This is a genomic window from Geomonas azotofigens, assembly GCF_018919395.1.
Taxonomy (GTDB): Bacteria; Desulfobacterota; Desulfuromonadia; order Geobacterales; family Geobacteraceae; genus Geomonas; species Geomonas azotofigens.
The window spans coordinates 688697-746367 of sequence record NZ_JAHLME010000003.1; the positions used below are offsets into that span (position 1 = coordinate 688697).

The following is a 57671-nucleotide window of genomic DNA, read 5'->3' on the forward strand; positions in this document are numbered from 1 at the left end:
GCGCCGCAGGAGGTGCCGGTGGTTGCCGCCGCGAACAGCGAGGTGCCGATTACGCCGAATCGTGTCTCTTTCCCTTCCATGTTGACGCCGTGCACGCCGAGCTTGGCCACCAAAGGATTGCCGCTCGTTTCGGCACAGTAGAGGACGACCGTCGCGGTAACCAGGATCGCCAGCATCACCGCCAGCAGCGCCCACCCCTGGCGGGTGTTCCCCGCCATCACCCCGAAGGTGTAGGTGAGGCTACCGCTGATGAGGAGGATCAGGAAGACCTCCACGATGTTGGAGAGCGGGGTAGGGTTCTCGTAAGGGTGCGCCGAGTTGGCGTTGAAGAAACCGCCGCCGTTGGTGCCCAGTTCCTTGATCGCCTCCTGGGAAGCAACCGGTCCCATCGGAATGGTCACTTCTTTCACCGTGACCGTTTCGGTCACCGCGTTCCCCTTGGCGTCCTTCAGCGCCTTCCCTTTCGCATCCAGCTTCGGCTTGTCGTAGCTGGTCGCCTGGACCAGCGGCACCGTCTTATAGCCGCTGAAGTTCTGGATCACCCCTTGGGACACCAGGAATACCGCGAAGACCAGCGAGATGGGAAGCAGGATGTAGAGGGTGCACCTGGCGAGGTCGACGTAGAAATTGCCGATCTCCGAGAGCCTGCGCCGGACGAAGCCGCGAATGGTGGCGATGGCGACCACGATGCCGGTAGCGGCGGAGAGGAAGTTGTGTACTGCAAAGCCGGCCATCTGGGTGAAGTAGCTCGCCGTAGACTCGCCGCCGTAGTTCTGCCAGTTGGTGTTGGTCATGAAGCTGACCGCCGTGTTGAGCGCCAAGGGCCACGAGAAAGCCGGCAACTTCTGTGGGTTCAGAGGCAGGATTCCCTGGAGCAGCAGGATCGCGAGCAGGGCGACCCCGCAGATGATGTTGAAAAGGATCAGTGCCCACGCGTACCGCTGCCACTGCATCTCCTCATCCTTGTCCACGCCGCAGATGCGGTAGAGGAAGTTCTCGCAGGGGATCAGGACCGGAGAGAGGAACGTGCGGTCACCCTGGAAGACCTTGGCTAGGTAGCTCCCCAGCGGCTTTATTGCCAGCAGCAGGAGTACGAAAAAAAGGGTGGTCTGCAGCCATTCGTACATGTTCATGGTGTTCTCCCTGCGATTTTTTACTTCTGCTTGAGACGAGTGGTAATGATACAGGCCGTTGAGCCTTTCACCGCGAGGCTTCCCGGCTTTGCAAACCCCTCGATGACGTGCCCCTCGAAATAATAGTCACCGATCGTGCCGATTACCTTGACCTTCCCGGTCTGCTTGCCCACCGTCCACAAGTCCGGAGGATACTCGTGGTAAACCGTCAGGATATCGCCCACCTTGATGGCGTTATGCACATCATGCGTCCCGCTGTGGAACATGTGCACCTTGGCCCCGGCCGACATCACTTCATCCTCTTTCAGGTAGACAGGTTCCTGAACGGAAGGGGGGTATGAAACAGCATACAGGGGAGAAGCCAAGAATACCGGCAACGTTAACAGTAGCAGCAACTTTTTCATTTCACACTCCGTCGAAGTCAGACAATGTCACGGATGGTTCCCTCTTTACTCCTGATTCCGGGCAGTAAAGACAGATCTTCATGGTGGTCTCAAGGTGGTTCGGTTTACATCTGGATATTATCCTATCGCTGAACATCTAAAGAGGGTGTTAAAATGCCCCGCAAAGGCATTAAAAAGTTGTGAAGGGCAGTTGGTCGCTAGCTCTTTGAGATAGAGGTGGCCTTCACTGCTTGTGCAAAGATCGGCTTTTACTACGTTTCCACTGCGGTTGTGGATAAAGACCTTAGGCCTGTGGATAGTTGACGTGAATGTGGCGTGTTTTTAACTATTTTAGCGTTTTGCATAACTATTCAACAGCAAGCCTAACGTGTTGTAATTACGTTGAAACATTTGTCGCGTAGATCCGCAGTGGTCCCTTGTGGCTGTTGATGGTGTAACATGGGCAAGAACCGTTGATAAATGCCGAACTCTGTACGTTTATGCACCCGCGGGCAGGGTGGCAAAAGAGGTGGATAGTTCGGTCCCGGACTTCGAGCCCCCATTCGAGTAGTAGTGCGTGGGCTCTTTATGTGATAACGCCAGAGCGTCACCAATAAGCGGTCACAGGTTCAACTCAGTGCCGCTCCCCCCCCAACCAATCCCCCCTTTTCACAGAAAGATCCCTTAGACCACAGCAGTCCCTCTGTCACCTTTCTCTACTTTCTCCGCTAACGTCGTTTGTTCACTCTCTTCACACATGTGTCTTTTTCTTCCCAGGTTGTTGCCTGCACCTCGCCTGCACCGAACTCCTTGAACGACGTTTGTAGGCAACCTGTGTCGGGGTGCCGCGAGTGGTCATGAAGAAGGGGCGGGGAGGGGCTGCTGGAGTGGTGGCACCAACGTTGTTTGGTGGTCATTTTGGAAAAGGCAGGACTTATTTCTTAATGAGAACGTGGTCTTGGGCGTGGCGTGTTATGGGCGCCAGGCGCAGGGTCTGGCAATTTTTTATGAATAAAACAATTTTTTATATTGACACAAAAAACGGGTTCATATATTTTTACCGAAAAGTATAACTATTGAGTATATTTCTTGCCGGGAAACGCGGTTCCGGCCTTGGCGGTTTTGGTGTCGGTACCGGCACTGTCGTGAAAAACTTTGAGGAGGTAGCCAGATGGGAAAAGTCGAGATCAAAACCAGCACATGTTACGGGTGTGCTCACACGGCCTGCTTCGTAAAGGCGCATTTGGAGGACGGGAAACTGGTGAAGGTGACGCCCGACCCGGAGAAGATCTGCATTGACAACTGTCCGCGCGGGTTCCTGGCGCAGGACGGCAAGGCCTCGATCGAGTACCACTACGGGGAGAAGCGCATCAACTACCCGCTCAAGCGTGCCGGAAAGCGCGGCGAGAACAAGTGGGAGCGAATCTCGTGGGACCAGGCGCTGGACGAGATCGCCGCCAAGCTTCAAGGGCTTAAAGACAATTACGGACCGCACTGCGTCTGTTCGGCGACCGGCACCGCCCACCATTCCGACAACAACTGGGTGCCCTGGCGCTGGATGGTCGGTTTCGGAACGGTCAACAAGATCGGCAACGAGCAGATCTGCTACGGTGCCCAGTTCATTACCTCGGAACATACCTTCGGCTGGACCGCAAGTCCCTTCCCCGATCCGAATACCCCTCCCCAGGCGGCCGTCCTGGTCGGCAACGCGCACGAGACGGTGCCGCAGCTGTACAACGCCCTGAAAGAGGGGGCGAAGTTCGGCCTGAAGCTGATCGTCGTCGATCCACGCGCTACCGCGCCGGTCAATTTTGCCGACCAGTGGCTCCAGATCCGTCCCGGCACCGACATCGCGCTGTGGCTGTGCTGGATCAAGCTGATCATCGAGAACCACTGGTACGACGAGGAATTCGTCGAGGAGTGGTCTAACTCCCCGTTCCTCGTCCGCAGCGACACCGGCAAAATCCTGCGGGGGGAGGAGCTCGTGGACGGCGTTCCCAGGGATGCCTTCGTGGTCTGGAATACCAGGACCGGCGCGCCGTCGATCTGGAACGCCGACGAGCGCGTGTATATCGAGGAGGGGGTAGAGAAAGCGCTGGAAGGGATCTTCGCGGTAAAGCTCAAAGACGGCAGCGAGGTCGAGTGCAAGACCGTCTGGACCAGGCTCATTGAGCGCGTGGATGAGTGGACGCCGGAAAAGGCCGCGGAAGTGACCAACATCCCGGCGCACAAGATCGTCAGAGCCTGTGAGACCTACGCCACCAACACCCCGAGCATGTTCATGACGCCCGGCCACACCTACGACGCCTTCGCCCCCGGCTCTTCCAGCGTGTACCGCTGCCGCGACATCATCCGCGCCATCGTGGGCAATATCGACCGCTGCGAGAACCTGACCGGCTGCTACGACACGGGCAAGCTGGTGAGCATCTACGACATGGAGCTTCGCCCCGACGAGGCGTTCCCGGAGGAAGAGAAGAAAAAGCAGCCGGGATGGGACCGTTTCCGTGCGCTCACCTTCCAGGGGTTCGATCTGAAGGCCAAGTACGAGAAGAAGCAGTGGGGCGTTGCATCCAACGCCATGTACTCCAACCAGGGGCACCACCATATCATCTGGGGGGACATCATTGATGAGAAGCCTGACCGCACCAGGGCGATCATCGTCAACGGTAGCAACCCTCTGGTCAAGTACAGCAACTCCAAGCGCGTCTTCGAGGCCTTCAAGAAGCTCGACCTCGCGGTCGCACTCGAATTCACCATGACGCCGACCGCGGTGATGTGCGATTACGTGCTCCCCATGTCGGACTGGTTCGAGCGTCCCGAGATCGGCCCGTCCACACCGTGCGACATCTTCAACTTCATCCATCTGACCGACGCGGTGATGCCGCCGGAGTTCGAGCGCCGCTCCGACTACGACGTCTTCAAGGGGCTCGCCGAGCGCCTCGGCTTCGGCCAGGACTGGCAGTGGAAGGACCTCACCGAGTGCTACAACTGGCGCGCCCAGGGACTCCTCAAGGAGTACGACTGCAAGGACATCGCCGAGTTCGGCGAGAAGGTCGGCTTCGATTACCCCGCCCCCATCATCGAGCAGTACAAGCTGAGAAACGGCTTCGCGACCCCCACGGCGAAGGCGGAGGTCTGGTCGGTCATGCTGGAGGAGCTGCGCTACGACCCGCTTCCGGAGTACTACGAGCCGGCGTTGAGCCCGATCAACGAGCCGGAGCTGAACGCCGAGTACCCGCTTACCTTGATCGGCATCGACCGGCACCTCCCGAACTACCATTCCCAGTTCTACGAGGTCCCTTCGCTGCGCAAAATGTGTCCGGAACCGATCATGGACATCCATCCCGACGTGGCCCGCAGGATGGATCCTCCCATCGTCGACGGCGATTGGGTCTGGATCGAGACGCGCAAAGGGCGGATCAGGCAGCGCGCCAGGCTCACCTTCGGCATCGACCAGACCTGCGTCAGGACCATGCACCATTTCTGGTACCCGGAAATGCCCGGCGAGGAGCCCTACGTCCACGGTTTGTTCATCTCCAACACCAACGTGTTGACCGAGGACGACCCCGAGCTGTGCGATCCGGTCTTCGGGTCCTGGCCGCACACCGCGCTGCCGTGCAAGGTCTACAAGGTGGTGGAAGGGTCCAACCTGGCGGACGACCGGTCAAGGTAGGAAAGCAAACAGCCAAAAGCAAATCCCCCCTGTCCCCCCTGTCTCAAGGGGGGGACCTAGAGGGGAGATCAACTCTAAATCTGCTCCCCCTGTCCCCCTGTATCAAGGGGGGGACCTGGAGCGGGAGATCAACTCTAAATCTGCGCTCCCCCTGTCCGCCTTTGTCAAAGGGGGGACAGGGAGCGGGGGATCGACTCTAAATCTACGCTGAATGAAAAAGGAGATAGCCATGTCAGAGGATCTGAAGATTACAGACAAGAAACTGGTAGGTAAGACCGCCATCATCACCGGGGCCTCCCGCGGCATGGGAAGGGCCGCCGCGATACTGTTCGGAGCCCACGGCGCCGATGTCGTGGTGAATTACCAAAAGGACAAGGAGGCCGCCGACCAGGTCGTCAGCAAGATCAGGGAACTGGGGGGAAAGGCCATCGCGGTCAAGGCCGACGTCGGCAAGATCTCAGAGCTTCCCGGGCTGATCGACGCCTGCATCAAGGAGTTCGGCAAGCTCGACATCCTGTACCACAACGCCGCCATCCACTGGGTGGCCGGGGAGCTTGAGGACGTGACCGAGGAGGTATGGGACGTGACCTACAACAGCATCATCAAGGGACCGTTCTTCCTGACCAAGCTGGCCATCCCGCATCTGCAGAAGTCGAAGGGATCCATCCTCTTCACCTCCACCAGTTCGGCCGGCACCGCCACCCCGGCGGACCCGCACTACATGACCGCCAAGAACGCGGTCAACGCGCTGTACCGCATCCTGGCGGGGTGGCTCGCTCCCGAGGTCCGCGTCAACTGCGTGGTTCCGGGCTTCGTCATGACCGACATGTTCCGCCACCACCCGCCGCAGATGTGGGACGCCCTGGCCGGCATGGTGCCGATGCACCGGATGGCGACCCCGATGGATGTCGCCAACGCGGCGCTCTACCTCGTTTCCGACGATGCCTCCTACGTCACCGGCGTCTCCGTCGAGGTGGACGGCGGCAGGTCCTCGGCGATCCCCAGGCGCAACATCCTCCCGGCGCTCCAGGCCATGAAGCCGGGGCTGGGCCATTACGACAAGAGCGCCTACGGCGAGGCCGCCATCAAGACCATGGACGTGGGGCTGTAATCCCCCCCTTTGAACAGGGGGGATATCGAGTCGGCAAGCAGCCAAGGGGACAGGCCTCTGCGGAGCCTGTCCCCCGGCAGACACACCTACACCGATAAAGGGAGTTCGTCATGACTCTGGGTATCAACGCAACCGACCTGGAACGCCGCGTCGATTTCGACGCAATGCGGGCATACAAGCTGGACAGGATTCAACAACAACTGGTGGAGAAGAACCTCGGGGCCATGATCTGCTTCGACCCCGACAACATCCGCTACGCCACCTCCACCGCCCTTGGTGACTGGAGCCGGGACAAGTACGTCCGCTGGGCCGTGATCCCCAGGGGAGGCAAGCCGGTCCTCTTCGAGGTCGGGTCGGCCGCCGAGGTGAAAAAGGAGCTTTGCCCCTGGCTCGAGCGGGAGAACATCCAGCCCGGCGGCGGCTGGCTGCGCGGCGCCAATCACCCCGTGGGGAACGCCGTCATGCTGGGTGCGACCACGGCCAAGATCCACCAGGTGCTCGCCGCCAACAAGGTGGAGAAGGAACCGATCGGCATCGACAGCGTCGACCTTTACATCCTGGGCGCCCTGAAGGAGAAGGACCTCAACATCGTCAACGGCTGGGACGTGATGTGGGACGCCCGGGTCATCAAGTCGCCGGACGAGCTGAAGCTGATCGAGACCTCCGCCTCGCTGGCGGACGGCTGCTGGGAGCACGTCGCCAACTTCATTCGCCCCGGCGTCAGGGAGAGCGACATCGTGGCCGAGATCTACGGCTGGATGCTCAGCCACGGGGCCGACCGGATGACAGGGGTGAACTGCGTGTCAGGGCCGAGAAGCAACCCGCACCCGCACGACTGCTCCGACCGGATGATCCGCCCCGGCGAACTGGTCTTCATCGACATCATGAGCCACTACCTTGGCTACGGCACCTGCTACTACCGCACCTTCGCCACCACCCGCGCGACGCAAAAGCAGAAGGACCTCTACAAGAAGGCCTACGACTGGCTGCAGCGCTCCATCGAGGTGGTCAAGCCGGGCATCACCACCTCGGACATCGCCCGTCAGTGGCCCTCGGCGCAGGAACTGGGCTTCCCCAACGAGATGGCCGCCGCAGGCCTTTGCATAGGTCACGGCATCGGCCTCAGCATCCACGAGAAGCCGTTCATCACCCGGGCCTTGATCGACTGCCCGTCGCAGATCGAGGCGGGGATGCATTTTGCGCTGGAGACCTTCTGTGGCGACGGTGACGACGGGGCCAGGATCGAGTCCCAGATCATCGTGACCGAGACCGGCCACAAGGTCATCACCCAGTGGCCCTGCGAGGAGCTGATGGTCTGCGCGCCGCGCTAGCGGAGACCGCCTGAGGGAGACAACATGAAAGAACTGAGCAAGCAGGATCTGTTGCACCTATACCGAAGCCTGATCCGGACCAGGAAGTTCGATCAGCTCAATGTGAGGCTCGCCGCCGAAGGGAAGCTTCTCACCTTCTACCACAGCGCCCACGGCCACGAGGCGGTCGGCGTCGGGGCGAGCTCGCTGGCGCGGGACGACGACTACCTCTTCATCCACCACCGGGGCCATGGCCTCCCCTACAGCATTCCCCGCGGCATCGACCCGAAAAGCTGCGTTGCCGAACACATGGGGAGAGCTACCGGCTGGGGCGGAGGGATCACCGGCTTTCACGCGGTGGACAAGGAGAAGGGAGTGCTTTCCTCGGCCGGCACCATCGGCTCCGGGTTCGTGCTCAGCGCGGGCTACGGTCTTGCGGCCAAGAAGAACGGCAGGGGCCAGATCGCCTTTTGCTTTTCGGGCGACGGCGGGGTGCAGCGCGGGCAGTTTCACGAGGCGATGAACCTCTGCGCCGCCTGGAAGCTCCCTGTGGTGTTCGTCGTCGAGAACAACGGCATGGCCTGGTTCACCCCCAACTGTGACACCACCGCGGTGGAGCACGTGGCGGACCTGGCCAAGGCGTACCAGGTCCCCGGCGAGATCGTGGACGGCATGGACGTCCTCGCCGTCTACCGCGCCACCGAAAAGGCGGTGGAGCGGGCGAGGAAGGGGGAGGGACCATCGCTCATCGAGTGCAAGACCTTCCGCTACCGCCCGCATTCCGAGGGGCGCCCGGACGTCAGCCACTACGAGCCCAGGAGCAAGGAGGAGATCGCCTCCTGGATGGAGCGTGACCCGGTCAGGCTCTTCGAGGAGAAGCTCCTCAAGAAGAAGGTGCTGACCGCGGCGCTGATCGAGGAGATCGCCAGGGAGGCGGACGAAGAGTCCGCAGCCGCCGAGAAATTCTCCTTCGACAGCCCCTTCCCCGATCCCGCGAGACTGCCCGACATGGTCTACGCGCCCTGAATGGAGTGAGAGATGAAAGAACTAATGTACTGGAATGCCATCTCCGAGGCCATCGCAGAGGAGATGGCCAGGGATGAGAAGGTATTTGTCATCGGCGAGAACGTCCAGGAAAGCCCGTTTCTGGCCACCAAAGGACTCGTGCAGCAATTCGGACCGGAGCGGGTCATGGATGCGCCGCTCAGCGAACTGGCCATAGCCGGCGCCACCGTGGGGGCCGCCATGGCCGGCTACCGCCCGGTCTGCGACCTTACCTTCGCCGACTTCATCTACTGCGCAGCCGACGAGGTGCTCATGAAGGCGGCGCAGCAGTACTTCATCCACAACGGCGAGGTGGGGGTCCCCTGCGTGTTCCTCGGGGTGGCGGGCGGAGGCTTCGGCAACGGCCCGGAACACTCCCGCATCCCGGCCGCCATGGTCATGCACAACCCCGGCCTCAAGCTGGCCATGCCCAGCAACCCTTACGACGCCAAGGGGCTCATGAAGGCGGCCATCCGGGACAACAACCCGGTCTGCTTCTTCTTCCACAAGAAGTGCATGCCGATGAAGCAGGCCATTCCCGACGAGGAGTACGTCATCCCGCTTGGCCAGGCCGAGGTGAAGCGCAGCGGTACCGACGTCACCGTGGTGGCCACCTCCTACATGGTCAACCTGGCGCTGGAGGCGGCCAAGCAGCTGGAAGGGAAGCTCTCCGTAGAGGTGATCGACCCGAGGACGCTGGTGCCGCTGGACATGGAGACCATCGTCGCATCGGTGAAGAAGACCAACCGGGTGGTGATCATCGACGAGGACACCGAGTGCTGCGGAGTGGCGGCGGAGATCGCCCAGCAGATCAACGAGCAGGCCTTCGACTACCTGGATGCGCCGGTGAGCCGGCTGTGCGCGGCCAACTCGCCGATAGCGGGGGCGGCCATGGAGAAGTACGTCATCCCGCAGCTGCCGCAGGTGATCAAGGCGATCGAGACGGCGGCGGGGATTTAGAGACAAGTAGGAGAGGGCGCTATGTTAACCAAACTTTTCATCCCCAAGCTGGGGATGACCATGGAGAAGGCCACCGTCGCCGAGTGGCGCTACCGGCAGGGGGACCGGGTGGAGAAGGACGCCCCGGTGCTGGTGATCGACACCGAGAAGGTGGCCAACGAAATCGAGGCGCCGGTGGCCGGCAAGCTGGTGATTGTGGCTGCCGTCGGCGACGAAGTTCCGTGCGGTGAGGTGGTGGGCTACATCGCCGAGACCGAGGAGGAGTACGCCCAGGCCCTGAAGGGTGGAGCCGGGTCGGCCTCAACCGCACCGGCTGCAGCGGAAACTGGCGGCGGAGAGCCGGTTCCGGCGGCGGCCCCGGCGGCCTCCGCGGCTCCCTGCGCATGCGCCGGGGAGCGGGTGAAGATTTCGCCGCTGGCGCGCCGGATGGCGGCGGAGCAGGGGATCGACCCGGGGAGCATAGCCGGGAGCGGGCCGGGGGGGCGCATCGTCCGCAAGGACGTCGAGGCTGCCACGAGCCGGCCGGTCTCGGCCGCCGTGCCGGCGGTCGCCCCGGTCCCGGTGGAAGGGGAGAGGCAGCTTCGGAGCCAGTCCCCCTGCAAGGCAGCGGTGCCGGCCTTCGGCAAGAGCGCCAAAGCGGTGCTGTCGCTCAAGGGGATCCGGAAGGTGATCTCGGAGCACATGCAGCACAGCCACAGCGTTTCCGCGCCGGTCTCGGTGCTCTCCGAAGTGGACATGACCCAGATGATCGCCCTGCGCGAGCGGCTCAACGAGAAGTTGGCCCCCGCGGGGCCGGGCATCACCTACACCGACCTCTTCGTCATGGCGGCGGCCAGGGCGCTCAAGAGGACGCCGATCATGAATTCCAGCCTGATCGGCAACGAGATCCTGCTCTGGGACGAGGTCAACATCGGGTTCGCCGTCTCGACCCGGATGGAGGACGGCAACAACGCCCTGGTGGTGCCGGTCATCCACAACGCCGACCGGCTCACGCTGCGTGAGATCAGCGCGCGCCGCAAAGACCTGATGGAGCGCGCCAGGGCGGGGAAGCTCTCCGTGGATGAGACCTCCGGTGGGACCTTCACCATCACCAACACCGGCACGCTGGGACCGGTCTGGCATGTGCAGACCCCGGTCATCAACCAGCCGGAGGCGGCCATACTGGGAACCGCCAGCATCGTGGACCGCCCGGCCATCGTAGACGGCGCCATCGCCATCAGGCCGATCATGCCGGTTTCCATCACCTTCGACCACCGCATCATGGACGGGGCGCCGCCGGGGGAGTTTCTCGGCCACCTGCACGAGATGCTGACCGACCCGCAGATGATGCTGGTGTGAGAGCCGGATACAGAACGATTACACGCAAAAGGAGTGTCGGATGGAAGACAATTTTGAGATGGAAGAAGAGTTTATCCCGAACGGATATGTGGATGAGGAGGGAGTCAAATGGGTGAAATCCCGTTGTTTCTTCTGTCACTCCCATTGCAGCATGCTGGTCGGCTCGAAGGACGGCGTCATCGTCAAGATGAAGCAGAACACCGCCGACTTCTCGTCGAGCATGTGCGAAAGGATCGGTGACAACGGCGAGCGGGCCATCAAGTTCCACTACCACCCGAAGCGGATCAACCACGCCCTGAAAAGGGCGGGGGAGCGCGGCGAGGACAAGTGGGAGCAGATCCCGTACGAGCAGGCTCTGGACGAGATCGCCGCCAAGTTGAGCGAGCTCAAGGAGAAGTACGGCCCGGAAACGCTTACCGCCATCGAAGGGACCTACCGCTCCGACCACCTCTGGGCCAGAAGCCGCTTCACGAACCTGTGGGGGAACCCCGGCAACATCGCCGATCCCGGCACCATCTGCTGGTGCGCCCTCTACGCCATCAACATGGCGATGTGCGGCTTCACCACCGAGACCGCGTTCAACCACACCATCGGCAGCGCGAAGACCATCGTGATCTGGGGCACGCGCCTCACCGAGCGCTACAGCCCCAAGAGCTGGGTCACCAAGATACTCAGAGACGCCTACGAGCATCCCTACGAGGAGCGCCCCAACCTGATCGTCATCGACCCGGTGATGATCGACCCGGTCCGCCACGCCGACATGTACCTGCAGATCCGCCCGGGGACCGACCTGGCGCTCATGCTCGGCTGGTGCAACGTCATCCTCAACGAAGGGGTGTACGACCGTGACTTCCTCACCAACTGGTCCAACGGCCCCTTCCTGATCCGCATGGACCAGGGGATCCTGTTGAGGGAGACCGATCTCGACGCAAAGGGCAACCCGGACAACTTCGTCGGTTGGGACGAGGCCGCCGGCAAGCCCGCCGTCTGGCTCTCCGCCGAAAACCGCTACCGCGACGACGGGGTGAAGAACTCCCTGGAAGGAGAGTTCGAAGTCACCCTGGCCGACGGCTCCAAGGTGACCTGCCGGACCGCCTTCGACCTGATCAAGAAGAAGATCGACGAATACCCGCCGGATTACGTCTCCGACATCACGGGGATTCCGGTGGACAAGATCCGCAAGTCGGCGCTCATGTACGCCACCCAGGGGCCGAGCACCATCGGCTGGGGTGTGGCGGTCGACCAGCAGGGGTGGAACGCAACCTACGCTGGCATGGCCAAGATGCTGCTTCGCTCCTTCACCAACAACCTGGACATCAACGGCGGCGACTACATCCCCGAGCCGGGGCCGGTCATCAACGGCGTCTTCCCGGTGCGCGACTGCGAGCTTGAACTGGCCGAGGCGGTCTCCCCCGAGGCACGCAAGAAGCTGATCGGCGGCGACGTCCACCGCTTCATGGGGTGGGAGGGCTTCGAACTGCTCGACAAGCCGTACCGCGAGATGTGGGGCATCCCCCGTCCGCAGGTGCACCAGCTCCTCTCCTCGGCGCCGATGGTCTGGAGGGCGATGCTCAACAGCGATCCCTATCCGGTCAAGGCAGCCATCTGCTGGTCCGGCAACCCGATGGTCTGGTCGCCCAACTCGAAGCTGGTGAACAAGGCGCTCCGCAGCCTGGAGCTGTTCGTGGTGCTCGAGTACTTCAAGACCCCGACCGCCGCCCTGGCAGACTACATCCTGCCGGCCGCCGACTGGATGGAGCGTCCGCTCTGCTCGACCGTGGAAGACTCGGCCGACATCTACCTGGGAGGCGACCGCGCGGTGCCGCCGCACGCCGACCGTCGCATGGACTACGACTTCTTCCGCGCCCTGGGCATGCGCCTTGGCCAGGAGAACGACTGGCCGTGGGAGACCTATGAGGAGGTCATCGCTCACAGGCTGGAGAGGGTCGGTATCAGCTACGAGGAGTTCTGTGAGACCGGCTTTCTCCCCCCCAACGTGCAGGAGAAAAAGCACGAGATGATCCGCGAGAAGGACGGCCAGGTGCGCGGCTTCGCCACCGCCTCGCGCAGGCTGGAGATCTATCCGAGCGCCTTCGAGACGCTGGGCTACGACCCGATCCCGTACTACCGCGAGCCGGCCGAGTCCCCCTTCAGCACCCCGGAGCTCGCCAAGGAGTACCCGATCATCCTGACCACCGGCGGCCGCTGGTCGCCCATGTTCCACTCCGAGCACCGCGTGCCGGGCACCGGCACCAGGGAGATGTTCCCCTGGCCGATCTTCCAGATCCACCTGGAAACCGCCCGCGAAAACGGCATCGCCGACGGCGACTGGTGCTGGATCGAATCGCCGCGGGGCCGCGTGAAGCAGAGGGCCAGGATCGGTTTCGACATCGCCCCGGGGGTGATCATCGCCCAGCCCAGCTGGTGGTTCCCGGAGCAGCCGGCGGAAGATCCGTGGCAGTGCGGCTGCTGGGACTCCAACATCAACGTGCTCACCAACGACGATCCGGCGACCCTGGATGAGATGTGCGGCAACTGGACCAATCGCGGGCTGCTCTGCAAGGTTTACCGCTGTGAAGAGATAGAGAGGATCTCGGACAGGGTCTCCCACACTCTCTTCGTCGATGGAAAGTCCGGATACCCCGGCGTTTCGGGTATCACCAACCGGTAATCGGCAGTCATAGCGGGACAGGCGCCTCGGAAAACAGTTTTCGAAGGGGCGCCTGTCCCGGACCAAACCGAGGTCGACAGCGCAGGTGTGACATGAGCCATGGAATCAGACCTACCGGTCACAAGGTGAAAATCAACGAACGGAGGTGCGTGCACTGTGGCAGATGCCTGAAGGTGTGCGCCAGAAAAAACTTCCGGCAGACGGCGGATGGCAAAGTTGCGGTTGTGGAGAAAACCAACTGCAACGGATGCACCAAGTGCCGGGATGCCTGCCTGACCAAGGCCATCGCCGTAGGCGCGGAACCGATGCAAAAATACGAGTCAGCGCGTCAGTTGATCAAGCGGTCAGCTGATCCTGAAACAAATCAAAAGGAGACACGAACATGGCCTACAGCACAGTGAAGGAAATCATCGAAAAGATGCCGGCGGTATTCGACGCGAACGCCGCCCAAGGGACCAACTGCGTTTTCCAGTTCAACATCACCGGCGATGACGGCGGGATCTGGAACATAACCGTGAAGGACGGGACCTGCGAGCTCCAGGAGGGAACCCATGCCGCTCCCACCGTTGCCCTCACCATGGCCGGCACTACCTGGCTTTCCATCGTCAACAAGAAGATGAATGCCATGCAGGCGAGCATGAGCGGCAGGCTGAAGACCGTCGGCAGCATGATGATCGCGCAGAAGATACCGACGATCTTTCCGCTGTAGCGGCGCCGCCAGGCCCAGCCGGGACGGGACGGGATCCATCATGGAAATCACCAGAGAGTTTCATGGCAAAAAAGAACGCGGCCTCCCCCTGGGTATGGGGGGGGGCGAAACAAGCGGGGTCCGGGCGAGAAAGCCCGCGGACAAGGTCCGATACCGGCTGCAGATCATCGACGAGGCCCTCTCCCTGCTCGCGCTGATTTTCCAATCGGGGAGCCGGATGAATCTCGCGGAAGTCATCGCGGCGTCGGGCATGACCAAGAACAAGACCTTCCGCATGCTGACCACGATGGAGTACCGAGGCGTCATCGATAAAGACCGCGACGGCAGATATCACTTCGGCATGAACACCTTCATGGTGGCCCGCCGCGCCTTGACCCGCATAGAACTGCCGGAGGCGGTCCCGTTTCTGAGGGAACTGGCCCTGCTGCTGAACGAGGAGGTATATCTCGCGCGCAAGAGGGACGGGCAGACCATGCTGGTTGCGGTGGCCAACTCCCGGCAGAAGGTTACCGTGCGCTCCTATCTCGGCCTGCTGCTGCCGGAGCCGCCCGGCTGCCCGGCCATCGAAGGGGCCCAGGTCACGGAAGGGGTGCTGGATCCGGAGATCACCACGGTGGCGGTCGACCTTCCACCTTTCGGAGACGGCGAATTCGGTGCCTTGGTCGTGGTCGCGCCGACCTTCAGGATGGCGCCGGAGCGGGTCAGGACCGAGGTGATTCCGGCCCTGCGCAAAACGGTGGGGCGGATGGGGCGCTTATCGGCGAACTCGGTGCTGCGCACGCTCCAAAAAGGGGGAGCCGCGCAGGGGGGGGAGCGAAAGAGCAGACCCTCACGGGCAAAGCGACCGGAACGCCCGGTGTAACAGACAGAATGGGTTCCGGCCCCGCCCGACAGGCTGGCCGGCTTGTGGCAAAAGTCCAAACACGAGGTTTCTGAAATGAACATTCACGAATACCAGGCGAAAGCGATTCTGCGCAAGTTCGGCGTCCCCGTTCCCGACGGGCACGTCTGCTACAACGGGGCGAGCGCCCGCGAGTGGGCGAAGCGCCTGGGCGACGGCCCGTGGGTCGTCAAGGCCCAGATCCACGCCGGCGGCAGGGGGAAGGGTGGCGGCGTCAAGCTGGCCCGCACCTCCGACGAGGTCCGCAGCACCGCGCGCGACATGCTCGGCATGACGCTGCGCACCCACCAGACCGGTCCCGAAGGGAAGGTGGTGCACCGCGTCCTGATCGAAAACGGCTGCAACATCGCCCGCGAGCTGTACGTGAGCCTGCTGGTGGACCGGGCCACCTCCAAGGTGACCGTGATGGCCTCCACCGAAGGGGGGATGGACATCGAGGAGGTGGCGGCCATCTCCCCGGAGAAGATCTTCACCGAGGCGGTCGACCCGCTGGTGGGGCTGACCCCCTTCCAGTGCAGAAAGCTCGCTTTCAGCCTGGGGCTCAATGGCAAGCTCACCAACAAGGCGGCCAAGGTCCTGTCCAACCTCTACACCACGTTCATCGCCTGCGACTGCTCGCTGCTGGAAATCAACCCGCTGGTGGTGACCGCAGAGGGGGACCTGCTCGCCCTGGACGCGAAGTTCGGCTTCGACGACAACGCCCTGTTCCGTCACCTGCAGATCGCCGACATGCGCGACTTCGACGAGGAGGATCCCAACGAGGTGGAGGCGTCCCAGCACGACCTCTCCTACGTGTCGCTCTCCGGCAACATCGGCTGTCTCGTGAACGGCGCCGGGCTCGCCATGGCGACCATGGACATCATAAAGTTCTCCGGCGGCGCCCCGGCCAACTTCCTGGACGTAGGCGGCGGGGCCACCACCGAGCGGGTCACCGAGGCCTTCAAACTCATCCTCTCCGACAAGAACGTCAAGGGGATCCTGGTCAATATCTTCGGCGGCATCATGAAGTGCGACGTGATCGCGACCGGCGTCATCGAGGCCGCCAAGCAGGTCTCCCTGAACGTCCCGCTGGTGGTCCGGCTGGAAGGGACCAACGTCGAGCTGGGGAAGAAACTGCTGGCCGAAAGCGGCCTCAACATCATCGCCGCAGACGGCATGGCCGACGCCGCCAAAAAGATCGTGCGGGCCGTGTCCGGCGAAAAGGGCCACGCTTCCTGCACATGTTCGCAGCCCGCGGCCACCGCCTAAGGAGAGAGATCCCATGAGCATTCTGATCGACAGCAACACCAAGGTCATCACCCAGGGGCTGGGAGCCACCGGCCTCTTCCACGCCCAGGGGGCCCGTGAGTACGGCACCCGCATGGTCGGGGGGGTCACCCCCGGCAAGGGAGGAAGCGCCATCGACGGCTTCCCCGTCTTCGACACCGTGCAGGAGGCCGTGGAGCAGACCGGCGCCACCGCGAGCGTGATCTACGTTCCCCCCCCGTTCGCCGCCGACTCGATCATGGAGGCGGTCGACGCCGGCCTGGAACTGGTCATCTGCATCACGGAGGGGATTCCGGTCCTCGACATGGTGAAGGTCAAGCAGTTTATGAGGGGGAAAAACACCCGCCTGATCGGCCCCAATTGCCCCGGCGTGATCACCCCCGGTGAGTGCAAGATCGGCATCATGCCTGGCTACATCCACAAGCCCGGCAAGGTGGGCGTGGTCTCGCGCAGCGGCACCCTGACCTACGAGGCGGTCTGGCAGCTGACATCCCTCGGGCTCGGCCAGTCCACCTGCGTCGGCATCGGCGGCGACCCGGTTAACGGCACCAGCCACCTGGACTGCCTCAGGATGTTCGAGGAGGACCCGGGCACCGAGGCCGTCATCATGATCGGCGAGATCGGCGGCAACGCCGAGGAGGAGGCGGCGCGTTTCGTCAAGGAGCACATGAAAAAGCCTGTCGCAGCCTACATCGCCGGCGTCACCGCTCCCCCCGGCAAGCGAATGGGGCACGCCGGAGCCATCATCTCCGGCGGGAAAGGGACGGCCGCGGAGAAGGTCGCCGTGCTCGAGGAGTGCGGCATAAGCGTGGCCTCGAGCCCGGCGGACATGGCCCAGGCCCTGATGCAGGTCTACCGACCATAGCCCAACGGCGGGGTGCGATCATGGAAAACCGCAAGGCGGAGCTAAAGAGCTGCGTGGTGTCGGTAAGGGTCACCAGCGAGGAGAAGGAACTCCTCGAAGCGATAAGCGCACGGGGGCGCACCACCGTCACCGATGTCATGCGCGAAGCCTTGCGCGCCACCATCTCCCCGGATGCCCCCGACCGGGAACGCGCCTAACGGGTGACGAACAGGCCGGGGGCGCGACTTACGGAGCTTTTACATGCTGGTCATATCATGCATCAAGCAGGTACCTGACACGACGCAGGTCAAGATCGACCCGGTCACCAACACGCTGATCCGGGACGGCATCCCGTTCATCATCAACCCGTACGACGCCCACGCGCTGGAAGAGGGGCTGCGGCTCAAGGACCGTTATGGCATGCGCAGCGTGGCGCTCTCCATGGGGCCGCCCAATACCGTGGCTACCCTGCGTAAGGCCTATGCCCTGGGGGTGGACGAAGCCATCCTCCTCTCGGACCGGCGCTTCGGCGGCGCCGATACCCTTGCCACCAGCAAGGTGCTCTCCGCGGCGATCGCACGCCTGGCGCAGGAGGAAGAGGTGGCGGTGGTTTTGTGCGGCAAGCAGACCATCGACGGCGACACCGCCCAGGTCGGGCCTGGCATCGCCTCCCGTCTCGGCTACAGCCAGCTCACCCTGGTCGACAGGATCGAATGGGTGGATCCGCTGAAGAAGCGGATCCGGGTGCGGCGCAAGCTGGAAGGGCGCCACGAGATCGTGGAGGCTCCGCTTCCGGTGCTGATCACGGTGGTGCGGGAGCTGAACCGTCCCCGCTATCCGGTGGTGGCGAAGCGGCTGGAGGCCGAGGACAGGGAGGTCGCCCTGTGGGACAACGCGGTGCTGAAGCTCGAAGAGGAGAGCGTCGGTCTTAAGGGGTCACCGACCTGGGTAAGCAAGATCTTCTCCCCCGAGCGCGAGCAGGGCGAGATCATCGGCAACGGGATGGCAGACCCCCATGGGGCAGCCCTGCTGCTACTGGATAAGCTGGCGGAAAAGGACATCCTGGCGCTGTAACCGCCGCGCCACAAGGAACTATCAGATGAGCGAAGGAACCAAGAAAACCGACAAGCCCCGCGGCGTGGCCCACCTGCTCGAGGGGGGATGCATCGCCTGCGGCGCCCGCTGCCAAAGCTCATGCCCGGTGCACTGCATCGAGATGACCGACGCCGGCGAGCCGGTCATCGAAGGAGCCAAGTGCATCGGCTGCCGCAAGTGCCTGAAGGCCTGCCCGGTGTGCGCCCTGGAAATCCATTTCACCCCCGAGGAAGAGCTGCTTCTGGCCGAGCTCGCCCGGCAGGCGGGGGGAGCCGCCCAGGAGGAGCCCGATGAGGAGAGCCGGCAACTGCGGGAAAAGCTCGCGGGCTATCGCGGGGTCTGGGTCGTGGTGGAACAGTACGAAGGGCGCGCGGCCAAGGTCTCCTGGGAGCTCGTCGGGGCGGGAGCGGGGCTCGCCGCCCGACTGGAAGTGCCGCTCAGCGCGGTGATCATCGGCCACGAGGTCGAGCATCTGTGCAGCGAGGCCTTCGAACACGGCGCCGACCGGGCCATCCTGGTCGATGCACCGGTCTACCGCAACTACCGTACCCAGCCTTACACGGAAGCGGTCTTTCACCTGATCGGGAAACACCGCCCGGAGATCATCCTGATGGGGGCCACCGCCCAGGGACGGGACCTGGCCGGCGCGGTGGCAACGGTGGCCGGAACCGGGCTGACCGCCGACTGCACGGGCCTCGGCATCGACGACAGGCGCAACCTCATGCAGACACGGCCGGCGTTCGGCGGCAACATCATGGCCACCATCATCTGCGACAATTTCCGCCCGCAGATGGCAACCGTGCGCCCCCACGTGATGTCCATGCCTCCGCTTCAGCCGGGCAGGACCGGGGAGGTGCTGCGCGAACCCCTGGCCGCGCGCGAGGAGGACATCCTGGTCAAGGTGATCAGCGTGATCAGCGAACGCGAAGGCATGGACGACGTGGATGTGGCGGCGGCCGAAATCATCGTCTCCGGGGGGCGCGGCCTGATGTGCAAGGAGAACTTTGCGCTCCTGCAGGAACTGGCCGACGAGCTGGGCGGGGTAGTCGGGGCATCGAGGAGCGCGGTGGACGCCGGCTGGATCTCTCACAGCCGCCAGGTCGGCCAGACCGGTAAGACCGTGCGTCCCAAGATCTACATCGCATGCGGGATCTCGGGAGCGATCCAGCACATGGTCGGGATGCAGGATTCCGATGTCATCATCGCCATCAACCGGGATCCCGCCGCCCCCATCTTTCAAGTGGCCACCTACGGCATCGTCGGCGACCTGTTCGAGGTCGTGCCCTCGCTCATCCAGGGGGCGCGCGCGATGAAGGGGGCGCAAAATTCCGGTAGCGCCGCAAGCGCGGCCTGAACCAGAAGCTCTACGAGGGATTACGATGGATTTGCAGCACTTGCTTTTCATAGCCATTTTCGCCCTGTCGACCGCGTCCTTCGTCTACAGCTGTCAGCAGCGGCTGGGGCTTTTGGGGATCGGGGCCCGGGAAGACCGCTTCGACCGCCCCGGCGCCCGGCTGGCCGCCGCCATGAGCTACGCCTTCGGGCAGAAACGGGTCCTGGCGAGGCCTTACGGGGTGAACCATTTTCTGCTCTTCTGGGCCTTTCTCTTCCTGCTGCTGGCCAACGGGGAGTTCCTGGTCGAGGGGCTTGTATCGGGCGCGAGCCTGGCGCGGCTGTTGCCGGCCGCTCCTTACCGCCTTTTGACCGCGCTGTTTGACCTCGTGTCGCTGGTCGCGCTGGTCTCGGTGCTGGTCGCGGCGGCGCGGCGCCTGTTCTTTCCCCCTTCCTACCTCGGCAACGACTACACCAGCGCAGCCAGCGGCGAGGCCATACTGATCCTTGCCATGATCGCGACGCTGATGGCGGCGTTTTTCCTGATGAACGCCGCCCACATCGCCCTGGGAACGGGGGACGCGTGGCGCCCCGTGTCCGCCGCGCTCGCCGCCGGATTGTCACGGATTTCGCCCCACGCCCTGCAGATGGTGGCTCAGGCTGCCTGGTGGGTGCACGCGCTGGTGCTTTTGGCGTTCATGAACCTGCTCCCCCGCAGCAAACACATGCACATCCTCACGGCCATCCCCAACTGCTATTTCCAGAGCCTGGAGAAGCCGAACACGCTGCCGCGGGAGGACTTCGCCAGCGGTGCCCGTTACGGGGTGCAGGAGGTCGGCCAGTACAGCTGGAAGGACCTCCTCGACTCCCTCTCCTGCACCGAGTGCGGCCGCTGCCAGGACCTCTGCCCGGCCCACCAAACCGGGAAGCCACTGAACCCCCGCCGCGTGGTGCACGACATAAAGGTCAACCTGCTGGAAAACGGCCCGCACCTCAAGCACGGCGGGACGGGGGGGGTGCCTCTGGTCGGTCAGGCCAAGCAGGGGACCATCAGCGAGGAAGCCATCTGGTCGTGCACCACCTGCGGGGCCTGTACCTCGGTCTGCCCGGTGCTGATCGAACAGATGCCGAAGATCGTCAAACTGCGGCGTCATCTCGTCCAGGAACAGGCGTCTTTCCCGGAGGAGCTGCTCAACCTGTTCGAGAACATGGAGCAGCGGAGCAATCCGTGGGGGATGCCTCCCGCGGACCGTCCCAAGTGGAGCGCGCCGCTGGGTGACCGCACCTATCGGCCCGGCGCGACCGAGTACCTCTTTTTCGCAGGTTGTGCCGGCGCCTTCGACAACCGCAACAAGCAGGTCACCGTCGCCCTGGCCAACGTCCTGGATCGGGCCGGCGTCTCCTGGGGCATCCTCGGCAAGGACGAGCCCTGTTGCGGAGAGAGCCTGCGCCGCCTGGGGAACGAGTACGTGTTCGACCGGATGGCGCGCCAAAACGTCGAGCTGTTCAAGGAGCGCCAGGTCAAGAAGATCGTCACCCAGTGTCCCCACTGCTTCAGCGCGCTCAAAAACGACTACCGCCAGTTCGGGCTGGAGGTCGAGGTGATCCACCATTCGCAGTTGATCGCCGCCCTGGTCAGGGAGGGGCGTCTGAGCTTCTCCCGGCAGCCGGAGCTGGGCAAGGTGGCCTTTCACGATTCATGCTACCTGGGGCGGCACAACGACATCTACCTCGAGCCGCGCGCGGTGCTCGAGGCCGCCACCGGGGCTGTTCCCGCGGAAATGCCGCGGCACCGCGAGAATGCCTTCTGCTGCGGCGCAGGCGGCGGGAGGATGTGGCTGGAAGAGCAAAGCGGCAGCCGGATCAACCTGGCGCGGCTCAACGAGGCCGTCAAGCAGCAGCCGGATACCCTCTGTGTCAGCTGTCCCTACTGCATGACCATGATGGAAGACGGCCTCAAGGACCTGGGCCTCGACCGGGTCGCCGTCAAGGATATCGCCGAGGTCGCCGCCGATGCCCTCAGAACGAAGCCCTAGCGCGCGGTCCCTTGCGCCGCGGGAGGAGAGGGCGATGCCGCGCACCTTCGAAACGGAGATCGAGGTCCGCTTTTCCGACTTCGATCTCTACGGACACGTGAACAGCGTGCTCTACTTCGGTTACTGCGAAGCGGCGCGGATCTCCATCCTGCACGAGGTGCTAAAGGAGATGTCCGACAACGACCTTTACTTCGTGGTGGCGCGTGCGGGGTGCGAGTACCTGTGCCCGATCCTGTTCGGCGAAAAGGTCGTCGTCTCCACCCACGCTTCCCGCATGGGTAGGACAAGCTTCGACCTGCGCTACCGGCTCGGTGACGGCCGGGAAAAAAATTATGCCGTGGCGAATACCACGATGGTTTGTTTCGACAACGTCGGCAAGCGCGCGGTTGCGGTCCCGGAGATAGTGAAACAGATCCTCTATTGAGCCGGGGGAGCCGGATCAGCCCGGCCTCGGTGAGGAATTAAAGCCTGACACTTGAATAAAGGGGGGGGTATGAGACAGATCAAGAAAGTTGCAGTCCTGGGCGCGGGGGTAATGGGAGCGACCATCGCCGGCCATCTGGCCAACGCCGGCCTTGAGGTGGTGCTGCTCGACATGGTGCCGCGCGAGGTGAACCGGGAAGAATCGGAGCAGGGGCTCTCCCTGGATGACCGGTCGGTCAGGAACCGCTTCGCAGCCAACGGCCTGCAGGCGGCGGTGAAGGGGAGGGGGGTGTACCGGAAGGATTACGCGGGCCAGATCACCATCGGCAACTTCGACGACGACATCTCCCTGCTCAAAGAGTGCGACTGGGTGATCGAGGTGGTCGTGGAAAACATGGCCATCAAGAAGAGCCTGCTCACCGAAAAGGTGGTCCCCAACCTTGCCCCGGGCGCGATCCTGTCCACCAATACCAGCGGGCTGTCGGTGAACGCCATGGCCGAGCTGCTGCCGCCGGCGGTACGCGCCAACTTCCTGGTGACCCACTTCTTCAACCCGCCGCGCTACATGCGCCTGCTGGAGCTTGTTCCCTGCGCGGCGACCGATCCCGCGGTGCTCGCCCATATGGCGGAGTTCTGCCGCCGCCGGCTGGGCAAGGGGATCGTCTTCGGCAAAGACACTCCCAACTTCATCGGCAACCGTATCGGCGTCTTCGCCATGTTCAACGCCATGCGCCACATGACGGAACTCGGCATGACGGTCGAGGAGGTCGATGCCGTGGGCGGTCCGGCGACCGCCCGGGCCAGTAGCGCCATCTTCCGCACCTGCGACCTGGTCGGCAACGACACCCTGGTTCACGTCGGCAGGAACTCCTACGAGTTGCTCCCCAACGACGAACAGCGGGAAACCTTCCGCATCCCCGCCTTCCTCGAGGAGATGGTGGCCAAGGGGCTTTTAGGCAACAAGACCAAGCAGGGCTTCTTCAAGAAGGAGAAAGACGGGATCTCCTATTACGACTGGACCAGCGGCGCGTACAAGCCCGCGGCCGGCCCCAAGTTCGCCTCGCTCGCCGCCGCCAAGGGGGGAGACCCGGCGGGGCGCATCCGGAAGCTTCTTGCCGGAGACGACGTCGCCGCCCGGTTCGCCTGGCTCAACCTGCGCGACATACTGCTCTACACCGTGCGCAGGATGCCGGAGATCGCCGATGACATCGTGAACGTCGACAACGCCCTCAAGTGGGGCTTCAGCTGGGAGCTCGGTCCCTTCGAGATGCTGGACGCCATCGGCGTCAGGGAGTTCGTCGCCAGGGCCGAGGGGGACGGGGTGCCGGTTCCCGACGTCCTGCGGCGGGTGGAGTCGTTCTACAAGTACCAGGGTGGGACGAAGTTCGCCTGGGACCTTGCCAAAGGCGCCTATACTGAGCTGCCGGTACCGTCGACCTGCATCAGCCTCGACATACTCAAGCGTGGCGGCAAGCTGGTGGAGGGTAACGCCGACGCCTCCCTCTACGATCTGGGCGACGGCGTTTTCGGGCTGGAGTTCCACTCGAAGATGAACGCCATCGACGACGGCATCCTGGAGATGATCTCGACCTCGGTGCAGCGCGCCGAACGGCAGGGGGTGGGGCTCGTGATCGGCAACCAAGGGAAGGTGTTCTCCGCCGGTGCCAACCTCGCCAAGGTCGCCGCCGCCATAAAGGATGGGAATTTCGAGGCCATCGAGCGGCTGATCCGCAGCTTCCACTCGGCGCTCATGGGGGTCAAGTACAGCCATGTCCCGGTGGTGGCGGCTCCCTTCAACATGACGCTGGGCGGGGGATGCGAGGTGGCCCTGCAGGCGGACGTCATCAACGCCCACGCCGAGACATACATGGGGCTGGTCGAGGTCGGCGTCGGCCTGCTCCCCGCCGGAGGCGGCACCAAGGAGATGGCCCTCAGGGCGATGGCCCTGACCGAGCCGTACCGGGGTGACGTGACCCAGGCGATCGGGAAGTTCTTCCAAAACATCGTCACCGCCAAGGTCTCCGGCTCCGCCGCCGAGCTGGCCGGCATGGGGATGCTGCGCCAGGGGGACGGCGTCACCATGGACATCGACAGCCTGATCGCCGATGCCAAGCTTAAGGTGCTGGCGCTGGCCCCGACCTACCGCCCCGGGCGCCCTCTGGAGAACCTCAAGGCACCGGGACGCAGCGTCGCCTCGGGTCTCAAGAACCAGGTCTACAACATGCAGGCGGGCGGGTTCGCCACGGAATACGAGGCCGAGATGGGGAGCGTGATCGCCGACGTCATCACCGGCGGCGACGTGCCGGGCGGCACCGCGATCAGCGAGCAGTACCTGCTCGACCTGGAGCGGGAAGCCTTCCTGAGCCTGTGCGGCAGGCCCAAGACCCTCGCCCGGATCGAGCACATGCTGTCAACCGGGAAACCGCTCAGGAACTAGCGTCCCTTGCGGGGAGCGTGGAACCGATCGGCCAACTCAAAGACAACTGGAGGATGTGAAATGAAAACCGCATATATAGTAGCCGCTTACAGGACCGCCGGGTGCCGGGCCTACAAGGGAAAATTCAGCGGGATGCGGCCGGACGACCTGGCCGCCGCCGCCATCGCCGGACTGGTGGAGAGGACCGGGATCGAGCCCGGGCAGGTGGAGGACATCATCCTGGGCTGCGCCTTCCCCGAGGCGGAGCAGGGGTGGAACGTGGCCCGGGTGGCGGCGATGAGGGCGGGGCTGCCGGTGAGCGTTCCCGGCATGACGGTGAACCGGCTCTGCTCGTCGGGGCTGCAGGCGGTGGCCCTGGCCGCCGAGCGGGTCCAGGCGGGGCTCGCCGATTGCGTGGTGGCAGGCGGCACCGAATCCATGACCTGCGTGCCGCTGGGGGGCAACAAGGTGACCCCGAACCCGCACCTGGTGACCACCTGGCCCGAGTCCTTTCTGGGGATGGGGATGACCGCGGAACTGGTGGCGGAAAACCACGGCATCACCCGGGAGCAGATGGACCTCTTCGCCGCCGAAAGCCACAGAAAGGCCGCTGAGGCCATCGCCGCCGGCCGCTTCGCCGACGAGATCATCCCGGTGGAGGTCGAGCACGCCAGGCTCGCCGGCGGTCAGATGAAGAAAAGCAGCGAGCTCGTCAGCGTCGACGACGGCGTGCGCGGCGAGACCACCGCGGCATCGCTGGGCTCGCTCAAGCCGGTGTTCCGCATGAACGGCACGGTCACCGCCGGCAACTCCTCGCAGATGACCGACGGCGCCGCCGCGGTGCTGGTGGCCTCCGAATCCTTCGTCAAGAAGCTCCGCAGGGATCCCGCGGCGCGCTTCGTGGCCTTCGCGGTGCGCGGTGTCGCCCCTGAGGTGATGGGGATCGGGCCTATCCCGGCCATACCGGCGGCCCTCGCGCTGGCGGGGCTCAAGCAGGACGACCTCGGTCTCATCGAGCTGAACGAGGCCTTCGCCGCCCAGTCCCTGGCGGTCCTGAAGGAGCTCAAGCTCGACCCCGCCATCGTGAACGTGAACGGCGGCGCCATCGCCCTCGGGCACCCGCTCGGCTGCACCGGCGCCAAGCTCACCGCGACCCTGCTCTCTGAGATGGGGAAGCGCCGGGTCCGCTACGGCATGGTCTCCATGTGCATCGGGCTCGGCATGGGCGCTGCGGGCATTTTCGAGAAACTGTAACCAATACCAAGGAGAGTGAAGACCATGGCACAGCTGATCGCGGACAGAAGAGATATCGATTTCCTTCTTCATGAAGTATTGAACGTGGAACAATTCAGCCGGCACGACCGCTTCGCCGACTTCAACAGGAAAACGGTCGACATGGTGGTGTCCGAAGCCAGGAATTTCGCGGTCAAGGAAATGCTGCCGACCTGGAAGGAGGGGGATGAACAGGGTTGCAGCTTCGAGGCCGGCAAGGTCACCATCCCCGAATCCTTTCACAGGCTCTACCAGTTGTTCAACGACGGCGAGTGGCTGAGCATGAACGAGGACCCCGAGTGGGGGGGGCAGGGGATGCCGAAATCGGTGTCGTCTGCCGCCAGCGAGTACTTCAACGGGGCCAACTTCCCCTTCATGATGTATCCGAGCCTCACCCACGGAGCCGGCAAACTGGTGGAGGAGTTCGGCACCGAGGAGCAGAAGAAGACCTACCTGAAAAACCTCTACACCGGCAAGTGGACCGGCACCATGCTCCTCACCGAGGCAGGTGCCGGCTCCGACGTCGGCGCCTTGGAGACCACGGCGAGGAAGAACCCCGACGGCACCTATTCCATCACCGGCACCAAGATTTTCATCTCCGGCGGCGATCACGAGCTGGCCGAGAACATCGTCCATCCGGTGCTGGCCCGCATTGAAGGCGCACCGGCCGGCACCAAGGGAATCTCGCTGTTCCTGGTGCCCAAGTTCCGGGTGAACCCGGACGGCACCCCGGGCGCCTTCAACGACGTGGTCTGTACCGGCATCGAGCACAAGATGGGGATCCACGGCAGCTCGACCTGCACCTTGACCCTCGGGGGGAGCGGCCAGTGCCTCGGCACCCTGCTCGGCGAGGAAAATAAGGGCATGAAGGCCATGTTCGTGATGATGAACGAGGCGAGGCTGCTGGTCGGGATGCAGGGGTTCAGCTGCGCCACCACCGCCTACATGTACGCCGTCAACTACGCCAAGGAAAGGGTGCAGGGAGCAAGCCTGGTGCAGCCCAACGAGGGGGGCGTTCCCATCATCCGGCATCCCGACGTGCGCCGCCAGCTGCTCACCATGAAGAGCTACGTGGAGGGGATGAGAACGCTCCTCTACTTCGTCGGATACTGCAACGACATGGTGGCCGTCGCCGGCGACCAGGCGGTGCGGGAGCGATACCAGGGGCTGATCGAGATCCTCACGCCGCTGGCCAAGGGGTACGTCACCGACAAGGCCTTCGAGGTCTGCAACCACGCCATCCAGGTCTACGGGGGATACGGCTACGTCGAGGAGTATCCGGTCGCCCAGCTGATGAGGGACTGCCGCATCACCCAGATCTACGAAGGGACCAACGGCATCCAGGCCATGGACCTTTTGGGGCGCAAACTGGGGATGAACAAGGGCGCGGTGGTCATGGACCTGATCGGCGAGATCAAGAAGACCCTGAGGACCGCCAAAGAGATCGAGTTCCTCGCCCCGCACACGCAGAAGGTGGGGGCCGCCCTGGAGAAGCTCGGCGCAGTGGCCCAGCAGCTGGGCAAGACCGCGGCGAGCGACCGGGTGCTTTACGCATTCGCCCACGCCTATCCCTTCCTGGAGGTCACCGGCGACGTCATCGTCGCGTGGCTGCTTCTTTGGAGGGGGACGGTCGCCGCGCAGAAACTGGGGAGCGCCAAGGGAAAGGACGTCCCCTTCTACGAAGGCATCCTGAAGAGCCTGGAATTTTTCACCACCTCGGTGCTGCCGGTGACCCTGGGGAAAATGGAAGCGATCAACGGGGCCAACGGCGCCTGCGTCGAAATTTCAGAGGAATCGTTCAACGGGTAGCGCTCAACCTGCCTCGATGCCGGGCAGCAAGGGGAGGAGGGCGGCTTCGCGCCGCCCGGCTCCCCCGGCATCGGGGCGCACCTCGCACGCAGCTTAGGAGTTTCCAGCCATGGAAAAGATGGAATATCTTGTCGCGCCGGCCCACTACGCCTTCTTCGGGGTGGTCCCCGGATGGCTTCTGTCGTTACTGTACCTGGTCGCAGGCCTGGCTATCTTCGCCTGGGTGATGTGGAAACGGCTCGCCCCGCTTCTGGCGGCGAAACCGGACCCGACCCGGCTGAGGGATCTCCCGGCGCGCGCCCGCAACGTGGTGTCGGTGTGGCTTTGCCAGGTCCGGCAGCCCCGTTACCTGGTGGCGGGCCTTTTGCATATCGTCATCTTTTTCGGCTTCCTGATTCTGGCCATCCGGACCTGCTCGCTGACCGTGGTCGGCATCTTCCCGGACTTCGCCCTGCCCGGGTTCGCCCCGGACCATGCGGTGGGAGCGGCATACAACGTGGTGAAGGACTACACCGCCACCGCCGTCTTCGTCGCCTGCGCCATCGCCGCCGTCCGTCGCGGCATCGTGAGGCCCGCGCGCTACGCGGTCCCCCCCCAGTACGGGCACGACCATACCGCGGAAGCGGTCTTCGTGCTGGCCATCATCATGGGGCTCATGCTCACCGAGAGCCTCTTCGAAGGGGTGCTGGTCTCCGCCGGCGAGCCGGCTTTCCTCGCCCCCGCCACCCTGGCCTGGTGCTTCGCGAAGGCCTTCGCCTCGGCCCCCAAGGGGGTGCTCCAGTACTTGCACCTGGGCGCCTATTACGCGCATGAGACCCTATTCTTCTTCTTTCTGAACTTCCTCCCCATGGGGAAGCATTTCCACGTCATCACCTCCTTCTTCAACGTGCTTTTCATGCGGGTGACGCGCGGCAACGTGAAGCCGGTCGCCTACGGTGTGACGGCGCAAGGGCTCGACGAGCTCCCCTCGCTGGGGGTCAAGAAGCTCGAGGATTTCACCTGGAAGCACATGCTGGATTTCTACTCCTGTGCCGATTGCGGCCGCTGTTCCGACCAGTGTCCGGCCAATCTCGTGGGGCGTCCGTTGTCGCCGCGCTTCATCAGCATCAAGGGGCGCGACCTTATGTTCCGGAACTACCCAGTCACCAAGGCCGCTGCCGCAAGCGGGGAGGCGCTGGTCGGCTCCGTCTACAACGCCGACGAGATCTGGTCCTGCACCACCTGTGGCGCGTGCGAGCGGGAATGCCCCATCGGCATCGAATACATCGACAAGATCGTGGACCTGCGACGCGGGCTGGTCGATGACGGCGAGGTGCCCCAAACGCTGCAAAAGCCCCTGCAGGCCATCGGCAAGCGCGGCAACCCCTGGGGCAAGATGGAGAAGAAGCGCGCCGACTGGACGCGCGACGCTGCCTTCTTCGGCGAGCGCGAGGTGAAAACCATGGAGGACGGCGAGACCGGGGAGCTGCTCTACTTCGTGGACAGCATCACCTCGTACGACGACCGCATGGTGGAGATCGCGAAGTGCAGCGCCCGGATCCTCGACGCCTGCGGCGAAGACTTCTTCGTGATCGGAAAGGACGAAAAGGACAGCGGCAACGAGGTGCTCCGTTTCGGCGAGGAGATGCTGTACCAGGATCTGCAACGGCACAACACCGAGACCATCAAGGAATCTGGGGCCAAACGCATCGTCGCCTCCGACCCGCATGCCTACAACGCGCTCAAAAACGATTACGCCGAACTGGATCTGCCGGTGGAGCACATAAGCCAGGTGATCGCGAGGCACATCAGGAGCGGGAAGATCAAGCTCAAGCCGGTCGAGGACCCCGGCAAGGTCTACACCTACCATGACCCGTGCTATCTCGGCCGGCACAACGATCTCTACGACGACCCGCGCGCGGCGATCGAGGCGATCCCCGGGATCAGGACCGTGGAGATGGCGAAAAAACGCGACCGTTCCCTTTGCTGCAGCGGTGGCGGGCTGATGCTGTTCCACGAGCCTCACGAAAAGGAGCGGATGGCCGTAATCCGCGTGAAGATGGCCGCCGAAGCCGGCGCCAACGTGATCGTCTGCGCCTGTCCGTTCTGCATGGTGAACATGGAAGACGCCATCAAGGTGGCGGGCCTGGACGGCCAGCTGGAAGCCATCGAGCTTACCGAACTGGTGAGCCGGCATCTCCAATAGCGCCGTCGCCGCCGGCGGCCTCAACGAAAAACACTGCTCCGGTGCAGCCTTGAACCGGGACGATCCGGAACAGTCACTCGATCAATCATGACATTGGGAGGTAGCATGGAAATTCTGGTATGCGTCAAGAGGGTTCCCGACACGGCGGAAAATGAATTCGTCATGAACAGCGCGGGGAACGACATCGAACGGGACGATCTCGTCTATTCGGTGAACGAGTGGGACAACTACGCGGTGGAGGAGGCGATCCAGATCGTCGAGAAGGTGGGCGGTTCGGTGACCGTGGTCACGGCTGCGGATGCCGATGCCGACGAGATCCTGCGCCGGGAAATGGCGATGGGAGCGGAAAACGGGCTTCTGCTCAACGACGACGCCTTCGTCGGCTCCGACTGCAAGGGGATCGCCCACATCCTCAAGGGCGCCGTCGGCAAAGGGAACTACGACCTCATCCTGACCGGCGCCCAGGCGGATGAAGGCTCCGGCGCCGTGGGAGGGATGCTCGCCGCCATGCTCGACCTTCCCTACGCCTCCCTGGTGAACAGGGTCGAGGTGGGCGACGGCAAACTCACCGTCGGCCGTGAAATAGAAGGGGGCAGAAGGGAAATCAACGAGATCACCCTTCCCTGTGTCCTTTCCATCCAGACCGGCATCAACGAGCCCCGCTACGTCGGCGTCCGCGGCATCCGCAAGGTGGCCAGCGTGGAAATCCCCGCATTGGGAGCCGCTGAGCTCGGCATCGATGCGTCCTGCGTGGGCGCCAAAGGGGCTGCGGTCAGGAAACTGGACTATTTCGTTCCGGTGAAGGGCGCAGGGGCCGAGATGCTCGCAGGGAGCGCCGAGGAGATCGCCGACAAGCTCGTCGAAATACTGAAAACCAACGGGGGGATTTCATAATGGCACAGGTATTCGCTTATCTGACTCACAGTAACGGGGTTCTGGACGATGCGGCGCTGGAGCTGGCAACCGCGGCCAAGGCGATCTCGAGCTCCCCGGCGACGGCCATCGTGGCCGGTCACGGTGTCGACGCCGTGGCGGCTTCAGCCGCATCCATCTTCGAGAAGGTCATCAAGGTCGACCACGCCGCGCTTTCCTATCCCAACGCGGAGGTGGTGAGAAAGGCACTGGTGGCGGTCATCCCCCAGGGTTCCGTGGTCCTGTTCGCGCACTCGACCTTCTCCATGGACTGCGCGCCGGGACTTTCCATCAAGCTCGGCGCCTCCTTCGTGGCCGACATCGTCGGGATCGAGGGCGTCGAGGGAAGCTCCCTGAAGGTGGTCCGGCAGGAGCTGGGGGGCGAGGTTTCCACTCACGTCGACGTCGACATCTCCGCCGGCTCCGTGGTCGCGGTCCGTCCTGGGACCTTCGCTCCCGATGAGGGGAAGGGCGCCCAAGGGAGCGTTACCGACCGGTCGGCCGACTTGGGCGACCTTAGCTGCGAAAGGAAATTCATCGAGGTGCAGACCCCCGAGGCGGGTGACGTCGACATCACCAAGGCCGAGATCCTCATCTCCATCGGCAGAGGGATAGAAGACGAAGAGAACATCCAGCTCGCCATGGAGCTCAAGGAGGCTATCGGCAAGGGGGCCGAAGTGTCGTGCTCCCGCCCCATCGTGGACGCAAAATGGCTGGAGGCGACCCGTCAGGTCGGCACCTCCGGCTGCACCGTCAAGCCCAAGGTCTACCTCGCCTGCGGCATCAGCGGTTCGTTCCAGCACATGGGGGGGATCAAGGGGGGATACATCGTCGCCATCAACAAGAATCCCAACGCCCCTATCTTTCAGGTTGCCGACGTCGGTGTGGTGGCCAATATCGTCGAATTTCTCCCGGTGCTGACGGAAAAGATCGCATCCCTGTGACGCAAATCCTGCTCCTAGCCCCGGCTCGCCGGGGCTTCGCATGAAACTCCCCCTCCGCAGATCGAAGTACTCACCGCCGCGGACCATTCCAGCCATGCAATCGAGCGAGCACAACACCGCCATCTAGATTTAGGAAGGTACATGATGAAGTGTTATTTCTTGATCCCGGCGCTAGTCGGGACAGCAGTAGTTGCTATCACCGGCATCTCGCATGCTTCCGGCAACAAGATCACCGAGCAGAGTGCCAAAGCGCAGGCCATGGGCAACGCCTTTGCAGCCCAGGCCGATGACCCCTCCGCCCTGGCGTACAACCCCGCCGGCATCGCCTACCTGAAAGGAAGACAGATTCAGATAGGGTACGGGGTGGTGTTACTGCCGCAGACCGAGTTCAACGGGGTGACCAATATCAGCAGCCCCAATACCACGAGCGAGATGGCCAACGGCGACTTGGTAGCGGTGCCGACCGTCTATCTGACCCACGAGGTCACATCCATTCCTCTCAGCTTCGGCTTGGGGGTAAACTCCTTTTTCCCGCTGGTGAAACGTTGGGACGAGGGAGGTGGGCTGCGCGAGGTGGCATCGATCTCCATCAAGCCGGTGAACTTCCAGCCGACGCTGGCGTACCGCTTTGACGACCTCAACCTGGCGGTGGCAGCCGCCGCGGACATCACCTATGCCCGGTTCTCCTCGGAATGCTTCCTGTACAACGGGGCTCTGGGGGGCAACCTGGGGATGCTCGGGTTGGACGCCACAGCGGTGGGATACGGTTACACCCTGGGGCTTTTGTGGAAGGCGACACCCGCGCTCTCCTTCGGGGCTTCCTACCGGAGCAAGATCGACCTGAAGTTCGACGGCGACGCGAATTTCATGGGGCTCGCGAATTCAGCTTCTTTACCGCCCCCGTACAACGCGGTCGTCCCCGGCAGCGGAACGACGGTACGCTCCCGCCTTTCGGCAGATTACACCCTGCCGGACAACGCCATTCTTGCCGTCGCCTGGAAACCGGTGCAGAAGGTCACCCTCGAGTTCGATGCAGAGCATACCGGTTGGAGCTCCTACAAGGAATTCAAGGTCGATTACCAGAGCAGCGCTCCCATTTATGCCGCGGTACTAAGCCAGCCGGTGCCGAAAAAATGGCATGACGTATGGTCCTACCACTTCGGGGGGCAGTACTCCGTCAACGACTACGTGGACCTCCGCTCCGGGTACACCTACGAGGAGAATCCCGTTCCGGACTCGACCCTTGGCAGCGACCTCCCCGATGCCAACCGCCATTATTTCAGTGTCGGCACCGGTGTGCACAACGCCAAGGCCGCGGTCGATTTCGCCTACACCTACGTGCTGTTCGATGACAGAACCATCAGCAGCAGTGCCAATAACCCCCAGATAAAGAACGGCACGTTCAAGTCCGACGCGCATCTGCTGGGCATCAGTCTGACCTGCAAGTTCTAGCCGCTGAAGCCGTATTCTTTGGGCCGAAGCCGCTTCCAAAAACGAACTAAGCCCCGGCTGGTGCCGGGGCTTAGAGTCTGAAGTTTGGCCGTGAGTTGCGCCGCAGGCGGCGCGCACTACTCCGGGTGCTTGCAATCAAGCATTCTGAATACCAGTTTTTTTACCATCGCTACGACGTTTTCGTTGGTGCCCGTGCCGATGCCCCGGAATACGTCGATCTGCTCCCCCTCATGCTTCAGCATCGGGGGGACGGTGATCACCCAGTAGACCATGAACGAGTACACCATCCATGCGATGACCGCAGGCGGAACGTCGAACTCCGGTTTCCCGCTTTGCCCCTCGCGCTTGAGCCCCTCGCAGATCCGGGTGAAACGCTCCAGGTACAACTCGATGTCCTTCACGATGTTTTCCGGATAATTCTCCCCCCCCGCGAACAATTCACGCAGCGCCATCGAGTGTGCCGGTACGATCTCGGCCACTTTGGCCACACCGCGCAGGAGCTGGTCCAGGTTTTCTTCCGCGGAAATCTCTTCGTTGATCTCGATCAGCGGGACGAACTGGTCTTCAAGCCTTTTCCACACCGCTTTGTACAGCTGCTCTTTGTCCCCGATGTAGTAATAGAGGCTCAGCTTGGGGACTCCAGCGCGTTCGGCGATCTCGTCGGTGAGCGCTCCGTGGAAACCTTTCTCGCTGAATACTTCTGTGGCGACGGAAAGTATCTGTTCGATCTTATCGGCTCTTTTCTTGACCATCTTTTCAGTAGCCATATGCGCTCCCATAACCACATTTTGAACCGTCACTATAAGAGATTAGTGCACCTGCGACAAGTGATTTTTACCGCATTCTTAAAATAGACAGTTAAATTATCTGAGGACGTAGCGCTTTTTCAACGCCTCAATCCCTGTAGCCATCCTTTAGCCATCCCTTACGCGGCCAGTTCTCTACGTGCTACGTTGCCATAAGCACCAGATTTTTGGCCTTCATTGCCCAATGTCAGACAGCACCAACCGCAACCAAGCGTGGGGCGGCAGCCTCCCTAGCCTTTGTTACGATGACCAAAAATTGTTTTATGGTTCTACCGTAACGCTTTCTTGAGCGGGGTTAATCGCAGCAAATAGCCGAATTCTTCAGCTTTATATGTAATCCATAATGCCAAAAAGCTGTTTTATTATGTCTAGAAAAATATTGACACAGCCTGTTTCAACTGCTATGTTTTACCAAAAAGTTTAATTCAAAAGTCTGCTGATTTTACCACCCTGTCGAGGCAGGGGCGCCGGGTGCGTGATGTGGTAGAACCCAGTTTCTCCGTTCTAAGCTTCGCCTCGGCTTCTCGCGTGGTGCAACTACGGATTGCGGCGGGCGCATTTGTGCCTTCTCGTGGGGGCAAGGGGGGCGCGCCGAGGAGGGAGGCGAAGAGTTGGCTGCGCCGGGCATTCGGCGGGAGTGGTCCAGTTGACCCGAATGACAAGGAGGAGGGTATGGGCAGGAAGATGGCGTTGTTTGTTTTCCCCGCGAAGCTGCAGGGGCTGTTCCTGGCGGCGGTGTGGGCAATAATCCTTGCAGGTCCCGCTCTGGTTCATGGTTTCCAGATCGATACCGGCAGCGAAGACGTCAAGCTGCGCTGGGACAATACTTTCCGCTACACCCTATCCCAGCGTGTCAAAGGGCAAAACGACGCGATCCTCAAAAGCCCCAACAACGACGACGGCGACAGGAACTTCGACGTCGGGATCGTCTCCAACCGCCTGGACATCCTCTCCGAGTTCGATGCCGTCTACAAGCAATCCTACGGCGTGCGCTTCAGCGGGGCGGGGTGGTACGACGAGCGCTATCATGAGCACCTCGACAACAACTCACCCGGCACCTCCAACCGCCGTGTCGGCACCGGCCTCAGCGACTACACGAAGCGCTATTTCTCCGGCCCCAGCGGCGAGCTCCTCGACGCATTCGCCTTCGGCAAGTTCGAGGCCGGCGAAACGCCGGTCAGCATCAGGGCTGGACGTCACACGGTGTACTGGGGCGAAAGCATGCTTGCCTTCGGTGGCGCCAACGGTATCTCCTACGCGCAGTCCCCGGTAGACCTCGCCAAGGCCCTGGCGCAGCCCGGGGTCGAGTTGAAAGAGATCTACCGCCCGCTGAACCAGGTGAGCGTCCAGGTACAGCCGCTGCCGTCGCTCTCGATCGCCGCCCAGTACTTCCTGCAATGGGAGCCGGTCCGCTTTCCGGAGTCCGGCTCCTACCTGAGCTTCGCGGACCCTTACCTGAAGGGGGGCGAAAGTCTCTTCACCGGGCCGGGGCTTAAGCTGCCGCACGGATACGACATCGAGCCGGACCGGACCGGTGACTGGGGCATTTCGGCGCGCTGGAGCCCGGAATGGCTCGCAGGCACTGTCGGTGCCTACTACCGCAATTTCTCCGACAAGGTGCCCCAGCTTCTGATAGACGCCTCCCCCATGATGTCGGGAGGGACTCCCGACTACCGCTTCTCCTATCCCGGCAACATCAGCCTGTACGGGCTGAGCTTCGCCAAACAGATCCTCGGCGTCAGCGTCGGCGCCGAGGTCTCCTACCGCCACAACATGCCGCTGCTCAGCGTTCCGGTGACGGTCGGCGTGCCCGGCGCGGCGGCGGTTCCGGGCAAGGGGGGTGTGGCAGGCGCGCGCGGCGAAACCTTCCACTCCCTGGTCAACTTCCTCTACCTCGTCAACAGGACACCGCTGTTCGACAAGGCCGAGGTGCTTGCCGAATTCACCTACGGCCGCTACCTGCACGTCTCCCGGGGGGAGCAGTACTTCAAGGGAAATGACGCTTACACCGGGCTTGACCACGTCACTAGGGACGCCATGAGCGGCGCCCTCAATTTCACCCCCACCTGGTACCAGTTGTTGCCGGGGGTCGACATGTCCATGCCGCTCAGCATCGCCTCGGGCCTGTTCGGCGTCTCCGCGGTCGGCATGGGGGGCTCATCCCAAAATGGCTCCTACAGCGCGGGGCTCTCCTTCGACATCCTCGCCAGGTACACCGCCACCATCAACTATTCAGGGTTCTTCGGCAACTACCGCACCGATGCCACCGGAGGCATCGCGTCCTCTGGGGACGTCTTCGCGCTGCTTAAGGACCGTGACATGGTCACGCTGACGCTGAAAACCACATTCTAAGGCAAAGGGGGGTTGAGCTATGTCCAAATCACTTCGCAGAGCATTGACTGTCGCCGGCATCATCGCCGCATGTGCGGGGAGCGCATTCGGGGCGCTGTCTCCCGAGGAGGCCCTGAAGCTGGGCAAGAGCCTGACCGAGCTTGGCGCCGAGAAAGCCGGCAACGCCGACGGCTCCATTCCTGAGTACACTGGGGGGCTCACCACCCCGCCCGCAAACTATAAGAAGGGGAGCGCGGTCCGCCCCGACCCGTTTTCGGCTGAAAAACCCCTTTACGTGATCGACGGCAAGAACGCCGGCAAGTTTGGCGACAAGTTGACCGAAGGGACCAAGGCCCTGCTCAAGAAGCATCCGGACTATCAACTGAACGTCTACAAGACGCACCGCACCGCCGCCTTCCCGAAGAGCATCCTGGAGAACACCAGGAAAAGCGCCCTCACCGCCAAGACCGCCAACGACGGGCTCTCCCTGGTCGGCGTCCGCGAGGCCTACCCGTTCCCCATCCCAAAAAATGGTAAGGAGGCGATGTGGAACCACCTGGTGAGCTACCACGGCAGGGCGGTCTACCTGTCCATGGAGGGGATCTACACAAACTCTGCGGGCAGGACCACCATGGTCAACCTCTCCAACAACTGGTTCGAGTTCCCCTATTGGGTCCCCGGCGACAAGACCGGGGTCTACTACTGGATCAAGACCCTAATGACCGGTCCCCCACGCCGCGCCGGGGAGGGGCTGCTCGCCATCGACCCGCTGGACATCGCCACCAAGGGACGTAGCGCCTGGCAGTATCTCCCCGGTCAGCGGCGGGTGAAGCTTGCCCCGGAGATCGCCTATGACACCCCGGACTTCAACATGTCCGGCGTCAACACCTTCGACGACGTGCTGCTCTTCAACGGCGCCATGGACCGCTACGACTTCAGGCTGGTGGGCAAGAAGGAGATGTTCGTCCCCTACAACTGCTACAAGCTGGTCTACCAGTCGACCAAGGAGACCGCCTTCGGGCCCAGGTTCATCAAGCCGGAGCAGGTGCGCTGGGAGCTGCACAGGGTCTGGGTGGTCGAGGCGACGCTGAAGCCCGGCAAGCGGCACATCTACAAGAAGCGTGTGTTCTACCTGGACGAGGATTCCTGGCATGCGCTCGCCTCCGACCAGTACGACGGCAACGGCCATCTCTACCGGATCGGCTACGCCTATATCACCCCGAGCTACGACGAACTGGCGCCGTTCGCCATGACCCATGGCTTCTACGACCTGATCGCCAACTCCTACACCTTGAACTTCTACGCCGCCGAGAACGGCGGGGTCAAGTTCTTCACCAAGCCGTTCTCCTTGAAGGAGAGGACGCCCGACGCCCTCGCCGGAAGCGGTATCCGTTGATGCAAGACGCCTCCCATTCTCGGTTGGACGGGGAGGGGCGAGGCCGGCCTGCGGTCGGAATTTCCTGCGTAAGAGGAGAAAGCTATGTTCCAGCAGGGTATCAAGGTGGTGACTTTAATTGCGGCGGTTCTCAGCGCGGCGGCTGCCTTCGCCGATTGCACGATGGACACCCTGGTGAATCTGGAGGTCCCCGCCGAGAGTGAGCTTCGAGCCGATGCCCCCTTCATGGACGTGTTGGATACTCCGGCGGTGATCACCCCGCTGGCGTCGCGCACGCCGCTAAACGGCATCACCCGCGCCGGGAAACGGCTGGTTGCTGCAGGGGCGCGCGGCCACATCGTCTACTCAGACGACGAGGGGAGGTCGTGGAAGCAGGCGAAGGTCCCGGTTTCCTCCGACCTCACCGCCGTCCATTTCCCCACCTCCGGGAAAGGGTGGGCGGTCGGGCACGACGGCGTGATTCTGCACAGCGCCGACGGCGGTGCCAGCTGGGTGAAGCAGTTCGACGGCCGCATCGCGGGCCAGGTGTTGGCGGCATGGTACCGCGACGCCGGCGCGACCGGACTTGGTGCGGAGATCGCCAACCTGGTGAAGCAGGGGCCTGATAAGCCGTTTCTGGACGTATGGTTCGACGACGAGACGACCGGCTACGCCGTTGGTGCCTTCAACTTCATTTTCCGCACCTACAACGGCGGAGCCAGCTGGGAACCGTGGCTGGAGCGTACCGAGAACCCCAAGCGCCTCCACCTCTATGCCATACGCCGCACCCCCGATGGGCTCTTCGTCGCAGGGGAACAGGGGCTGCTCCTCAAGTTCGATAGCCGGCGAGGTGTCTTCGCCGCGCTCGATTCCGGCTACAACGGCACCTTTTTCGGCCTAACCGGCAAGGCGGGGGTGATCGTCGCCTTTGGCCTGCGCGGCAACGCCTACCGCAGCGTGGACGGCGGCAAGAACTGGCGCAAGGTGGAGACCGGAGCCCCCACCACCCTCACCGGCGGCACGGTCACCAGGGGGGGGGACATCCTGCTGGTCACTCTGCTGGGCGGCGTCCTTGCCAGTCACGACGACGGTGCGACCTTCGGCGCGCTCCCCGGCCAGCAGGGGATTCCCGCCGCCGGGATCGCCGAGACGCAGGGCGGCGCCCTCGCCCTGGTCGGCATGCGCGGGGTTCGGGTCCAGGCGGCGAAGTAAGAGGACAGGATACTGGAGGGAGAACGCTCATGAGCGCAGCAATGGACAAGGTCGATCAGATGCCCGTGGTGGAAAGAATTGAAGATTTCGATCAACGGTCGGGGAACTTCCTGGAGCGGCTGGTGTTCAATCACCGGTTGATCGTGGTCGCGCTCTCGGCGGTCATCACCCTGATGCTCGGTTATCAGGCCCTGAAGCTTCAATTCAACGCCAGCTTCGAAAAGATGCTGCCTCAAAGCCATCCGTACATCAGAAACTACCTTGAGAACAAGAATGAGTTGAAAGGGCTGGGCAACTCCATCAAGGCTGTGGTCGAGAACAGCTCCGGCGACATCTACGACCCGCAGTACGTGGACGCCCTGCGCCAGATCAACGACGAGCTGCTGCTGACTCCCGGCGTCGACCGCGCCTGGGTGAAGTCGCTGTGGGCTCCTGCGGTCCGTTGGACCGAGGTCACCGAGGAAGGGTTTGTCGGCGGTCCCGTGATGCCGGACAACTATGACGGCTCGGAAAAGACCGCCCTGCAGCTCAAACAGCACATTGCCAGCGCCGGCATCGTAGGGAGTATTGTCGCCAACAACTACCGCTCCTCCATGATCATCCTTCCCCTGCTCGACACCGACCCCGACACCGGACAGCGGCTAAGCTACGGCAAGCTCTCCGCGAACCTGGAGAAGATCCGGGCCAAGTACCAGAAGGGGAACATCAGGATCCATTACATAGGCTTCGCCAAGCTCGTGGGCGACCTCCTGGACGGTCTCAAGCAGGTGATGACCTACTTCCTCGCGGCTGCGGCCATCGCGGCCCTCATCATCTATCTCTACACCCGCTGCATCCGCAGCACGCTGCTGGTGATCGCCTGTTCGCTCATCGCACTTTGCTGGCTTTTGGGGATCATCGCCACCCTGGGCTACGAGCTTGATCCATACTCGATCCTGGTCCCCTTCCTGGTCTTCGCCATCGGCGTCTCGCACGGGGTGCAGAAAATGAACGGCATCATGCAGGACGTGGGGCGGGGGACCCACAAGCTGGTGGCCGCGCGCTACACCTTCAGGCGGCTGTTCCTCGCGGGACTTACGGCACTTCTGGCCGATGCCGTGGGCTTTGCGGTGCTGATGATGATCGACATCCCGGTGATCAGGGACCTCGCCCTCACCGCCAGCATCGGGGTCGCCATCCTGATCGTGACCAACCTGCTGCTTTTGCCGGTCCTTTTGTCGTACACCAGCGTGAGCCCCGCCTCCGCGCGGCGCAGCATCGCCGAGGAGAAGGCCCAGAGCGAGGGGAAAGGGGTCGGGAGGCTTTGGGGACTCCTCGACCGCTTCACGGAAAGGAGATGGGCGATCGGGGTCATCGTCTTTGCCGTGGCGATCACCGGTGCGGGGTTCGTGGTCGGGCTCAACCTGCAGGTGGGAGATCTCGACCCGGGAGCCCCGGAACTGCGCTCGAACTCGCGCTACAACAAGGACAACAAGTACATCACCGAGAATTACTCCCTTTCCAGCGACCAGTTCGCGGTGATCACCAAGACCCCGGCCGAAGGGGGGATGCAGTACGAGTCCCTGCTCGAGATCGATCGCCTGGGATGGGCACTGCAGCAGGTGCCCGGGGTGCAGACCACCGTCTCGCTTCCCGACTCGGTGCGGCGCGTCACCTCGGGGACCTACGAGGGGAGCCCGAAGTGGCTCACCCTGAACCGGAACCAGGACGTCCTCAATCACGGTGCCCACGAGTCGTACCAGAACAATCCCGATCTCTACAACACCGAGTGCTCGGTGGTCCCGGTGGTCGCCTACCTCTCCGACCACAAGGCGCAAACCCTGCAGAGGGTGGTGGGGGCGACCGAGGACTTCGCCGCCAGACACAACACCGCCGACCGCAAGTTCCTGCTCGCTGCTGGCTCAGCCGGCATCGAGGCTGCCACCAATATCGTGGTTAAGCAGGCCAATCAGACGATGATGCTCTACGTCTATGCAGCCGTCATCATCCTGTGCTTCATCACCTTCCGCGACTGGCGCGCGGTGGTTGTGGCGGTGCTGCCGCTGGTGGGGACGTCGATCCTGTGCGAGGCACTCATGGTGCTGCTGGGGATAGGGGTGAAGGTGGCGACTCTGCCGGTGATCGCATTGGGAGTCGGGATCGGCGTCGACTACGCCCTCTACCTGCTTAGCGTCCAACTCGGCAAGCAGAAGCAGGGGGAGACGCTCAAAGACGCCTACAAGCACGCGGTGCAGTTCACCGGCAAGGTGGTCGGCCTGGTGGGGGTCACCCTCGCCGCCGGCGTGGTCACCTGGGCCTTCTCACCAATCAAGTTCCAGGCGGATATGGGAATCCTGCTCACCTTCATGTTCATCTGGAACATGTTCGGCGCTCTGGTTCTCATTCCGGCCTTATCACACTTCCTGTTGGGCGGGGTGGCTCCCGCAACGGAAACATGCGGATCGGCTTTTCTGGTGGACGCCACCGCCCCCGCGCTGGTCAGGGAGAATGAAATGGCGCCGCAGGCGGGCGCCGACGGGGGATAGAAATGGCTGCAATAGCGAAGGGCAAAAAAAGGGAAGCATCTACTGCCCAAAGGCCAGGGCGCTCGGCAAATGGAGGCGGCAAAGACCGTATCCGCTTTATGGTGAACGGAAGCGAGGTCGATTTCGGCATAGGAACCGAGGAGCATCAGGTTCCTCCATCCGAAACGCTGGCCGACACGCTGCGGGAAAGGCTCGGACTGACCGGGACCAAAGTGACCTGCGACAACGGCGCCTGCGGCACCTGCACGGTCCTCATGGACGGCAAAGCCGTTCTCTCCTGCATGACCCTCACCGTCGAGTGCGGCGGCAGGCGGGTGGTCACCATCGAGGGGTTGCGCGATCCGTTGACTGGAGCGCTGGACCCGATCCAGCAGGCCTTCATCGACGAGGGGGCCTTCCAGTGCGGGTTCTGCACGCCTGGGATAATCATGAGTGCCAAGGCGCTGCTGCTCGAAAACGGGGCTCCGACGGAGGAGGAGGTGAAGGAAGGACTTTCCGGGAATTTCTGCCGGTGCATCACCCACTACCAGGTGGTGCGGGCGGTAATGGCCGCGGCGCAGGGAGGGGAGTGAAGTGGCAAAAGAGTACCGGTACATAGGAAAGAAGGTCCCCCGCAGGGATGCCGTCGACATCGTCACCGGCGCCGTCAACTACCTGGACGACCTGCGGATGGCGAAGCTGCTGTACGGCAAGGTACTGCGCAGCCCCCATCCCCACGCACTCATCAAGAACATCGACAAGTCGCGGGCGGAAAAGCTGGAAGGGGTCAAGGCGGTGCTGACCTGGGAGGACGTCCCCGACTGGCGTGGAGGCACTCCGGGGATGACCCGCATCCTGGACCGTAAGGTGAGGTTCGTCGGCGACGCGGTGGCCCTGGTGGCGGCGACCACCGAGGAGATCGCCCTGGCGGCGCTTAGGCTGATCGACGTGGAGTACGAGGTACTGCCGGCGGTCCTGGACATAGAGGAGGCGATCAAGCCGGGTGCCCCGCTGGTCTACGACGAGTTCGAGGGGAACATCGTCCCCCCCGAGTTTCCCCTGTTCGGACCCGGCTGCCTGACCGGGGTGAGTATGGGTGACGTCGCGCAGGGGTTCGACGAAGCGGACGTGGTGGTTGAGGGAACCTGCGGGTACCAGAACCTCCCCAACGCCATTCCCCCCGAGCCGCCGGGAGTGATCGCGCTCTGGGAGGAGCCGCAGCGGGTGACCATCTGGGCCTCGACGCAAGCCCCGGCGGTGGACCGGATGATCCTCGCCGGCGTGATCGGCTGGGAGGTGGACCTTAAGGTGCTCGGCCATCCGGTCGGGGGAAGCTTCGGCACCAAGATCGTGGTCTGGCAACTGGAGTCGTTCGCCTGCGCCTTAAGCAAGGCGAGCGGAATGCCGGTCAAGATGGTGCTCAGCAAGGAGGAACATCTGGCGACCTTCGTGCTCCGGCCCGAATCGAGGATGAACGCCAAGGTCGGCATGAAGAGGGACGGCACGGTGACCGCCGTCTCCGGGACCTGGCTCGTCGGCACCGGCAACCACTCGACCACCACGCAGGCGCAGATCGCCGTCGGCTGCGGAGAGATCCAGCTGATGACCCGTTGCCGGAACTGGGATCTGAAGAGCGCCATCGTCTGCACCAACCGCAACGCCTCCGGGAGCGTGCGCGGCTTCGGCGGGCAGGAGCTCAAATGCGCCTTCGTTCCCATTCTCTGCCTGGCCATGGAAAAGCTCGGCATCGACCCGCTCGACTTCATCAAGAAGAACTTCATCAAGCCCGGGGACGGCTACTTCTGGCGTGACGGGAGCTGGTACCAGTACCGGGGAATCGACTACTCCCCGGCCATGGACCAGGGGGCGGAGCGCTTCGGCTGGCGCGACAAATGGCGGGGGTGGCTGCGCCCAAGCTCGGTGAACGGACCGCTGCGCCGCGGGGTCGGCGTCGGTGTGCACGGCAACGCCGACATCGGCGAGGACGTCTCCGAGGCATACCTGCGGCTGACCACGGACGGCACCGCGACCCTGTTCAGCTGCGTCACGGAGCACGGCACCGGCCAGCGCAGCAACTACCTGAAGATGATCGCCGAGGTGCTCGGGCTTCCCCTGGAGAAGATCTCCATCAGCCCCTCCGACTCCACGATCACCCCCTTCGACTTCGGCCCGGTCGGGTCGAGGGGTACCTATGCCATTGGCAGCGCCGCCATCGCCGCGGCGGAGGATGCCAGGCGAAAGCTCCTGGAACTGGCCGCTCCACTCCTGGATGCGGGCGTGGAGGATCTGGACACCGAGGACGGCATGATCTTCGTCAAGGCGGATCCGGACCGCTGCCTGCCGTGGATCGCCGTCGGCCACGACCGGACCATACTCGGCTACGGCCGCTTCGAGCCCGATTTCACCTTGGCCAACTGCATGACCACCTTCGTGGAGGTGGAGGTCGATACCGAGACGGGGAAGGTGACGCTGCTCGAGGTGGTGAACGCCACCGATGCCGGGAAGATCATCGACCCTCCCGGCCTGGAGGGGCAGCTCAACGGCTGCCTCGGCGCGGCCGGTATCGACAGCGCACTCTTCGAGGAAACCATCGTCGATCGGGGGACCGGCAGGATACTGAACGCGAACCTGCTCGACTACAAGTGGCGGACCTTCGCGGAGCTGCCGGTCATCAAGAACGTGGTCCTTGAAAGTGCCATCTCCAGCCACCGCTTCCGGGCGGTCGGTGTCGGCGAGGTGTCGACCGCCGCCGGGCCGACCGCCATCCTGATGGCGGTCTCCAACGCCATCGGCGTCTGGCTCGTCGAGTACCCGGTCACGCCGGAGCGGGTGCTGGCGGCGCTGAATAGGGTCGCCGGTGGCCCGCAGGGAGGAGCAGCATGAGGAATTTCGAACATCTTCAGGCAACAAGCATCGCAGGGGCCGTTGCCGCCCTGACCCGCTTCGGCGGCAAGGCCCGGCTCAACGCCGGCGGGACCGACCTCTTCGGGCTTCTCAAGGACCAGTACCTTCCCGGGTTTCCGGATTCCATAATTAACATCAAGGGAATTCAGGGGCTGGACGCGATAGGCGAGGAGAGGGGGACGGTCACCGTAGGGGCGCTCGCGAAGCTCTCCGAGCTCTCGCGCTCGCACCTGCTGGCGGAGCGATTCCCGGCGCTGGTGCAAGCGGCCGGCGCGGTGGCCAGCCCCCAGATCCGCAACGTCGCCACCGTCGGCGGCAATCTCTGTCAGGACGTCCGCTGCGCCTACTACCGCTACCCGTCCCATGTGGGCGGCGCCATCGGCTGTGCGCGCAAAGGGAACGGCCCCTGCCTGGCGGTCAGGGGGGACAACCGCTACCACGCGGTCCTGGGGGGGCGGAAGTGCTACGCCGTCTGCCCGTCCGACACGGCGGTGGCGCTGGCGGCTCTCGACGCCTCGCTCGTGGTGGCGGGGCCGGAGGGGGAGCGCAGAATCGGCGTCGCCGAGTTTTACACCCCGCTCGGGAACCGGCTCGAGCGCGGCGAGATGGTGGTCCGGATCGAGATACCGACATCCTCCCTGCCGCACCAGCGCTTCGCGAAGTTCGCCCTGCGCCGCCCGATCGATTTCGCCATCGTCAGCGTGGCGGTGGCGGCTTCGGTGACCGACGGCGTCTGCACCGAGGCGAGGATCGCCCTGGGAGCGGTTGCCCCCGGGCCGGTCCGGGCGGGGGAGGCGGAATCTTTCCTGCGCGGCAAGCGGCTCACGCCGGAACATGCGACCCGGGCCGCCGAGCTCGCCCTGAGTGGGGCCAAACCCTTGAGCAGGAACGGCTACAAGGTCGCTATCGCGAAGACGCTTGTGAAACGAGCCCTGCTCGGTGAGGCGGCAGGGGGGGCGGGGGAGTACGCAGATGTGGGACTGGATCGGTAAGCTGGATGAGTTGAGGCGCCAGGGGCAGGGCGCCGTCCTGGTGACGGTGATCAAAAGCGGCGGTTCCACACCGGGAAAGAGCGGGGCGAAGATGGTCGTGCTTGCCGACGGCAGCTTCTTTGGGACCGTGGGAGGCGGGCCTGTCGAGCATCACGCGCGGGAGGAAGGAATGAACCGGCTGCAAAGCGGGGAGTCGGGAACTGTGGAGATATCCCTTAAGCAGTCCAATGACTCGGACTTCCCGGCCTGCGGCGGCACCGTGCAGTTGTACCTGGAGGTGCTCAACGCGGAGCCGAGGGTTTACATCTTCGGTGCCGGCCATGTCGGGCAGGCGCTCAGCCGTGTGCTGCAGGGGACGGCCTTTCGGGTCCACCTGGTCGACGAGCGGACGGAGTGGATCGGGGCGCCGGAGATACCCGACGGCGTTGTGCGCCACAGCAGCCGGTGGTCGGACTTCATCGCGCAGGCAGCCTGGTGCGATCGCCGCTCCTACGTGGTCATCGTTTCCTACAACGGCGCCGTCGACCAGGAGATCCTGCGCGAGGTCCTGTCCCGTCCCTCCCGCTACGTCGGCATGATCGGGAGCCGCGCGAAATGGGGCAAGGTGAAGGAGAACCTGGCGGGGGTAGGGCTCGATCTGGACCGGGTCCGCTGCCCCATAGGCCAAGACAACGGCGGTGGCGCCCCGCAGGAAATCGCGGTCGCCATCGCCTCCGAACTGCTATCGGTACATTACGGGCCGGGGTGACGCGTATGAAAGAGCGGAACGAACTGAAAATCGTGATCCGGGGGGCTGGCGAAATAGCGAGCGGGGTGGCCCACGTGCTTTACCAGGCGGACTTCCGGAGGGTCCTGATGCTGGAGAGGCCGGCCCCCCTGGCGGTCCGCAGAGGGGTCTCCTTTTGCGAGGCGCTGCACCATGCCAGCGTGACCGTGGAAGGGGTGGAGGCGGTATCGGCCAGCACCAAGTTCGACATCGGAGAGGCGTGGCATGCGGAACAGATCCCCGTGCTGGTCGATCCCAAGGGGAAGTCGGTGCGCCGCTACCCTTGGGATGTCTTTGTTGACGCGACTTTGGCCAAAACCAATCTCGGCACCAGGCTGGACGACGCAGGGCTGGTAATCGGGCTCGGGCCCGGTTTCACGGCCGGCGTCGACTGTCATGCCGTCATCGAGACCAACCGCGGTCCGGACCTGGGCCGGATCATCCAAAAGGGCGCTGCTGCAGCCGACACGGGCGTGCCGGCCGAGGTGGGAGGTTACACCGTGGAGCGGGTGCTGCGCGCCCCGGCCTCCGGGGTCTTCAAGAGCAAACGGAGGATCGGGCAGATGGTGGCTCAGGGGGAGCGGGTGGGGAGCGTCGACGGCGTCGACGTCGTCGCCGGTATCGCCGGTCTCTTGCGCGGCCTCATCATGCCGGGCACGCGGGTGCAGCAGGGGATGAAGGTGGGGGATATCGACCCCAGGGGAGAGGCCGTCTCCTGCGACACCATCTCCGACAAAGCAAGGACCATTGGTGCAGGGGTTCTCGAGGCGATCCTCTCGGCCTACGGCAGGTGAGCGCCACCCTCCGCGAAATCCTCTGCGCCGGGCCGCGAGGCGTGCTGAGCCTGGTGGGGGCGGGGGGGAAAACCACCCTGATGTTTTGCCTCGCGCGCGAGCTTGCCGCAGCCGGTCGCACGGTGTTGACCACAACGACGACGCGCATCTTTATGCCGGGTGGCGCCGATACGGACCGATTGGTGGTGGTTCCCGATCCACAGCAGGTGCTGCAGTTGGCAGCGCTGTCGCCGGGGCGGAGGGTGGCGGCCGGCAGCTCGGTCACCGATTCGGGAAAACTGATCGGCTACCGTGGCAACGCCATAGGGATCTTCGCCGCTTCCCCGGTCTTCAACTGGGTGTTGGTGGAGGCCGACGGTGCGGCCAGGCGTCCGCTGAAGGCTCCGGCCGAGCACGAGCCGGTGGTGCCTTCCGCGTCGACTGCCGTGGTGGCTGTGGCCGGGCTGGATGCGCTAGGAAAGGCTTTCGGCGCTGACAGCGTCTTCCGCAACGAGGAAGCCTCCGCCATCATGGGAATTGGACCGGGGGACGAGATCACGGAGGAGGCGGTGGCGAGGCTTTTCATCCATCCGCTGGGCGTGTTCAAGGGGGCTCCACCGGGAGCGCGGCGAATCGTCTTCCTCAACAAGGCGGACGATGCGGAACGGGAGGCGAAAGGCGCGCGGGTCGCAGCCCTGCTTCGGGAACGGTCCGGGGCAGCCGTCGACGCCGTCGTGGTGGGCGCTGCCGCGCAGGGACGGATCGCTTTGGTCGTCCAGTTGGAGCGCTAGATGGGCAAAAATGTCGCGGGGATAGTGCTGGCAGCAGGGGAGGGGCGCCGGATGGGGCGGCTCAAGCAGTCGCTGCCGTTTCGCGGAAAAAGCATGCTGGAGACGGTGGTGGACCACGCGCTGGCTTCCTCGCTGTACCGTGTGGTGGTGGTGCTCGGCCACGGCGCCGGGGAGCTCGTCCCCCTGCTCGAAACAAGGCCGGTGACGGTGGCGGTGAACGCCGATTTCGGTGCGGGACAGGCCTCCTCGCTGAAGGCCGGGCTGATGGCGCTCACCGCCGACAGCGACGCGGCCCTGTTCCTACTGGCGGACCAGCCCCTCGTTTCTGCAGAAACCATCGATGCCATCGTGTCGGCTTACCGGGAAGGTGACGCCCCGGTGGTTGCCCCGTATTGGCAGGGAAGGCGGGGCAACCCGGTACTCTTCGGGCGGGAGACCTTCCCGTTGCTGGCGAACCTGCAGGGGGATGCCGGCGCCAGGGGTATCCTGTCCCGCCAGCCCGAACTGGTGCTGGCCCTGCCGGTGGCCGACCGGGGGATACTTTTCGATGTGGACACGGAAGAGGACTATCGCGTCCTTGCGGGTATGCAGGTGGCGTGAAGTGAGGAGGTTTGCTGATGCAAGGACGCGAAGGCATATTTGATGCTGAGGCGGCACAAGCTGGCGCCGCCGGGACGGCGCCCGGTAACGGTTCGGAGCCGGGCGGGGCCGCGATGATCGAGGAGTGCGCCCGCGCAACGGATGCGCTTTTCGTCTCCGGCAGTCATCACTGTGCCGAGGCACTCTTGACGGTGATCCGTGAGCGTTTCGCCCCGCAGGCGCCCGAGGCGGTGCTCGGGCTTGCCACCGGTCTCGGCGGCGGTTGCGGCGTCGGATGCATCTGCGGTGCGCTTGCCGCGGCGGTACTGGCCCTGGGCCTGGTGCTGCCCGACGACAAGCCCGCTGTTGGCGAGCTCACTCTCCTCATGCACCTGTGGTTCAAGGACACCTACGGCGCCGCGTGTTGCCGAACGCTGCAGCACCGGGAGTCGCCGGGATGCCGGGTAAGTCCGGGAGCGGTCGCAGGCAAGGTCGCCGAGCTGCTGCTGGCCCGGGAACAGGAACGGCCGTTATGAGAAAAGATGCCGTCGATCTGGAGATCCTCGATTTGGGGGTGATGGAATACCACGCCTGCATGATCCTGCAGCAGGACATGGTCCGGGAGAGGGTCGCCGATAACACGCCGGATCGGTTGCTGCTGGTATCCCACCCCGCGGTGGTCTCCATAGGCAAGAGCGGCGGACGGGGCGACCTGCTGGTCGCACCGGAGCAACTCCAGGAACGGCAGATCGGTGTGGCGGGTACCGACCGGGGCGGGAAGACCACCTTTCACGGTCCCGGCCAGTTGGTCGCCTATCCCATCCTGAAGTTGGAACGGCGAGATGTCCACGCCTACGTCCACAACCTCCTCGAGGTCGCCTGCTCACTGCTTGCCGAGTACGGGTTGCGGGGGGAATTGCGTCCCGGTACACCGGGCGTGTGGGTGAACGGAAGAAAGATTGCCAGCATCGGCGTCTCAGTCAGGAAATGGGTGACCTACCACGGTCTGGCACTCAACGTCTCTCCGGAGCTTGCCAACTTCGACCTCATCGTCCCCTGCGGGGAACTGGGACAGCCGGTTACTTCAATGGAAAGGGAACTGGGCCGGCCGCTCGACATGAAGGAAGTGACGCGACGGTTCACTGCCGTTTTCCAGGATCTCTTCGACTACCGCATCAGGGAGACGAGCCGGTATCCCAAGTGGCTGAGGGTGGCGGGCGCGCGCAACGACGACGGCTCAGGGGTTCACTCGCTGGTGCGGGGGCTGGGGCTGGAAACGGTCTGCCAGAGCGCCAAGTGTCCCAATATCGGCGAGTGCTACGGCAGGGGGACGGCGACGTTCCTGATCCTGGGCCGGCACTGCACCCGCAATTGCGGGTTCTGCGCGGTGCCGCACGGAGTTCCCGAGCCCCCGGATGCCTCGGAGCCGGAGCGGGTCGCTACCGCCGTGGCGCGGATGTCGCTGGCGCATGCGGTGATAACCTCGGTAACCCGCGACGACCTGGCCGACGGCGGCGCCCGGCACTATGTCAAGACCATACGCGCCATCGGGCGGCTTTCCCCGCGGACGGCCGTCGAGGTGCTGGTACCCGACTTCAACGGGGACGGCAACTCGGTGGCCGAGGTCTGCCACGCCAAGCCGGAGGTTTTCAACCACAACCTGGAGACCGTCAACCGGCTCTCCCCGCTGGTCCGTCCTCAGGGGGACTATCAAAGGTCGTTGCGGGTGCTGAAGCAGGCGAACCGGTCCGGTCTGGCCACCAAGTCAGGGTTGATGCTCGGCCTGGGCGAAACGGCGCAGGAGGTGAGGGAGGCGTTGGCCGATCTCGTCCAGGCCGGCTGCGATCGACTCACCCTGGGGCAGTATTTGGCGCCCTCCAGCAGTCACTACCCGGTGGTGCGACACGTCCGTCCGGACGAGTTCGGAGAGTGGGCGGAGGTCGCAAGGGAGATGGGATTCAGCAGCGTCGCGTCTGCTCCCCTGGTGCGCAGTTCCTACCATGCGGAACGCTTCTTTCAGGAAAGGCCGCCTGCCGCTGGCAAGGGTTGAGCGGCACATTGGAGGGGGAGCCTGCATTGACCGGCGTTTGCCCTTGCAGCCCCCCCACACACTCTCTCTCATCACTAAAAAAAGGTTTTGATCCCTCCTTGGTCTTCCCTTTGTCCCGCCTGTTCATGTCTCCAATAATCCTCTTCATTAGGAACACTGCAAACGCCGGTACTTGAAAAAAGAACTGAATTTCTGAGTACCTATCGCGATGTCTATAGCGTAGTCAAAACTAAATAAAAAAATGTTTGACAATTCCCGGTCTGTTGCGATATATCATTTTTACCAAGAAATTTTACTAAAAAGTATAAAAACGGAGAGCGCTATGTGCTTCAGACCGGTAACCGTCAAAAAGAGAGAGGTTAAGTGCCCTAAGTGTCAGGAGAATAATCCCATGCCGCTTTCCATTGAATCGGCACTGTCGGAGATCTGGGGTAATGAGGGCGGCAAGGAGATTCTCGAGAAGCACTGTTCCGCCATGACCGGCGACCCCCGCTTCAAGTCCGCGATGAACATGACGCTGAAGCAGGTCAGGCCCATGTCCGGCGGCAAGATTACCCAGGAGATCTACGATCTTGTGGCGAGTGAACTGAACCAACTGCCCAAGCCCGGCTGCAAGAGCTGCGGCGAGACTCTTCCGGCTGCTTAGGCCCCGCTTCGGGCGTCACGGGGGTAGGGGAAATGGAGCTGGTCTTTCTTGGAACAGGTGCAGGTAACGGTGTCCCCGTTTTCTATTGCGGCTGTCCCGTCTGCGAAGAGGCTCAAGGGGATGCTCGTCTGCGCCGGACGCGCAGTGCGGTCGCGGTGGTCGGTGACGCCACTTACCTGATCGATGCTCCACCGGAGCTCTCCGTCCAACTGATGCGCGAGGGTATATGCAGAATCGACGGCCTCTTTCTCACCCATGCCCATCATGACCATTGTGCCGGCCTGGGCGATCTCGAGATCTACGCCCGTTATCATCTCAAGGCGAAGCTGCCGGCGGTGATGACCAAGGAGACTCTGGAGGAATTGGAGAAGTCGCACGGCTCGCTGAAAGATTGGCTGCAGGTGACCCTGGTGGCCCCGGGGGTGACTCTGAAGTACCCCGGGATCGAATTCACGGCGCTGCCGGCTTCACATGCACCCGGCACCTTGGGGTACCTGATAAATACCGCAGGTGTCAGCACGGCATATCTCCCGGATAACGGACCCTTGACGCCGTGGTGCGCCGCACGCCTGCGCGGCGTGGACAACCTGGTGCTCGACGCCACCTTCCACGGGGAAAACTGGTATCCGCAACAGCACCTGGCCGTGCACGAGGCGATACGGATCGGTCGGGAGCTGGCGGTGAAAAGACTCTACCTGACGCATATGTCCATGCACTACAGCGAGCCGGTAACCAGCGCGGCGCTGGAGCAGGAGATCGCAGCATACGACTCGGTTCATCTGGCCTACGACGGGCTGAGACTGGGGATTGGAGGGTAGCAACATGTCGCAACAGACGACACGAGAGATCATCAACGGGATCAGGGGCACGAAGACCGTGCCGGGCGTCTGCATGATATGCCCGTGGCATTGCCCCACCGAGAACTTCGTCAAGGACGGCAGGATAGAATACGTGCGCGGCAACGAGTATGCCGCCAACAGGACCACGAGGTGCGTCAAGGGCATTTCCAGCATACACTCCAGCCGCGATAAAGACCGGCTGCTCTACCCGATGAAGAGAAACAGCGCCGGCGTCCACGAGCGCATCAGCTGGGACCAGGCGCTCACCGAGATCGCCGGGCGTCTGAAGAAGATCAAGGATGAGTTCGGCCCCGAGTCGCTCGTCTCGCTTTTCCACCTCGACTCCAACGAGATGTTCACCCACCAGCTCTTCGGCCACCTCTACGGTTCTCCCAACCTCTCCGGGCACGGCGCCGCCTGCGACCAGGACCGCCGCCTCGCCGCGCTCTCCACCTTCGCGCACCCTCTGCCGGTGAAGGATTACGCCAACAGCAGGTTCGTCATGCTCTGGGGGGCGGACCCCTTCGGGCCCAACGAGGCGCTGCATGAAAACAGGGAACTGCTGGAGGCGATGAAAAGGGGGTGTCGGCTGATCGTGGTGGATCCAAATCGCAGCCGAACCGCCGAAAAAGCCCATATCTGGCTCCCCATCAAGCCGGGCACCGACGGGGCGCTGGCCCTGGCCATAGCGCACCGCATCGTCGAGACCCAAAGCTACGACAAGTCCTTCTGCGACGAGTGGGTGCACGGCCTGGCCGAGTTCTCGGAGCACGTCCTGTCCAACGGCTACACACCGCAATGGGCCGAGGGGATCACCGGTATCGCGAAGGAAACCATAATCGCGGTCGCCGACGAGTTCGCCGCCACCAAACCGGCCCTGATGGACGGCCTCAAGGGGCTCGTCAATTACACGACCGGGCTCGACGCCCTGCGCACCGTCTTCGCCCTCAACGTCATCACCGGCAATATCGACGGTCCCGGCAACCTGATCCTCAAGGAGATGTCTCCGCTCGGATTCCCCTTGGAGATTCCCGAGGAGGAGGCGACCATCCCGGAAAAGCCCCCCATAGCCTATGGCATGGGGTATCCGCTGGCGCCGGACCTTCCGACCCAGCTGCTGCCCAAGGCGGTCCTGGAGGACGATCCCTACCCGGTGAAGGCGCTCTTCTTCCACGTCTGCAACCCGGCCATGAGCGACCCCAATACCCGCCTCTTCGAGAAGATGATGGCGGCGGTTGAGCTGTCGGTCACCGTCGACATCTACATGAGCGAGACGGCCCAGCTCTCGGAATACGTGCTGCCGGAAGCCTCCACCTACGAGCGCGCCGAGGTGCGGGAGAGCATGTGGGCGGGTCCCCAGACGGTCCTTGCGCAGCCGGCCATAGCGCCCCTCGGGGAATCCAGGCCTTACTACGAGATCATCAAGGGGCTCGCCGAGAAGATGGGGTACGGGGCGTACTTCGCCTGGGACAGCTGGGAGGATTGGGCGCGCACCTGCACCGCGTACCTGCCGGTCCCCTACGAAGAGCTGAAGGAGAAAGGGGTCTGGGAAGGGGAGCTGCGCTATCGGAAGTACAACACCGATGGCGTGCCGACCAGCACCGGCAAATTCGAGGTCTATTCCACCATGTTCGAGGAGATGGGCTACCACCCGCTGCCGGTTTTCAACGAGGAACACAGGGTGAAGCCGGACGCGGACTACCCGTTCCAGCTGGTCAACTGCAAGATGCAGTACCACTGCGGCACCCACACCCAGAACAACCCGTACCTGATGGCCATCGTCGGGGAGAACTACGTCGAGATCAACTCTCTCGACGCCGCCCGCCTCGACGTCAGGGAGGGGGACCTGGTCGAGGTGGCTTCGCCCCATGCCCGTGCGACCATCAGGGTCAGGACCAGCGAAGCGGTGCAGCCAGGCGTGGCGCGGGTACCCCATGGCCACGGCTTCGGCCGGCGCTTCGGCAGTATCGCCCGAGGCAGGGGCACCCACATAAACCCGCTGTTCGAGACCAGGGCCAACCCGGTATCGGGCGGCATCAGCTTCAACGAGTGCAAGGTCAAAATCACAAAGGCATAGGTGGCGTCATGTCTCAGTACGGATTCTATTTCGACAAGGAAAAGTGTGTTGGCTGCCGTGCCTGCGAGGTCGCTTGCCAGGTCTGGAACGAAGCCGTGCAGACGGTGAAGTGGCGCAACGTCACCTGCCTCACGCGCGGGACCTACCCCGAGGTTGCCGGGGTCAACGCCTCGCTTGCCTGCATGCACTGCGCGGAATCCCCCTGCAAAAAGGCCTGTCCCCGCACCGCGATCAGCAAGAACGAGGAGACCGGCGCGGTCACCGTCGACCGGACGCGCTGCGTGGGGTGCATGCTCTGCCTCTGGACCTGCCCCTTCGGTGCGCCCCAGATGGGGGAGATGGGGCGCATGGAGAAATGCACCTTCTGCGAGGAGCGCCCGGTCGGCGTCATCAAGAGGGCGTGCGAGGAGATCTGCCCGCAGCAGGCGATCGTCTCCGGCACGATCGAGGAGCTGATTCTTCGCTCCAAACAGGTGGCGGCGGAGCGGCTCTCTTGGGACGCGCGCACCGAGGTCGTCCTGGGGCACGAGGAGGAGTGACATGGACAAGTTCGCCTACTTCTGGTCGCTCATCATCGTAGGGGGCACGGTCTTTCTGATGGGCGCCTACAGGAACGTCTTCCTGAAGCTCTGCTTTATCCGCTGGATCAATCGCAAGATCCGGGAAGAGGGGGGCGCCAAGGTGGAGCGGCTGGAAAACACCCCCATACCCGAGCCGGCCACCATCGTCCGCGAGGCCGTCTTCCAGAAGCGGATTAGGAACAGGTCCGTGTTCCTGTGGCTGCGCCACTGCCTGATTTTTTTCGGCTTCACGGCCATCTTCGCCCTCGACTGCATCTACACCGTCTTCGGTCACTACTTCCACCACTACTTCGACTACACCTACTTCACCAGCGGAGCCGGGCGGGCCTTCCTGAAAGCGGGCATGGAGCTCAGCGGCGCCGTGCTGCTGGTGGGATTGACCGCCGCGTTGGTGCACCGGGTGGTGTACGCCGAAAGGGAGCGGACCCTGGTCAATCTCAATCTGGTCCTGCTCCTTTGGGTGGTGACCCTGACCGGTTTCCTCACCGAGGCCTGCCGCCTGATCGGGGAGCCGGATGATCCGTTTGTTGACTGCTCCTTCGTCGCCGGGCCGCTCGCTTCCGCGCTGCGCGGCATCGATGCACCCTGGCACGCGCTGGCGACCCCCATCTGGATCTTGCACGCCACCGTCACCGTCGCCTTTTTCGCCTATCTCCCCTTCAGCAGGTTCGTCCACATCATCGCCGCCCCGATCGGCAGGAGCATCACCCAGGACGGCAACTACGGACGGCTGAAGAGAGAGCGGGTCACCGAGGGGTTACTGTAGCCATGCCAATCACCAACAAGATGAAAATAGCGTATGCGTCGGTAGTGCTCCTGATCCAGGTGTACCTGGTCTACGCGGCGACCCTCTATGTAACCCCGTGGTCGGCCGGCTTCCTGTGCGTTCTTGTCGCTGCGGCCGCCTCGGCGGCGGGAGCGCTCTACTACATCTTCGTCGTCGCTCGCGACAACGAGATCGTCGCCTATAACCCGCAGACCTTCCTCGAGGAGAGGCGCAGAATCGGATGAAGACACCTCCCGAACAGATAATCAGGGAAACGCAGAGCGTCTGCCCCGTATGCCTGGCCCAATTGCCGGCGGTGATCTACGAGACCCGCGACGGCGAGGTGCACATGTCCAAGGAGTGCCCGGTCCACGGCCCCTGCGACGTCTACCTCTGGCCGGACGCCGAGCGGTATCGCTGGCATGCCGGCATGGGGCTCCCCTCGTTCACCCGCGCCCCGCAGACCGACACCCGGAACGGCTGCCCGCTCGACTGCGGACTGTGCCCCGGGCACGAGCGCAGCATCACCCTCCCCGAGGTGGAGGTGACCTGGCGCTGCAACCTCTCCTGCCCCGTCTGCTTCATGTTCGACGGCGAGGTCCCGGCGGATCCTTCCCTTGAGGAGTTGCAGTCGATGTTCGCGTCGATTGTTGCCATCGATGGGCAAAATCTGCCCATCCAGCTCACCGGGGGAGAGCCGACGGTCCGCGACGACCTGGACGAAGTGATACGGCTCGCCCGCCGCTGCGGCCTGGTTGCCGTGGAGCTAAACACCAACGGCCTGGTGATCGGCCGTGACCGTGACTACCTGCGACGGCTGAAGGATGCCGGCTTGACCGACGTCTATCTCCAGTTGGACGGGCTCGATCCGGAAACGACGGTGCAACTGCGCGGCAGGGACGTCTTCGCCGGGAAGATGCAGGCCATCGAAAATTGCCGCGCCGAGGGGATCCCGGTGGTCCTCTCCGTCGCCGTCGTCAGCGGGGTGAATGACGGAGAACTGGGGGGACTGATCCGCTTCTGCATGGACAACCTAGACGTCGTCAAGGGGCTGGCCCTGCAGCCGGCCTTCCACTCCGGGAGATTCGAGGTGGGAGACGCCGTCAGGCGACTCTCCCTGGCGGACGTGGCGCAGCTCGTGTCCCGGCAGAGCCGCGGCAGGATCGAGCCGGGCGATTTCTGGCCGGTGGCGAGCAGCCACCCCTTGTGCTACGGCTCCACCTTCCTGGTCGGGAAGGGGGAGGACTACCACCCGTTCACCCGCGGCCTCGGGGAAGAGGAGTTCCGCAGCCTGCTGGACCGCAGGAGTCCGCAGGGAGCCGCCTACAGCGACGTCATCGCCGGTCTGACCGGCGAGACCGGCTCCGCCGTCGGGCTCCCCATCCTGATCATGGAATACATGGACGCCTGGACCATGGATCTGGAGCGGGCCCGGGGGTGCAACCTCGCGGTAACCGTGGCCGACGGCAGGGCGATCCCGTTTTGCGTGTACCACCTGACCGACGCCGTCGGCAACAGGCTGCACCCGCACGGGGGAAGGGGGCGTCATGGCCGATGTGCGTAGGGCCAACTGCCAGTTGTGCGGCTATTTCTGCGGGGTGAAGGTCACCACCGACGGGGCCGGACGGATCACCGCGGTGCGCCCCGACCCCGAGCGCTACCCCTACGACCCCGCGGTGATGGCCGGCTGCCGGCGCTTCGCGGCGAACCTGGAGATCCTCAACCACCCGGCGCGCATCAACCATCCCCTGAAGCGCTCTGGCAAACGCGGCAGCGGAAAATGGGAGCGGGTCACCTGGGAGCAGGCGCTGGCCGAAATCACGGGGAGGCTGCAGGAACTGAAAGGTGCCTACGGCGCCGAGACGCTCGCCACCTGCATCAGCGCCCCCCACACCGTCTACTGGCCGATGCACCGCTTCCTGAACCTTTGGGGCTCCCCCAACAACATTGGCATGGGGATCGTCTGCTGGAACCCGAGGATCTGGGTCAACACGCTGACGTGCGGCTGGCCCGTCGACGACGAGCTGCAGCCCGGACTGACCCGGTGCGCCATCATCTGGGGCGTCAACCCCGCCCAGTCGGACCGCTCCGTGTTCTGGAAGAACCTGCACGCCTTCGCCAAGGGGGGAGGCAAGCTGGTGGTCGTAGATCCGCGCCGCACCGAGACGGCGCGGCTGACCGACGACTGGGTGTCGGTCCGGCCGGGAACCGACGGCGCGCTGGCGCTGGCCATGCTGCACGTCATCCTGGCCGAGGGGCTTGAGGACCGCGACTTCGTACGCGACTGGTGCTCCGGCTTCGATGCCTTGGCGCAGCGGGTGCGGCAATACCCTCCCGAATGGGCCGCGTCGATATGCGGTGTACCGGCGGCCGAGATCCGGCGCATCGCGCGGCTTTACGCCGGGTCGAAACCCGCATCGATCTACACCGGGCTGGGCATCGACCAGAGCGGGCTGAACT

48 protein-coding genes and 1 pseudogene (2 of these 49 running past the window's edge) are annotated in these 57671 nt (G+C 63.5%); 46 read left to right on the plus strand and 3 right to left on the minus strand.

The window, feature by feature from the left end:
- Both kdpA and KOL99_RS12845 read right to left on the minus strand, forming a co-directional pair.
- Positions 1-1133, minus strand: the 5' portion of a protein-coding gene (gene kdpA / locus KOL99_RS12840; RefSeq protein WP_216510847.1) for a potassium-transporting ATPase subunit KdpA. It extends 652 nt beyond the left edge of the window; the window shows 1133 of its 1785 coding nt (coding positions 1-1133); it begins with the start codon at positions 1131-1133; its stop codon lies off the left edge, out of view.
- A 20-nt stretch (positions 1134-1153) separates the two neighbouring features.
- Entirely contained in the window at positions 1154-1537 is a 384-nt protein-coding gene (locus KOL99_RS12845) for a hypothetical protein (RefSeq protein WP_216510848.1), read from the minus strand.
- A 1150-nt stretch (positions 1538-2687) separates the two neighbouring features.
- On the opposite strand from KOL99_RS12845, the gene KOL99_RS12850 reads away from it, so the two are divergent.
- The 24 genes from KOL99_RS12850 (at position 2688) to KOL99_RS12960 (ending at position 33219) form a co-directional block, all read left to right on the plus strand.
- Positions 2688-5189 carry a molybdopterin-containing oxidoreductase family protein gene (locus KOL99_RS12850; RefSeq protein WP_216510849.1) on the plus strand — a complete coding sequence of 834 codons (2502 nt, stop codon included), beginning with the start codon at positions 2688-2690 and terminating at the stop codon, positions 5187-5189.
- 229 nt (positions 5190-5418) lie between these two features.
- Positions 5419-6300, plus strand: a complete 882-nt coding sequence (locus KOL99_RS12855; RefSeq protein ID WP_216510850.1) for an SDR family NAD(P)-dependent oxidoreductase — start codon at positions 5419-5421, stop codon at positions 6298-6300.
- A gap of 110 nt (positions 6301-6410) precedes the next feature.
- Positions 6411-7631, plus strand: a complete 1221-nt coding sequence (locus KOL99_RS12860; protein ID WP_216510851.1) for a M24 family metallopeptidase — start codon at positions 6411-6413, stop codon at positions 7629-7631.
- A 24-nt stretch (positions 7632-7655) separates the two neighbouring features.
- Positions 7656-8636, plus strand: a complete 981-nt coding sequence (locus KOL99_RS12865) for a thiamine pyrophosphate-dependent dehydrogenase E1 component subunit alpha (RefSeq protein WP_216510852.1) — start codon at positions 7656-7658, stop codon at positions 8634-8636.
- A 12-nt stretch (positions 8637-8648) separates the two neighbouring features.
- On the plus strand, positions 8649-9614 hold the full coding sequence (locus KOL99_RS12870) for an alpha-ketoacid dehydrogenase subunit beta (RefSeq protein ID WP_216510853.1): 966 nt from the start codon (positions 8649-8651) through the stop codon (positions 9612-9614).
- A gap of 21 nt (positions 9615-9635) precedes the next feature.
- Positions 9636-10952, plus strand: a complete 1317-nt coding sequence (locus KOL99_RS12875; RefSeq protein ID WP_216510854.1) for a dihydrolipoamide acetyltransferase family protein — start codon at positions 9636-9638, stop codon at positions 10950-10952.
- A gap of 112 nt (positions 10953-11064) precedes the next feature.
- Positions 11065-13623, plus strand: a complete 2559-nt coding sequence (locus KOL99_RS12880; RefSeq protein WP_216510855.1) for a molybdopterin-containing oxidoreductase family protein — start codon at positions 11065-11067, stop codon at positions 13621-13623.
- Positions 13624-13715: 92 nt separating this feature from the next.
- Positions 13716-14024, plus strand: coding sequence for a 4Fe-4S dicluster domain-containing protein (locus tag KOL99_RS22000; RefSeq protein ID WP_407931855.1), 309 nt, complete (start codon positions 13716-13718; stop codon positions 14022-14024).
- Positions 14006-14332 carry an SCP2 sterol-binding domain-containing protein gene (locus KOL99_RS12885; protein ID WP_216510856.1) on the plus strand — a complete coding sequence of 109 codons (327 nt, stop codon included), beginning with the start codon at positions 14006-14008 and terminating at the stop codon, positions 14330-14332. Before KOL99_RS22000 ends, KOL99_RS12885 begins: the two co-directional genes overlap by 19 nt.
- A 40-nt stretch (positions 14333-14372) precedes the next feature.
- Positions 14373-15194: a helix-turn-helix domain-containing protein gene (locus tag KOL99_RS12890; RefSeq protein ID WP_216510857.1), complete on the plus strand. Its 822-nt coding sequence runs from the start codon at positions 14373-14375 to the stop codon at positions 15192-15194.
- Positions 15195-15269: 75 nt separating this feature from the next.
- The gene (gene sucC, locus KOL99_RS12895) at positions 15270-16481 is read left to right on the plus strand and encodes an ADP-forming succinate--CoA ligase subunit beta (RefSeq protein WP_216510858.1); all 1212 of its coding nucleotides are present in this window, start codon (positions 15270-15272) and stop codon (positions 16479-16481) included.
- 13 nt (positions 16482-16494) lie between these two features.
- Positions 16495-17364, plus strand: a complete 870-nt coding sequence (gene sucD, locus KOL99_RS12900) for a succinate--CoA ligase subunit alpha (RefSeq protein WP_216510859.1) — start codon at positions 16495-16497, stop codon at positions 17362-17364.
- A gap of 20 nt (positions 17365-17384) precedes the next feature.
- Complete coding sequence (locus KOL99_RS12905) at positions 17385-17561, plus strand: ribbon-helix-helix protein, CopG family (protein WP_216510860.1); 177 nt, start codon at positions 17385-17387, stop codon at positions 17559-17561.
- 43 nt (positions 17562-17604) lie between these two features.
- A complete protein-coding gene (locus KOL99_RS12910; RefSeq protein ID WP_216510861.1) occupies positions 17605-18417 on the plus strand; it encodes an electron transfer flavoprotein subunit beta/FixA family protein in 813 nt (270 codons plus the stop codon).
- A 25-nt stretch (positions 18418-18442) separates the two neighbouring features.
- Positions 18443-19792 (plus strand): electron transfer flavoprotein subunit alpha, encoded by a 1350-nt coding sequence (locus tag KOL99_RS12915; protein WP_216510862.1) that lies wholly within the window; start codon positions 18443-18445, stop codon positions 19790-19792.
- A 25-nt stretch (positions 19793-19817) separates the two neighbouring features.
- Positions 19818-21806: a (Fe-S)-binding protein gene (locus KOL99_RS12920; RefSeq protein WP_216510863.1), complete on the plus strand. Its 1989-nt coding sequence runs from the start codon at positions 19818-19820 to the stop codon at positions 21804-21806.
- A 34-nt stretch (positions 21807-21840) separates the two neighbouring features.
- A complete protein-coding gene (locus tag KOL99_RS12925; RefSeq protein WP_216510864.1) occupies positions 21841-22230 on the plus strand; it encodes an acyl-CoA thioesterase in 390 nt (129 codons plus the stop codon).
- A gap of 69 nt (positions 22231-22299) precedes the next feature.
- On the plus strand, positions 22300-24666 hold the full coding sequence (locus KOL99_RS12930; RefSeq protein WP_216510865.1) for a 3-hydroxyacyl-CoA dehydrogenase/enoyl-CoA hydratase family protein: 2367 nt from the start codon (positions 22300-22302) through the stop codon (positions 24664-24666).
- Positions 24667-24726: 60 nt separating this feature from the next.
- Positions 24727-25899, plus strand: coding sequence for a thiolase family protein (locus KOL99_RS12935; RefSeq protein WP_216510866.1), 1173 nt, complete (start codon positions 24727-24729; stop codon positions 25897-25899).
- Between the two features lie 24 nt (positions 25900-25923).
- Positions 25924-27726, plus strand: a complete 1803-nt coding sequence (locus KOL99_RS12940; protein ID WP_216510867.1) for an acyl-CoA dehydrogenase — start codon at positions 25924-25926, stop codon at positions 27724-27726.
- A gap of 109 nt (positions 27727-27835) precedes the next feature.
- Positions 27836-29911, plus strand: a complete 2076-nt coding sequence (locus KOL99_RS12945) for a (Fe-S)-binding protein (RefSeq protein WP_216510868.1) — start codon at positions 27836-27838, stop codon at positions 29909-29911.
- Between the two features lie 105 nt (positions 29912-30016).
- Positions 30017-30805, plus strand: coding sequence for an electron transfer flavoprotein subunit beta/FixA family protein (locus KOL99_RS12950; RefSeq protein WP_216510869.1), 789 nt, complete (start codon positions 30017-30019; stop codon positions 30803-30805).
- On the plus strand, positions 30805-31767 hold the full coding sequence (locus KOL99_RS12955) for an electron transfer flavoprotein subunit alpha/FixB family protein (protein ID WP_236026085.1): 963 nt from the start codon (positions 30805-30807) through the stop codon (positions 31765-31767). Before KOL99_RS12950 ends, KOL99_RS12955 begins: the two co-directional genes overlap by 1 nt.
- A gap of 144 nt (positions 31768-31911) precedes the next feature.
- Positions 31912-33219, plus strand: a complete 1308-nt coding sequence (locus KOL99_RS12960) for an OmpP1/FadL family transporter (protein ID WP_216510870.1) — start codon at positions 31912-31914, stop codon at positions 33217-33219.
- A 116-nt stretch (positions 33220-33335) separates the two neighbouring features.
- Here the strand turns inward: KOL99_RS12960 and KOL99_RS12965 are convergent, their stop codons facing one another.
- Entirely contained in the window at positions 33336-33986 is a 651-nt protein-coding gene (locus tag KOL99_RS12965) for a TetR/AcrR family transcriptional regulator (RefSeq protein WP_216510871.1), read from the minus strand.
- A gap of 711 nt (positions 33987-34697) precedes the next feature.
- On the opposite strand from KOL99_RS12965, the gene KOL99_RS12970 reads away from it, so the two are divergent.
- The 22 genes and pseudogenes from KOL99_RS12970 to KOL99_RS13070 all read left to right on the plus strand — a co-directional run.
- A complete protein-coding gene (locus KOL99_RS12970; RefSeq protein WP_216510872.1) occupies positions 34698-36377 on the plus strand; it encodes a DUF1302 domain-containing protein in 1680 nt (559 codons plus the stop codon).
- Between the two features lie 19 nt (positions 36378-36396).
- A complete protein-coding gene (locus tag KOL99_RS12975) occupies positions 36397-37752 on the plus strand; it encodes a DUF1329 domain-containing protein (RefSeq protein WP_216510873.1) in 1356 nt (451 codons plus the stop codon).
- Positions 37753-37836: 84 nt separating this feature from the next.
- On the plus strand, positions 37837-38943 hold the full coding sequence (locus tag KOL99_RS12980; RefSeq protein WP_216510874.1) for a WD40/YVTN/BNR-like repeat-containing protein: 1107 nt from the start codon (positions 37837-37839) through the stop codon (positions 38941-38943).
- A 29-nt stretch (positions 38944-38972) separates the two neighbouring features.
- Positions 38973-41468 carry an efflux RND transporter permease subunit gene (locus tag KOL99_RS12985; RefSeq protein WP_216510875.1) on the plus strand — a complete coding sequence of 832 codons (2496 nt, stop codon included), beginning with the start codon at positions 38973-38975 and terminating at the stop codon, positions 41466-41468.
- A gap of 98 nt (positions 41469-41566) precedes the next feature.
- Entirely contained in the window at positions 41567-42040 is a 474-nt protein-coding gene (locus tag KOL99_RS12990; RefSeq protein ID WP_216510876.1) for a (2Fe-2S)-binding protein, read from the plus strand.
- A 1-nt stretch (position 42041) separates the two neighbouring features.
- A complete protein-coding gene (locus KOL99_RS12995) occupies positions 42042-44330 on the plus strand; it encodes a xanthine dehydrogenase family protein molybdopterin-binding subunit (RefSeq protein WP_216510877.1) in 2289 nt (762 codons plus the stop codon).
- Positions 44327-45343 (plus strand): FAD binding domain-containing protein, encoded by a 1017-nt coding sequence (locus KOL99_RS13000; protein WP_216510878.1) that lies wholly within the window; start codon positions 44327-44329, stop codon positions 45341-45343. Before KOL99_RS12995 ends, KOL99_RS13000 begins: the two co-directional genes overlap by 4 nt.
- On the plus strand, positions 45324-46091 hold the full coding sequence (locus KOL99_RS13005) for an XdhC family protein (RefSeq protein WP_216510879.1): 768 nt from the start codon (positions 45324-45326) through the stop codon (positions 46089-46091). The genes KOL99_RS13000 and KOL99_RS13005 overlap by 20 nt, the downstream gene beginning before the upstream one ends.
- A 5-nt stretch (positions 46092-46096) precedes the next feature.
- The gene (yqeB, locus tag KOL99_RS13010) at positions 46097-46903 is read left to right on the plus strand and encodes a selenium-dependent molybdenum cofactor biosynthesis protein YqeB (protein WP_216510880.1); all 807 of its coding nucleotides are present in this window, start codon (positions 46097-46099) and stop codon (positions 46901-46903) included.
- Positions 46904-46956: 53 nt separating this feature from the next.
- The gene (gene yqeC, locus KOL99_RS13015; RefSeq protein ID WP_328760418.1) at positions 46957-47673 is read left to right on the plus strand and encodes a selenium cofactor biosynthesis protein YqeC; all 717 of its coding nucleotides are present in this window, start codon (positions 46957-46959) and stop codon (positions 47671-47673) included.
- Entirely contained in the window at positions 47674-48273 is a 600-nt protein-coding gene (locus tag KOL99_RS13020) for a nucleotidyltransferase family protein (protein ID WP_216510881.1), read from the plus strand.
- Positions 48274-48290: 17 nt separating this feature from the next.
- Positions 48291-48788 carry a C-GCAxxG-C-C family (seleno)protein gene (locus KOL99_RS13025; RefSeq protein ID WP_216510882.1) on the plus strand — a complete coding sequence of 166 codons (498 nt, stop codon included), beginning with the start codon at positions 48291-48293 and terminating at the stop codon, positions 48786-48788.
- Between the two features lie 41 nt (positions 48789-48829).
- Positions 48830-49405 (plus strand): annotated as a pseudogene (lipB, locus tag KOL99_RS22040) (lipoyl(octanoyl) transferase LipB); the annotation flags it as partial.
- Complete coding sequence (gene lipA / locus KOL99_RS22045; protein ID WP_456237512.1) at positions 49379-50302, plus strand: lipoyl synthase; 924 nt, start codon at positions 49379-49381, stop codon at positions 50300-50302. The pseudogene lipB and the gene lipA, both read left to right, overlap by 27 nt.
- A gap of 391 nt (positions 50303-50693) precedes the next feature.
- Positions 50694-50948 (plus strand): hypothetical protein, encoded by a 255-nt coding sequence (locus KOL99_RS13035; RefSeq protein ID WP_216510884.1) that lies wholly within the window; start codon positions 50694-50696, stop codon positions 50946-50948.
- A 32-nt stretch (positions 50949-50980) separates the two neighbouring features.
- Positions 50981-51766: an MBL fold metallo-hydrolase gene (locus KOL99_RS13040; RefSeq protein WP_216510885.1), complete on the plus strand. Its 786-nt coding sequence runs from the start codon at positions 50981-50983 to the stop codon at positions 51764-51766.
- 4 nt (positions 51767-51770) lie between these two features.
- Complete coding sequence (locus tag KOL99_RS13045) at positions 51771-53864, plus strand: molybdopterin-containing oxidoreductase family protein (RefSeq protein WP_216510886.1); 2094 nt, start codon at positions 51771-51773, stop codon at positions 53862-53864.
- Positions 53865-53872: 8 nt separating this feature from the next.
- A complete protein-coding gene (locus KOL99_RS13050; protein ID WP_216510887.1) occupies positions 53873-54403 on the plus strand; it encodes a 4Fe-4S dicluster domain-containing protein in 531 nt (176 codons plus the stop codon).
- Between the two features lies 1 nt (position 54404).
- The gene (locus tag KOL99_RS13055; protein WP_216510888.1) at positions 54405-55211 is read left to right on the plus strand and encodes a respiratory nitrate reductase subunit gamma; all 807 of its coding nucleotides are present in this window, start codon (positions 54405-54407) and stop codon (positions 55209-55211) included.
- Between the two features lie 2 nt (positions 55212-55213).
- Entirely contained in the window at positions 55214-55456 is a 243-nt protein-coding gene (locus tag KOL99_RS13060; RefSeq protein WP_216510889.1) for a hypothetical protein, read from the plus strand.
- Positions 55453-56775 carry a radical SAM protein gene (locus tag KOL99_RS13065; RefSeq protein ID WP_216510890.1) on the plus strand — a complete coding sequence of 441 codons (1323 nt, stop codon included), beginning with the start codon at positions 55453-55455 and terminating at the stop codon, positions 56773-56775. Before KOL99_RS13060 ends, KOL99_RS13065 begins: the two co-directional genes overlap by 4 nt.
- A protein-coding gene (locus KOL99_RS13070) for a GNAT family N-acetyltransferase (protein WP_216510891.1) crosses the window boundary here: on the plus strand, positions 56759-57671 show its beginning. It continues 1778 nt past the right edge of the window; 913 of the gene's 2691 nt are visible here — the first part of the coding sequence; its start codon is at positions 56759-56761; its stop codon lies off the right edge, out of view. The genes KOL99_RS13065 and KOL99_RS13070 overlap by 17 nt, the downstream gene beginning before the upstream one ends.

What these genes read in the sequence shown, in the direction of transcription:
- KOL99_RS12845 (WP_216510848.1), bottom strand. Translation starts at nt 1,537, where the DNA reads ATGAAAAAGTTGCTGCTACTGTTAACGTTGCCGGTATTCTTGGCTTCT.
- KOL99_RS12850 (WP_216510849.1), top strand. Translation starts at nt 2,688, where the DNA reads ATGGGAAAAGTCGAGATCAAAACCAGCACATGTTACGGGTGTGCTCAC.
- KOL99_RS12855 (WP_216510850.1), top strand. Translation starts at nt 5,419, where the DNA reads ATGTCAGAGGATCTGAAGATTACAGACAAGAAACTGGTAGGTAAGACC.
- KOL99_RS12860 (WP_216510851.1), top strand. Translation starts at nt 6,411, where the DNA reads ATGACTCTGGGTATCAACGCAACCGACCTGGAACGCCGCGTCGATTTC.
- KOL99_RS12865 (WP_216510852.1), top strand. Translation starts at nt 7,656, where the DNA reads ATGAAAGAACTGAGCAAGCAGGATCTGTTGCACCTATACCGAAGCCTG.
- KOL99_RS12870 (WP_216510853.1), top strand. Translation starts at nt 8,649, where the DNA reads ATGAAAGAACTAATGTACTGGAATGCCATCTCCGAGGCCATCGCAGAG.
- KOL99_RS12875 (WP_216510854.1), top strand. Translation starts at nt 9,636, where the DNA reads ATGTTAACCAAACTTTTCATCCCCAAGCTGGGGATGACCATGGAGAAG.
- KOL99_RS22000 (WP_407931855.1), top strand. Translation starts at nt 13,716, where the DNA reads ATGAGCCATGGAATCAGACCTACCGGTCACAAGGTGAAAATCAACGAA.
- KOL99_RS12885 (WP_216510856.1), top strand. Translation starts at nt 14,006, where the DNA reads ATGGCCTACAGCACAGTGAAGGAAATCATCGAAAAGATGCCGGCGGTA.
- KOL99_RS12890 (WP_216510857.1), top strand. Translation starts at nt 14,373, where the DNA reads ATGGAAATCACCAGAGAGTTTCATGGCAAAAAAGAACGCGGCCTCCCC.
- sucC (WP_216510858.1), top strand. Translation starts at nt 15,270, where the DNA reads ATGAACATTCACGAATACCAGGCGAAAGCGATTCTGCGCAAGTTCGGC.
- sucD (WP_216510859.1), top strand. Translation starts at nt 16,495, where the DNA reads ATGAGCATTCTGATCGACAGCAACACCAAGGTCATCACCCAGGGGCTG.
- KOL99_RS12905 (WP_216510860.1), top strand. Translation starts at nt 17,385, where the DNA reads ATGGAAAACCGCAAGGCGGAGCTAAAGAGCTGCGTGGTGTCGGTAAGG.
- KOL99_RS12910 (WP_216510861.1), top strand. Translation starts at nt 17,605, where the DNA reads ATGCTGGTCATATCATGCATCAAGCAGGTACCTGACACGACGCAGGTC.
- KOL99_RS12915 (WP_216510862.1), top strand. Translation starts at nt 18,443, where the DNA reads ATGAGCGAAGGAACCAAGAAAACCGACAAGCCCCGCGGCGTGGCCCAC.
- KOL99_RS12920 (WP_216510863.1), top strand. Translation starts at nt 19,818, where the DNA reads ATGGATTTGCAGCACTTGCTTTTCATAGCCATTTTCGCCCTGTCGACC.
- KOL99_RS12925 (WP_216510864.1), top strand. Translation starts at nt 21,841, where the DNA reads ATGCCGCGCACCTTCGAAACGGAGATCGAGGTCCGCTTTTCCGACTTC.
- KOL99_RS12930 (WP_216510865.1), top strand. Translation starts at nt 22,300, where the DNA reads ATGAGACAGATCAAGAAAGTTGCAGTCCTGGGCGCGGGGGTAATGGGA.
- KOL99_RS12935 (WP_216510866.1), top strand. Translation starts at nt 24,727, where the DNA reads ATGAAAACCGCATATATAGTAGCCGCTTACAGGACCGCCGGGTGCCGG.
- KOL99_RS12940 (WP_216510867.1), top strand. Translation starts at nt 25,924, where the DNA reads ATGGCACAGCTGATCGCGGACAGAAGAGATATCGATTTCCTTCTTCAT.
- KOL99_RS12945 (WP_216510868.1), top strand. Translation starts at nt 27,836, where the DNA reads ATGGAAAAGATGGAATATCTTGTCGCGCCGGCCCACTACGCCTTCTTC.
- KOL99_RS12950 (WP_216510869.1), top strand. Translation starts at nt 30,017, where the DNA reads ATGGAAATTCTGGTATGCGTCAAGAGGGTTCCCGACACGGCGGAAAAT.
- KOL99_RS12955 (WP_236026085.1), top strand. Translation starts at nt 30,805, where the DNA reads ATGGCACAGGTATTCGCTTATCTGACTCACAGTAACGGGGTTCTGGAC.
- KOL99_RS12960 (WP_216510870.1), top strand. Translation starts at nt 31,912, where the DNA reads ATGAAGTGTTATTTCTTGATCCCGGCGCTAGTCGGGACAGCAGTAGTT.
- KOL99_RS12965 (WP_216510871.1), bottom strand. Translation starts at nt 33,986, where the DNA reads ATGGCTACTGAAAAGATGGTCAAGAAAAGAGCCGATAAGATCGAACAG.
- KOL99_RS12970 (WP_216510872.1), top strand. Translation starts at nt 34,698, where the DNA reads ATGGGCAGGAAGATGGCGTTGTTTGTTTTCCCCGCGAAGCTGCAGGGG.
- KOL99_RS12975 (WP_216510873.1), top strand. Translation starts at nt 36,397, where the DNA reads ATGTCCAAATCACTTCGCAGAGCATTGACTGTCGCCGGCATCATCGCC.
- KOL99_RS12980 (WP_216510874.1), top strand. Translation starts at nt 37,837, where the DNA reads ATGTTCCAGCAGGGTATCAAGGTGGTGACTTTAATTGCGGCGGTTCTC.
- KOL99_RS12985 (WP_216510875.1), top strand. Translation starts at nt 38,973, where the DNA reads ATGAGCGCAGCAATGGACAAGGTCGATCAGATGCCCGTGGTGGAAAGA.
- KOL99_RS12990 (WP_216510876.1), top strand. Translation starts at nt 41,567, where the DNA reads ATGGTGAACGGAAGCGAGGTCGATTTCGGCATAGGAACCGAGGAGCAT.
- KOL99_RS13000 (WP_216510878.1), top strand. Translation starts at nt 44,327, where the DNA reads ATGAGGAATTTCGAACATCTTCAGGCAACAAGCATCGCAGGGGCCGTT.
- KOL99_RS13005 (WP_216510879.1), top strand. Translation starts at nt 45,324, where the DNA reads ATGTGGGACTGGATCGGTAAGCTGGATGAGTTGAGGCGCCAGGGGCAG.
- yqeB (WP_216510880.1), top strand. Translation starts at nt 46,097, where the DNA reads ATGAAAGAGCGGAACGAACTGAAAATCGTGATCCGGGGGGCTGGCGAA.
- KOL99_RS13020 (WP_216510881.1), top strand. Translation starts at nt 47,674, where the DNA reads ATGGGCAAAAATGTCGCGGGGATAGTGCTGGCAGCAGGGGAGGGGCGC.
- KOL99_RS13025 (WP_216510882.1), top strand. Translation starts at nt 48,291, where the DNA reads ATGCAAGGACGCGAAGGCATATTTGATGCTGAGGCGGCACAAGCTGGC.
- KOL99_RS13035 (WP_216510884.1), top strand. Translation starts at nt 50,694, where the DNA reads ATGCCGCTTTCCATTGAATCGGCACTGTCGGAGATCTGGGGTAATGAG.
- KOL99_RS13040 (WP_216510885.1), top strand. Translation starts at nt 50,981, where the DNA reads ATGGAGCTGGTCTTTCTTGGAACAGGTGCAGGTAACGGTGTCCCCGTT.
- KOL99_RS13045 (WP_216510886.1), top strand. Translation starts at nt 51,771, where the DNA reads ATGTCGCAACAGACGACACGAGAGATCATCAACGGGATCAGGGGCACG.
- KOL99_RS13050 (WP_216510887.1), top strand. Translation starts at nt 53,873, where the DNA reads ATGTCTCAGTACGGATTCTATTTCGACAAGGAAAAGTGTGTTGGCTGC.
- KOL99_RS13055 (WP_216510888.1), top strand. Translation starts at nt 54,405, where the DNA reads ATGGACAAGTTCGCCTACTTCTGGTCGCTCATCATCGTAGGGGGCACG.
- KOL99_RS13060 (WP_216510889.1), top strand. Translation starts at nt 55,214, where the DNA reads ATGCCAATCACCAACAAGATGAAAATAGCGTATGCGTCGGTAGTGCTC.
- KOL99_RS13065 (WP_216510890.1), top strand. Translation starts at nt 55,453, where the DNA reads ATGAAGACACCTCCCGAACAGATAATCAGGGAAACGCAGAGCGTCTGC.